Raw genomic sequence first — 56,415 nt, forward strand, 5'->3', positions numbered from 1 at the left:
GCGGGGAACGAGCCGGCCGCGGAGCGGGGCCGGGCGGACGGGGAACAGGTCAGCCGCGGAGCGGGACCGGGGCGGAGTCGAGTCGGTCGCGGAGCCGCGGGTTCGGTCATGGACACCGGTCCCAGGGCCCCGCGAGCCGACGGTGTCTCACTTGGTCTGTGGAACAGCCGCCTGACTGAGCGGCAGTTCGGTGTCGCCACGCGCATAGGACTGGCGGGGCACGAGCGGGCCGGCCAGGGCCGTGGTCACCAGCGCCATCAGCACCATCATCGTGAACATGCGGTTGTCCAGGACACCCATGCTCACCCCGGCGTTCAGGATGATGAGCTCGGTGAGCCCCCGGGTGTTCATCAGCACTCCGACGACCGAGGACTCGCGCCAGGTCATGCCCGTCATCCGGGCCGCGGCTATCGCCCCCGACATCTTCCCGAAGCAGGCGACCAGCACGATGGCGACCAGTTCCAGGAGCCCGGCCCCGCCCAGCTGCGTGACGTCGACCGAAAGCCCGGTGGTGATGAAGAAGATGGGCATGAGCAGCGTCGTGATGTGCTCGAACGGCACGCACACCGAGGACCTGAGCCGCTTGAGCGAGTCGCGCGGCATGATCAGACCGAAGGTGAAGGCACCGAAGATCGCGTCCAGTCCGATCCGGTGCGTGACGTAGGCGGAGAGGAAGACGCCGGCCGCGAGGATCGGAAGCAGCCGCGGTGAGGCGACGTCGTTCTTCGTCATCCCGTCGATCAGCCTGCGCAGCAGTGGGCGTACGACGACGAAGAGCACCAGGGCGTACAGCGCCGTGCCGCCGACGACCGTGATCACCTGGCCGGAGCCGGTGGAGACCGCCACCACCGACACCGCCGCGAGCATGCACCAGGCGAGTGCGTCGCCCACGGCGGCGCTCGCCAGGGCGACGATGCCCACGCGAGTGTGCTGGAGGCGGTGCTCCAGGATGATCCGGGCGAGCACCGGGAACGCCGTGATGGCCATCGCCGTGCCGACGAACAGGACGAAGGGCAGCTTCCCCACGTGGTGCCCGCCGACGGTGTCGTGCCCGGCGTGGATCCAGGCGGCCAGCGCCGCACCGGTGACGAACGGCACCGCGATCGCCGCCAGGGAGATGCTGAGCACCGCCTTCTTGCGGGCGCTCACCTGCCTCAGATCGATTTCCCACCCGATCAGGAACATGAAGAGCAGGATGCCCACCTGCGCTATCGCGGCCAGCCCGGAACGCGTCTGAGCCGGGAACAGCACGTCGGGCAGGTCGCCCGGAAGGAGGCCGAGCAGGCTGGGACCCAGCAGAATCCCCGCAAGGATCTCGGCGATCACCGGTGGCTGCCTCAAGCGCCGCAGCAGGGGAACGAGCACCGACCCCGCCGTCAGGATGACGGCGACGCCCGCCACGGTCCCGGCGAGGATGTCGGCCGAGTTCCCAGCCATGGCCTAGCCCCGTTCCGCGGGCGCGCCGCCCGCAGGTCCACCCGGCCGGCCGCCGCCCGCAGCGAGCGGACCGCGCTTGGGACGGAACCCGACGATGTGGTGCTTGGTGGCGAGCGCCTGCATCTTCTCCCAGTCCGGCGGGCCCTGACCGTCGATCAGCCGGCCCAGTTCCTCGAACCAGTTCTCGACGCCACCCGGGGTGGCGATGCACAGCATCTTGCTCGGCCTGTGCCAGGTGTTGACGAAGGCGTGCCCCACCCCGCGGGGCCCGTACACCAGACTGCCGGCCGGCGCCTTGTGCTTTTCTCCGTCGAGCTCGATCTCGTATTCCCCGTCGATGACGTAGAAGGACTCGTCGACGTCCTCGTGAATGTGCAACGGCGGTCCGCCGCCGGGCGGGGTCGTCACCTCGAAGAAGGAATACAGACCACCGGTATCCTCGCCACGGAGCAGCCAACGCCCCGTCTCACCAGCCCATTTGATGGGCTTGACGCCGTCCAGGTGGACTACGCGTCCGCGCGTCGCAGTCATTGTCCGTCCTTTCCTTCCGGTCATTCGGCTGCCATGAGTATCGGCGGCCCCGATAAAGCGCCGAATAAGCGGCGCCGAAGTCCCTCGACTTTGCGGCGGACTAATAGGAACTTTTTTCCGCCGCAGCAGACTCCGACGGGTGCCGGTCGATCGGGCCGGCCACGTGAAGCGCGTCTGCTGGAGGGAGCGTGAGTGGCGTGTCGGACGATCAACGGCATGGCACTGCTGTGACGGAGGTGCGGGAGAAGGAACGCGATGCCCCGGCCGGACTGCCCGCCGAGGGGCTCATCGACCGGACCACCGAACTCGCCGTCATCAAGCAGCGCGTGGTGGAGGGCCTGAACGAGGAGTCGGCCCAGCGGCAGCACCGGCTGGGCAAGTTGACGGCGCGGGAGCGGATCGAGCGGCTGCTCGACCCGGGTTCCTTCACCGAGCTGGAGATGCTGCGCCGGCATCGGGCCACCGACTTCGGGATGGACGCCAAACGCCCCTACACGGACGGTGTGCTGACCGGCTGGGGCACGGTCGAGGGCCGCAAGGTCTTCGTGTACGCACACGACTTCGGGATCTTCGGTGGCTCACTCGGCGAGGCCCACGCCGCGAAGATCCACAAGGTGATGGATCTGGCGCAGAGTGCGGGCGCTCCGTTGATCGGGCTCAACGACGGTGCCGGCGCCCGCATCCAGGAGGGCGTGATGGCCCTCGCGGGGTACGGCGGCATCTTCCGCCGCAATGTCGCGGCGTCGGGGGTGATCCCGCAGATCAGCGTGATGCTCGGACCGTGCGCCGGCGGCGCGGCCTACTCACCGGCACTCACCGACTTTGTGCTGATGGTGCGCAGAACGGCGAGCATGTACGTCACCGGGCCCGATGTGATCAAGGCGGTCACCGGGGAGGAGATCGGTCTGGAAGGGCTCGGCGGCGCGGACGTGCACGCCGAGTCCGGGCAGGCGACGTTCGTCCACGACGACGAGGACGACGCGTTCGAGACGCTGCGCTGGCTGCTGTCGTACCTGCCCTCGAACAACCGGGAGTTCCCGCCCGCACAAGCCCCGGCCGACCCGGTCGACCGCTCCTGTGACCGTCTGCTCGACATCGTCCCCAACTCCCCCAACCAGCCCTACGACGTACGTCAGGTGATCGAGGAGATCGTCGACGACGGCGACTTCCTGGAGTTGCAGCAGGCCTGGGCCGGGAACGTCGTCATCGGTCTCGCCCGGATCGGCGGCGAGGTCGTCGGCATGGTGGCCAACCAGCCCATGGTCCTCGCCGGTGTCCTGGACATCGAGGCCTCGCAGAAGGCCGCCCGGTTCATCAGGTTCTGCGACTCCTTCAACATCCCGCTGGTGACGCTGGTGGACGTCCCGGGCTTCCTGCCGGGTGTCGACCAGGAACGCAACGGCATCATCCGCAACGGGGCCAAGCTCCTGTACGCGTACTGCGAGGCGACGGTGCCCCGCATCCAGGTGCTGATGCGCAAGGCGTACGGAGGGGCCTACATCGTCATGGACTCCCGGTCCATCGGCACCGACCTCTCCCTCGCCTGGCCTTCCAACGAGGTGGCCGTGATGGGCGCCGAGGCGGCGACCAACGTGATCCACCGACGGGCCATCCAGAACGCCGACGACGAGCAGGACACCCGGCGTCGGCTGATCGAGGAGTACCAGCGCACCCTGATGCACCCGTACTACGGAGCGGAGCGCGGCCTCGTCGACGACGTCATCGACCCGCGCGAGACCAGGTCGGCCATCCACACCGGACTGCAGATGCTCCGCTCCAAGCGGGTCACCCTTCCTGAGCGCAAGCACGGCAACTCGCCGCTGTGACCGCACCCGACACCCTGAGGAGTCACGTCTCATGAGCAACGAGAGCACGGACAGCGCGCGGAAGAGCTTTCGCAAGGTCGCCTTCGGCGAGGTACCCGTGAACCGGCACCGGGGCGGCACGCTGCGCACCCTGCTCGGACCCGCGAACGTGGGCGCCACCAGCGGGTTCATGGGCCACGCCCGGCTCGAGCCCGGCGAGTACATCAGCGAGCACTACCACCCCTACTCGGAGGAGTTCGTCCTGCTGCTGTCCGGACGGATCGTCATGCGGCTCAACGGCGAGGACATCGAGCTGGCCCCCCAGGAGGGCATCCTCGTCCCGATCGGGGTCCGGCACCGGCTGGAGAACAAGGGCACCGAGGCCGCGGAGCTCGTCTACCACCTGGGCCCGCTGGCCCCGCGTCCCGACCTCGGGCACGTGGACACCGAGGACCTGCCCTTCCCCGAGCTGGCCCCCGCGGGAGAGCCGCGATGAGCGACTGGGGAGCCGTCGTCACCGGGGTGGGCGTGGTGGCGCCGGGCGCCGTCGGCCGGGCGGCCTACTGGGATCTGCTGACCGCCGGCCGGACCGCGACGCGCGGGATCACACTGTTCGACGCCGCCGGCTTCCAGTCCCGGATCGCGGCGGAGGTCGACTTCGACCCCGCCGCGGCGGGGCTGACGCCGCACGAGGTGGAACGCATGGACCGCAGCGCACAGTTCGCCGTGGTCGCCGCCCGCGAGGCCCTCGCGGACGCCGGTCTGGAGCCCGGGCAGACCGACCCGGAGCGGGTGGGCGTCAGCATCGGCAGTGCGGTCGGCTGCACCACCCGGCTCGAGGACGAGTACGTGATGGTCAGCGACTCGGGCAAGAACTGGGAGGTCACGCCCGAGTTCGCCACCGACCACCTCTACCGGGCGCTCATCCCGAGCACCCTCGCGGTGGAGGTGGCGTGGACGGCCGGCGCGGAGGGGCCGACGACGGTGGTCTCCACCGGCTGCACCTCCGGGCTCGATGCGGTCGGCCACGGGGTGCAGCTCATCTCGGAGGGCGCCGCCGACGTCGTGATCGCCGGGGCGACCGACGCCCCGATCTCCCCGATCACGGTGGCCTGTTTCGACGCCATCGGCGCCACCTCGCGCAACAACGAGGACGCCGCGCACTCCTCCCGCCCCTTCGACCGGGACCGGGACGGCTTCGTGCTCGGTGAGGGGTCCGCGGTGCTGGTCCTGGAGAGCCGGGAGCACGCGGCCCGCCGGGGCGCGCACGGCTACGCGGAGATCATCGGGTTCGCGCAGCGCAGCAACGCCTACCACATGACCGGGCTCAAGCCGGACGGGCTCGACATGGCCGAGGCGATCGAGATCGCCATGCGCCGGGCCGGCATCACGCCCGACATGATCAGTTACGTCAACGCCCACGGCTCCGGCACGGCGCAGAACGACCGTCATGAGACGGCAGCGGTGAAGAAGGCCCTGGGCGAGGCGGCCCACCGGGTTCCCGTCAGTTCCATCAAGTCGATGATCGGTCACTCGCTCGGCGCCATCGGCGCCCTGGAGGTCGCTGCCTGCGCGCTGGCGATCGAGACCGACACGGTCCCGCCCACGGCCAACCTGCAGCACCAGGATCCGGCTCTGGACCTCGACTACGTGCCGCTGGCCGCGCGCAAGAACGTCAACGACATCGTGCTGAGCGTGGGCAGCGGTTTCGGCGGCTTCCAGTCGGCGATGCTGCTGGCCCGGCCCGGCCTGGCAAGCAGGAAGTGACGGAATGACCAAGAACCGTCGCACCGTGTTCAGTGGTGTGTCAGCGATCGCCCCGAACGGCTCCACCACCAAGGAGTTCTGGGACGCGACCCTCAACGGTGTCAGCGGCATCGGGCCGATCAGTACCTTCGACGCCTCCGGATATCCGGTCCGTCTGGCCGGCCAGGTCGCCGACTTCGCGCCGCGTGACAGCATCGACGGCCGGCTCATGGTGCAGACCGACCGGTGGACGCAGCTCGGCCTGGTCGCCGCGGCACGCGCGCTCGAGGACGCGGAGATCGATCCGGCGGCCCTCGACGAGTACGACATGTCGGTGATCACGGCAACCTCGTCGGGCGGAAACGAGTTCGGTCAGCGCGAGATCCAGAAACTGTGGGACAAGGGCGCGCGCTATGTCGGGCCGTACCAGTCCATCGCCTGGTTCTACGCGGCGACCACCGGCCAGATCTCCATCCGGCACGGTATGAAGGGCGCCTGCGGGGTGCTGGTGGGCGAGCAGGCCGGCGGTCTCGACGCGCTGGGCCAGGCCCGCCGGGCGCTGGTCGACGACGCGACGACGGTGGTCAGCGGCGGCACGGACGCCCCGCTCGGCCCCTACGCGCTGGCCTGTCACGTCTCGTCCCGACTCCTGACGGAACGTCAGGACCCGGTCAGGGCCTACCGTCCCTTCGACGCCGAGGCGGACGGATACGTCGCGGGCGAGGGCGGGGCGATCTTCATCCTCGAGGCCGAGGACACCGTACGCGCCCGTGACGCCGGTCCGGGCTACGGAGTGCTCGCCGGCTACGCCGCGACCTTCGACCCGCGTCCCGGTTCGGGCCGCGAGCCCGGACTGCGGCGGGCGATCGTACGAGCGCTGGCCGATGCCCGGGTCGACCCGTCCGAGGTCGACGTGGTCTTCGCCGACGGGCTCGGGGTGCCCGAGGCCGACCGGGCCGAGGCCGAGGCGATCAGCGCGGTCTTCGGGGCGCGCAGGGTGCCGGTGACGGTGCCCAAGTGCCTCGTGGGACGCCTGCATGCGGGCGGGGCACCGCTGGACGTGGCGATGGCGCTGCTGTCCATCCGGGACTCCGTCATCCCCGGCACCCCGAGCCTGGGCGAGCTCGCCCCGGGCATCGACCTGGACGTCGTACGCGAGACGCGTCAGGCGACCGTGCGCACCGCGCTGGTGCTGGCGCGCGGCTTCGAGGGCTTCAACGCGGCCGTCGTCATCCGGTCCGTGTAGGACCTCCGACTCACGAACTCACAGAAAGGCACACCCCACCGTGACCGTCACCGTGATCTCCCTTGACGAGTACGCCGAACTGATCAACCGTGCCTCGGGTGCGGGCCTCACCGCCGACCAACTCCTCGACGAGACGGTGTCCTTCGACTCCCTCGGCGTCGACTCGCTCGGCGTGCTCGGCGTCGTCTCCGAGCTGGAGCAACGCTACGGCCTGGAGCCGGACAGCGGCGCCGACCACAGCAAGAGCGCCACCGCGCTGCTGTTCGCCCTGAACCGGCGGCTGGTCGACGCCGGCCTGCTGACGGCGGGCCACACCGAGCAGAGCATCGTCATCGACGCCCCCTACGACGAGGTGTGGCGGCAGACGAACGACGTCGCCGCCTGGCCCGAGTTGTTCAGCGAGTACGCGAAGGCCGAGATCCTGCAGACCGCCGAGAACTCCGTGACCTTCCGGCTCAGCATGCACCCCGACGAGAACGGAACCGTGTGGAGCTGGGTGTCGGAGCGGACCCTGGACCCGGAGACGGGCACGGTCCGCGCCCGCCGGGTCGAGACCGGCCCGTTCGAGTTCATGGACATCGTCTGGACGTACCGCAAGGTCGAGGGGGGTGTCGAGATGCGCTGGGTCCAGGACTTCGCCATGAAGCCGCAGGCGCCGGTCGACACCGAGACCATGACGGCCCGCATCAGCACCAACTCGTCTCTGCAACTGGCGCTGATCCGCCGCCGGGTGGAAGAGCGCGCCCGCCTCGCCGCGTGACACTCCCGTACACAGGAGAAGCGGCCCCCCGGCTCCGGGTGGGCCGCTCGCCCTGGCTCAGCCGATGCTCTGCGGGAAGCGGAACTGCCGGTACGGGTCGTACCTGCGCTTGACCTCGACGAGGCGGGCGTAGTTCTCCGCGTAGTACGCGGAGCGCCAGTTCTCCAGCCGCGGGTCGATGAAGTTCTGGTACGTCTCGCCGTTGGCGTGCGGGTCCAGGACGCCGAAACCGGTGTCCGCCCACTGCCGGGCGGCGGCCCGCGCCGATTCCTCCACGGGGCCCACGGCGATCACGCCCAGGCAGCTGACGTTGAACAGGGTGTCGCGGTGGACATAGGCGGTGTCGGTGCGGCCTGGGTCGTTGGCGGCCCCGCCCAGGGCGCCCACTTGGAGGAGATGCCGCTGTCCCGGCACCCGGACCTGGTCGAACAGTCCGACCACGTCCTCCCACATGGTGCGGGCCGGCGGCCCGTCGAAGAGCCGGCTGCGCTCCGTGGCGAAGGCCGCCCGGGGCAGCCGTGCCTCGGGGTTGGAGCCGGTCCGGTGGCACTGTGGCACGGAGTAGTCGCCGCAGCCGTACTGCTCCATCATCGCGGTGACGTAGGGCTTGGTGGTGGTCTGCTGCCGGGCGGGGGCCCGGCCGACCGCGGAGACCAGCCGTGCCGCCTCCGCGGCCAGCACCTCCGGTCCGCCCGTCGAGCCCAACAGGACGGACACCAACGGGGTGTTGCCCGGCGCCGCGTCGGGCAGGGCCACGACCGCAGAGCCGCCGACCGTGCGCGGGGCGTCCACGATCCAGCGCGCCCAGGCGTCGAGCATGTCGACAGCGGCGTCGTAGCTCCACTCCAGGGTGGCGCGCGAGAGCTCGGTGACGGGCACGGGGTCGATTTCGTACGACGTCACGATGCCGAAGTTGCCGCCGCCGCCTCCGCGGATCGCCCAGTACAGGTCGGCGTGGCGGTCGGGCGAGACCCGGACGTGCCGTCCGCCGGCGAGTACCACCCGGGCGGCTCGCACGGTGTCGCTGGCAATGCCGGCGTAACGGGTGAGCAGTCCGGTGCCCCCGCCCTGCAGGAAACCGCCGAGGGCCACGGTGGGGCAGAACCCGCCGGGCACGGCAAGGCCGTGCGGGGCGAGCGCGTTCGTCGCGTCGACGAGCTGGGTGCCGGCGCCCAGCGTCGCGCGGTCCGGACCGACGCTCACCCCTGCGAGTCCGGACACGTCGATGACAAGGCCGGTGGTGGTGGAGTATCCGGCGGCGCTGTGACCGCCGCTGCGGGCGGCGAGCGCGATGTCCTCGTCCTGGGCGAAGGCCAGGCACAGCGCCACGTCGGCGGGGCTCGCGCAGTAGGCGACGGCCTGCGGGTGGATGGTGTCGAACTCGGCGGTGCTGAGCTGCTTGGCCAGCGGATAGGCGCTGTCCCCCGGGAGCACCAGACGGCCCTTCAGATGGGCCCGCAGCCGGTCCCAGTCCGCCGTGCCCCGCGGCCCGGCCGAGGGCGGTGCGGCCCCGAGGGAAAGGGTCATCGCGCCGGCCCCGGCCGCCCCGAGCAGTGCTCTTCGAGTGATCATGCCGTGCCTTCCTGGTCATGGTGAGGCTCGTGACAGGTCGAATCGCATGAGAGGGCTGCCGCTGGCGGGGGATCACAGCGGCAGCCCATGGCCACGATAACCCAAAAACGTTAGCCAGCAACCTAATTGGTTGATCCGTCGGGCCGTTTGTCGCCCCCTCACAACGGCTTTATCCGTGACATCGAGGATGTCGCCAGGCGGTCGGGGACCGATCGGCCACCGGGAAAAGGAGTGCTCATGCAGTACACGCTCATCGTCGCGCGCATGGCCCCCGAGGACAGCGGGGTCGTCTCCGACATCTGGGCCGAGTCGGACGCCACCGAACTCCCCCATCTCGTGGGGGTGAAGCACCGCAGGCTCTTCCAGTTCCACGGCCTCTACTTCCAGTTGATCGGCTCCGAGGGCGACATCGGCGGCCGGATCGAGGAGGTGCGCGGCCACCACCTCTTCCAGGACGTCAACGAGAAGCTGAAGCCGCACATCGCCGCCTACGACCCGGTCACCTGGCGCGGTCCGGCCGACGCGATGGCCAAGGAGTTCTACTCGTGGAACGCGTGACCGCGGCCCCGGACATGCTGCGGATCGTGCGGGGCACACCCGACGCGCACGAGACGGCAGCGGTGGTGGCCCTGCTCGTCGCCCGGCTCGGCGGCCCGTCCACCGAGCCGCCTGCGGTCCGGCCCGAGCGGCCCGTCTGGCGGCCCTTCACCGGGCACCGCACCGGCGGTTGGGGGCGGCCGTGATCCGCACCGCACTGGACATGCACGTCCGCGAAGGATGCACCGATGCCTTCGAGCGGACCTGGCGGGACGCCGCCGAGGTGGCGAGCCGCTACCCCGGCTCCATCGGCCAGACGATGCTGCGCGGCGCCGGGGACCCCCTGCGCTACACCATCACCGCGGACTGGGAGACGGCCGAGCACCTCGCGCGCTACCAGCGCAGCGAGGACCGGCAGGCGCTGTCCGCCGCGCTGGACCAGCTCCGGGACTCGGCGACGAAGACCCTCTTCGAGGTGGTGGCCCACATCGCCTCGCCCGCACCGAGCGAGACCTCACCGACCGAGAAAGGAACGGCTCCGCGATGAGTATCCGCGTCATCATGACCGCGACCATCAGGCCGGAGGACTTCGAGGCCTTCGAGAAGGCGTACATCGAGGTCACCAGCAAGGTCCGGGGAACGCCCGGCCATCTGCGGGACGAACTGGTGCAGGACACCTCCGACCCCACGAAGTACGCGCTGATCGCCGAGTGGGAGTCGGAGGAGCTGTTCCGGACGTGGGCGGACGATCCCGAGCACATGCGGCAGTCGGCCGCCATGTTCCCGTACTGGGCCGACTCCTTCCGGCGCTCGATCCACGAGGTGCGCGCCACGCTCGAGTCGTACCGCACCCCGGGCGACCTGCCCGCGGCCGGCTGAGGGGATCGCCATGTCCGTGCAGAAAGCAGTGGTGATCGGCGCCGGTATCGGCGGCCTCACCACGGCGATCGGTCTGCGGCAGGCCGGCGTCGACGTCAAGGTGTTCGAGCGCAGGACCGAACCGAGCCGGCTGCTCACCGGCGGCGGTTTCATGCTGTGGCACAACGCGTTCGTCGCCCTGCGGAAGCTGTCCCTCGACGACCAGGTCGCCAAGGTCAGTTCGGAGATACTCGTCCACGAGTTCCGCTCCGACAGCGGCCGCACCCTGGCCCGCTGGCAGATCGGGCCCGAGGCGCAGCGCATCGGCGCGCCGGCCGTGGCGCTGCGCCGCTCCGACCTCAACTCCCTCCTCCTGGAGGAGGCGGGTGACTCGGTCGTGATGGGCGCCCAGTGCGTCGGGTTCGAGCAGGACGCCGAGGGGGTGACCGCCCGGTTCGCGGACGGATCCGTGGAGCGTGCCGACGTACTGATCGGCGCCGACGGCATGCGGTCGGCCGTACGCAGCACACTGCGGCACGGCCACGACCTGCCGCCCCGCTACGCCGGCTACACGGCGTGGCAGGCGATCGCCGAGCTCCCCGGCGAGGACCTCGTCCCCAGTGGCACCTTCTTCAACCTGTGGGGGCGTAACGGACTGCGCTTCCTCTACTGCCGGCTCAACGACCGCGAGGTCTACTGGGACGCGATCACCTCCGACGAGACGAGCGCCGCCTTCGACATGTTCCGCAAGACCAAGCGGGACGTGATGTGCGAGACGTACGCGCACTGGCCCGACCCCATTCCGCGGATCCTGGCGGCGACCCGTGAGGACGCGATCCTGCCCATCGACATCGCGGACCGTCCGCCGACGCGTGACGCGGCCTGGGGTCACGGACGGGTCGTGCTGGTCGGTGACGCGGCGCACGCCATGACCCTCAACCTCAGTCAGGGCGCCGGCCAGGCCATCGAGGACGGTGTCGTGCTGTCCGGGCTGCTGGCCCGCGAGCCGGATCTCGGGACCGCCGTCGCACAGTACGAGAAGGTGCGCCGGGAGCGGGTGGAGGCGATGGTGCGCGGCGCGTACCGGATCGGCGAACTCGGCAAGTGGCGCGGCTCGTTGGTGTGCGGGGCGCGCGATCTGTTCATGCGCGCGTTCTTCGGGACCTTCGCGAAGAAGGGGACCTACCGACTGATGATGAACTTCGACTACTGACGACCGAGGAGCCGGTTACCCATGTTCGTCGACGCCCTGGCGGCCCTGCTCATCCTGCTCAGCGGTGCGCTGGCAGGCGTACTGGTCGCCGTCGAGATCGCGGTGGTCCCCATGCTCGCCGATCTGCCGGGTCGGCGGTACGTGCAGGTCCACCGGCTCCTGGACCCCCGTTTCGACCCGCTCATGCCCACCATCGACAAGATCGCGCTGGGTGTCGGTCTGCTGCTGATCGTCCTGGCACCCGGCGGGGACGCGAAGCTCGCCTTCGCCGTGGCGGAGGCGGGCCTCGTCGGTGTCGCGCTGGTGTCGGAACTGTCCAACGTCCGGATGAACCGGATCATCGACACCTGGGAGCCCGAGCGGCTGCCGGAAGCCTGGGCCGAGACCCGCAGCCGGTGGGCTCGCGCCAACCGACACCGCACCTGGATCGCCCTGGTCGGCTTCGCCGCGGCGATCGTCGGAATGAGCCTCGTCTGACGTGGCTCCACGTCACCCGAGAACGGGAGCACATCACATGGAGAAGGTACTGGTGGCCAACCGCGGCGAGATCGCGGTGCGCGTCATCCGGGCCTGCCGGGACGCGGGGCTGCGCTCCGTCGCGGTGTACGCGGACCAGGACCGGGACGCGCCGCACGCCCGGCTCGCCGACGAGGCGTACGGCCTGCACGGCAGCACGGCCGCGGACACCTATCTGGACGTCGGCAAGATCCTGGCCGTCGCCGCCGAGTGCGGCGCGGACGCGATCCACCCCGGCTACGGCTTCCTCTCCGAGGACGCCGGATTCGCCCGGGCGGTGCGCGCGGCGAACCTGACCTGGATCGGCCCGCCGCCGGAGGCGATCGAGCAGCTCGGCGACAAGGTGGCCGCCCGCGAGATCGCCCGGCGGGTCCAGGCCCCGCTCGCACCGGGCACCGACCGCCCCGTCGCCGGACCGGACGAGGTCCTCGACTTCGCCCGCGAGCACGGGCTGCCGCTGGCCATCAAGGCGGTGGGCGGAGGCGGCGGCCGCGGGCTCAAGGTGGCCCGCACCCTGGAGGAGATCCCCCCACTCCTGGAGTCCGCCGCCCGCGAGGCCGCCGCCGCCTTCGGTCGGGGCGACTGCTTCGTGGAGAAGTACCTGGACCGGGCACGGCACGTCGAGACGCAGTGCCTCGCGGACAGCCACGGCAACGTGGTGGTGGTCTCCACCCGTGACTGCTCCGTGCAGCGGCGCCACCAGAAACTGGTCGAGGAGGCGCCCGCCCCCTTCCTCACCCCCGAACAGGAGGAGACGCTGCGCGCCGCGTCGAAGGCGGTGCTCGCCGAGGCCGGTTATGTGGGTGCGGGCACCTGCGAGTTCCTGCTCGGGGAGGACGGCACCATCTCGTTCCTGGAGGTCAACACCCGGCTGCAGGTGGAGCATCCGGTGACCGAGGAAATCACCGGGATCGACCTGGTCCAGGAGCAGTTCCGCATCGCCGCGGGCGAACCGCTCGGGTTCACCGACCCGGTGGACCGGCGAGGCCACTCGGTCGAGTTCCGGATCAACGGCGAGGACGTGGGGCGCGGCTTTCTGCCCACCCCGGGCACCGTCACCGGGTGGCGCACGCCGGCCGGCCCCGGCATCCGCGTGGACACCGGGATCGAGGAGGGCGCGGTCGTCGACGGAGCCTTCGACTCGATGCTCGCCAAGCTCATCGTCACCGGCGCCGACCGGGGGCAGGCGCTGGCACGGGCACGGCGAGCCCTGGAGGAGTTCGAGGTCGACGGGATACCGACGACCCTGCCACTGTTCCGGGCGCTGCTGGACAGTCCGGAGTTCACCGCGAGCGACCCCGCCGTCGGCCTCGCCGTGCACACGCGGTGGCTGGAGTCGGAGGCGGCGCTGCGGATCGACCCGTGGGAGGGCGACCCGGCCGAGACCGCCGAGCGGCCCGAGCAGGTGACGTACACCGTCGAGGTGGGCGGACGCCGACTGGAGGTGGCGCTGCCCGAGTCACTCGCGGCACCGAAGGCGGTGACCACCGTGCGCTCGGGCGGATCCGCGGTGCGACGCAAGGCGCGTGTCTCGTCGGTGGCGACGGCATCCGACGGCACGGTCCTGACCAGTCCGATGGTCGGTACGGTGGTCAAGGTGTCCGCCGCCGAGGGCGCGGAAGTCTCGGAGGGCGACGTGCTGTTCGTCATCGAGGCGATGAAGATGGAGCAGCCCGTCAAGGCCCACCGTCCCGGCGTGGTGCACGCCATCAAGGTGGCCGCGGGGACCGGTGTGTCCCGGGGTGCCCCGCTGTGCGAGGTGCGCACGGCGGGCTGAACGGCGCTCGCTTTCAGGGCCCTTCGCCCACGCCCCGCTTTTTGGAGCACACGAAGAACCCGGCACGGCATGGACGCCGTGCCGGGTTCTTCTGTTCGGACCGTCAGACGGGAACGACCCGGAAGATCGGGATTCCCGGGGCCGCCCGCTCGAAGCTCTCGGGGCTCTTGTCGGCGACCACACCGTTCTTCACGAAGATGCCGACGCCCATCGGAACCTGCGTCGGGAACTCGCGGGCGATCCGCCCCCGCTGCGCCTCCGGAACCTCGATCAGTTGCACGGGCCGGGCCTTGCGGCCGCGGATCATGGTGCCCCGGCCGGCGGCGCGGACGTTCTTCACCCAGTCCGACTTGGGGAAGGCCTGGAGGATGTACATGTCGCCGTCGATCTTCACCGGAGCCACCGGGTTGGTGAACTCCCGGCCGGACACCCGGCCCTTGACGCGCAGCAGGTGCATGGGCCCCACGGGCATGCCCATGGAGTGGAACATCTGCATCATCTTGTTGCCGAACTTCAGGAAGGGTGAAACCGGGGGCCGGGTGGTCGTGGCCATGATCTCGCTCATCTCTCTTCGTGAGTACTGAGGGGATGTCAGAGCCGGCCGGCGGCCGCGCGGGGCATCCGCGTGAACCGTGGGCTGCCCGGGCGTACGAGACCGGTTCGGTAGGCCGTGGTGATCACGTCGATCCGGCTCTTGAGTTCGAGCTTGCCCATGAGGCTGTGCACATGGCTCTTGACGGTGGCTTCGCTCAGGTCCAGTGCTTCGGCGATCTCCACATTGCTCCAGCCGCGCAGCATCAGCTGGACGACCTCGGTCTCCCGTGCGGTGAGCCGGTCGAACCGCCACGGCGGACGCCGCTGGACGGGCACGGTCTGGCCCGACTGGCGGTGTTCCGCGATGAGCAGGTATCCGGAGCGCAGCAGCCTGAGCGCGGGCATCAGGGTCGCGTGACTGGTCCGGTTGACCACGACTCCGGCGATGCGGGCGCGGGTGAGGTCCCCTTCCCCACGCTTGTGGGTGGGCGACACGACGAGGAGGCGCGGCCGGGGTGTACTGGCCGCCACCGCGTGAATGAGGGGAAGCGCGTCGGCGCCGAACACCACCGCGATGTCGGGCCGGCGCTCGGTGATGATTCGTTGCACCTTGCCCGGGTCGGCGGCATACCCCGCTGCGGAGAATCCTTCCTCCTCGCCGAGAGTCGACACGGTCTCGATCCGACCGAAGAGACTGCCGCCCAGCACGACGACGGATGTGGGTCGTGTGTGCTCGGGATCGCGTAAGTGGTGTTGGTCTGGGAGCACTACGACTGTCCTCCAGCAAGCGGCGCGTCAGCCAGACGGAGCGCCGCGCCTAGATGTCGAGGCGGTAACTTAATTACGTAGCGAGCTATCTAAATGGTGGCATGGGAGTACGGCTGTGTCAACGACGTCCTGCCACGTCAACCTGGTCGCCCAACCGACCACCCCGTATCCCCGACCCCTCAGCCGCATGATGGCACTCCTGCGGACCACGGACCCGGCAGTGGCCTGAAATCGCGGAAGAGCTGCTGAAACAGGCCACAGCGGACGCACGTTGCAAACACAGCGAGAGCCCCTGCCGACGGCCCGTTCCCGGTCCGCGTCAGAGGCTCGCTGCCCATATCACCCGGCGCCGGGCTCACGCTCCGGAGGTGGGGCGGGGGGCCGGTACCGAGGCTGCTGCGGTCTGGATGTTCCGGTGGATGTCCAGCGCCGCCGTGGACCGGTTGAGGGTGATGTAATGCAGCCCCGGCGCGCCCTCGGCGAGGAGGCGCTCGGCCATGGCCGTTGCGTACTCGACACCGATGCGGTGGGCCGCGTCCGGATCGTGGCGGGCCTGTTCCAGCCGGTGGGCCAGGTCCTCGGGGAAGGCCGCGCCGGACAGTTCGGCGAAGCGGCGAATCTGGCGCACGTCCGTTGCGGGCATGATCTCGGGGATGATCGGGGTCTCACAGCCCGCGGCCGCGACCCGGTCACGCAACCGCAGATAGTCCTCGACGTCGAAGAACATCTGCGTGATCGCGTAGTCGGCGCCCGCCCGGCACTTGGCGACGAAGTGCCGCAGGTCGCTCTCCCGGTCGGGCGACCGCGGATGCCCTTCGGGAAAGGCGGCCACCCCGATGGTGAAGTCCCCCAGGGAGCGTACGAGTTCGACGAGTTCACGCGCGTAGGTGAATCCGGCCGGGTGAGGTGTCCACGGGCCGTTCGGGTCGCCGGGCGGGTCGCCCCGCAGCACGAGGACGTCCCGGATGCCCGCGTCCGCGTACTGGCCGATGATGTGGCGCAGTTCCGCGACCGAGTGGCCTACCGCGGTGAGGTGGGCGACCGGCCGCAGGGTGGTCTCGGCGGCGATACGCCGGGTGACGGACACGGTCCGGTCCCGGGACGAGCCACCCGCTCCATAGGTGACGGACACGAAGTCGGGACGCAGGGCTTCCACCCGGCGGATCGCGTCCCAGAGGGTGCGTTCGCCCACCTCGGTCTTCGGGGGGAAGAACTCGAAGGAGAAGGTCGTCATCGTCGTTCTCCGGAACTCCTCGGACAGCCGGACCCCGATCCGCTCCGCGGGGCCGCGGCTGTCATCGCCCCGCCGCCAGATGAGCGGCGAGCCCGTCCACCGCGGAGACGCCGTAGGTGTCGCGGATCCGCCCCAGCAGATCCTGACCGGACAGCGTGTACTGCTGCGTACCGGTGGACTCCAGAACCGTGGTGGCCAGGGCACTCCCCAGCCGCGCGGCGCTCTCCAGGCCGAGCCCCCAGGCGACGGCCGCGAGGAAGCCGGCCCGGAAGGCGTCCCCCGCGCCGGTGGGCTCGGTCGCGCCCGACGGCGGCACCGACTTGACGACGACCGGGCGGTGCCCGGCTCGCTGGACGACGGCGCCTTCGGCACCCCGCGTGATCACCCAGCCGCCCACCCGGCCGAGGATCTGCTGCTCGGTCCAGCCGCTTCGCTCCTGGATGAGCACGCTCTCGTACTCGTTGGTGAACAGGAACTCGGGTCCCGTCAGCAGCGCTCGGACGTCGTCGCGCGCCATGCGCGCCAACTGCTGCGAGGGGTCGGCGACGAAGGGGATGCCCAGTTCGGCGCACTCACGGGTGTGCCGCACCATCGCTTCCGGGTCATTGGGCGATACGACAACCAGGTCGAGGGCGCCCGTTCGCTCCTGCACCGTCCGCAGATCGATGAGCCGGGCTTCGCTCATGGCGCCGGCATAGAAGGACCCGATCTGGTTGTGGTCCCGGTCCGTGGTGCAGACGAACCGTGCTGTGTGCCTGGTTTCGCTCACCCGGACCGGTCCGGTGTCGACGCCGTGTCGCTCCAGCCGCGCCCGGTACTGCTCGAAGCCCGGCCCCACGGCGCCCACGAGCAGGGGACGCAGGCCCAGCGAACCCAGGCCGAAGGCGATGTTCGCCGCCACTCCCCCGGCACGGATCTCCAACTCGTCGACCAGGAACGAGAGCGATACCTTGTCCAGGCTCTCGGCGATGAACTGTTCCGTGAACCTGCCCGGGTAGACCATGAGATGATCCTCGGCGATCGACCCCGTGACTGCGATTCTCATCTGCTGTCCCTACCCCTGTCTCCGGACTGTTGGCGGCCGCGTTCGGGGCCCGTACTGCCCGTACGCGGCGGCGGGTCCGTTCATCGTCCGGGACGGGGCTTAAGCACCGGTTAGGCGGCCATCAGCCACCGGGCCGACCGCATGTTCAGTAGCGCTGGGCCTTGGCGATCTCGGCGGTCAGCTTCGGCTCGGGGGGCTTGCGGCTGATGACGAGCGGCTGGACCCGCTCCCCCGGTTCGAGGTCCTCCGCGCCCACGAAATGGGTCTCGACGACTTTCCCGTCGGGGTCGCGGAAGTCGACCTGGACCGCGTAGGAGGCGGTGCTGTCCGTGCTGTTGGTGATGTTCACGACCAGGGCGAGCAGGCCGCCCGTCTCGGATCGCGGCTTGCCGGTGAGCGAGACATCGGACGTCGCGTTGCCCCGGCCCTTGACGTCCTTCAACTCGGCCTCGGCCGCAGCGTTGGCACGCGCGATCTCCGCCGACACGGACGCCTCGAACTCCGAGGCCCGCGCGTAGGCGGACGACGCCGCGGCCGATGCGGAGGCGCGCGCGGACTCGATCGCGGACTGGGCCGCCGACGCCAGGGGCGCGGGCGGACTGCCCGTGAACGCCTCGGTGGCCGGCGGCGACGGGCGCGGAGTGAACGTGGTACCGCCGCCGCCGTCGCCGTCACCGCCACAGGCGGCGAGCGCGACCGCACAGGCACCGGCGGCGGCAAAAGCGGTGAGGGCCCTCGGGGCTCGGTGCCGCGGGCGCTTGTGCGGTCGGTACTGCTGCTGCGCGTCGCTCATGGCATGGAGTCCTCTCCCGGCTGCACACGTGACCGATTCGTGCCGTTATGGCCTGGCCGGATTACATGCTGCCTGCCATGGCGGTACCCGGCCACCGCACTGCGCCGAGGGGGCGCTTCGACGGGCCGCTGTCAGTGGCCGGCGCTACGGTGCGCAGCAGTGACTGTCCGCCCTTCCGGGAGGTTTCGATGGCTTCGCGCTCAACCCGTATCTCAGCTTCGACGGCGACGCCCGCCAGGCCATGGAGTTCTACAAGGAGGTGTTCGGCGGCACCCTGGCCATCAACACCTACGGCGACTTCGGCCGGCCGGACACACCGGACTCCGACAAGATCATGCACGCGATGCTGGAGACGCCGAGCGGCTTCACCCTGATGGGCGCGGATGTCCCGCCCGGGACCGAGCACACGCCGGGGAACAACTTCTCGGTGTCCCTCAGCGGCGACGACACCGCCGAGCTGCGCGGCTACTGGGAGAAGCTGTCGGCGACGGCTCGGTGTCCGTGCCGATGGAGAAGCAGATGTGGGGCGACGAGTTCGGCATGTGCACGGACCGGTTCGGCATCCCCTGGATGGTCGACATCAGCCAGCGACAGAGCTGACCGGGCCGTGGGCCGGGTCGGCTGCACGCGGCTGTGGGCACGGAGTCAGCCGCCGCTCGCGTCGTCCCGCGCGGCGAAACCGGCAAGGTCTGCCAGAAGCATGTCGGCGACGAGTTCCTCGACCACGGCGGTGCCGTGGTCCGCCATCGCGGATGCCAGCTGCGGATCCCAGGGCGCCTCGGTCAGTCGCCCCGGACCGGGACCACCCGGTGCGCGGGCAGCGGCGGTGAGGTAGTCCGCCGCCGTCATGCGCCAGGGCCGGGCGGACGTCTTGTCCATGACGTAGGCGGCGATGCGAATGCCCTCGCCGTCGAAGTCGCCGTGGTAGCGGAGCTCGCCACCGTCGTCCGCGAGCAGGCGCAGGAGGCGGATGGCTGCGCTGTTGGGCCAGCCCGATGTGCAGACCATCGGCGGGCACCGCGGGCCGAACCGCCGCAGGGCGAGGGCCAGAACGCTGGGATTCTCCGTGACGTGGACGACTGGCTCGGGCGCTGCGGCGAGGGCGAACTCACCCGGGGCACGCACCTGCGCGAGGGTGAGGCTGGCGGCCTGTCCGGCTCCGGTGCACACGCGCACCACGCGGGCCAGCGGTCCGTCGCCCATGAGGCACAGCCCGGCGGCCAGGACAGTGGTGGACAACTCGTCGTCGGCGATGCCCGCGCGGGCCCACAGGGCGCGCCGGTGCTGCGCGGACTGCGGCGCGTCGATGCCATGGACCGCCGCCAATGCCCGCAGTACGAGGGAGGACAGGCGGGTGCCGTCGTCGAGCGCGTGGGAGTCGCCGTTCAGAACCCGTGCGGCGAAGGCGGGCAGGGGTTCCCCTTGGGCAGGGAGCGCCTCCAGCACGGCGAGCGCGGCCGTGAGCAGCTCCCGGGTGCGCTCCGGTGAGCCGCCGACCAGGCCTGCCGTCCGGCAGGAGGCGGCCCAGTCGGCGAGGGCGGGCTGGGCTCGTACGATGGCGTGGCCCGCCAGCCACGACCACAACTCGGCCCGTTCGTCGCCCTGTCGGCGCCGCTCGGCCGCGCGGTCCCCCAGCGGGCCCACCAGTTCGACGACGACGTCACGCACCGTGCGGCCGCAGAGCTCGGCCACCGCCTCCTCGAGGCGGGCCAGCGGGACGGCAGAGCGTGCGTCCGGCAGCCGCTCCAGGCCGAGCAGGTCGGCGAGGGCCGCACGCTGAGCTTCGTCGAGCGGTCCGACGCGTACGCGGGCGACAGGTCGCCCGGAGGAGAGCCGGTCGTGGACAGCAAGCCACAACGGACGCAGATCGGGGCGGCGCAGCACACCCTCGCCCTGTGTCATTCCCGTGTACGTCATGCGAGTTCGGTCCCGTTCCACACGAATCGGGCGGTGGTGACCGCATCGTCTCCGTCCGCACCGGTGAGCAACTGATGCACGGCGATGCCGGGCAGCTCGCCGTAGGTACACCACTCATGGTCGGAGGTGAGCATCAGGTCGAGGTCGAGCGCGGCGAGCAGGCCGAAGACCTGTCCGCGGTTGACGGTGTCGACCCCGACGAAGACCTCGTCCAGCAGGATCAGGCGGGGTGCCTCGGGCACGGCCTCGTAGTGGGCGGAGACGGCGGCGAACAGGGGAAGGTGAAGGGCGATGGCCTTCTCACCGCCGGACAGCGCGCCGTGAAGCTTCTTGGTCAGTGGCTGCCAGCCCGCCCCGTTCGCGCGATCGAGCCGGACCGTGAACTGGTGCCAGGCCGTGTAGTCGAGCACCTCGCCCAGCTGCTCCTCCCAACTCGCCGCGGTATCAGTGACCTTGGCCTGGTCGATGCGGGAGCGGAAGAAGTCGTGCAGTGCGCCGCGGTCGGCCTCGGTGATCCGGCCCGGGTCCTTGAGCAGCAGCTGGCGGGCGGTGCGCGTGCCGTCCGGCAGATCCGGACGTACCTGCCACACCAGCTGGACGGCGACGTTGGAGGCGGTTCGGACGCGCTCCAGGTGACCGTTCATGCGGTCGACGAGTTCGTGCGCCTGGCGGATACGGGCCGCGAGGTGGCGGCGGATGTCGCCGGTGAGAATCTGATCGAACAGGCGGCGCTCGGCGGCGCTGATGTCGTCGCGGCTGCCGTCGCGCTCCTGTGTCAGCGTCCTCAGCAAGCCCGTTGCCCCGACGCGCACGCCGTCCAGGGTGGCCGTGAAGAGCTGAACGTCGTCGTCGGTCTCGAGGTCCAGGTCGGCACGGGCGCCGAGGTGCTGACGAGCCTGGTGGACGGATTCGGACAGGCGGTTGGCGGCGTCGCCCAGATTGCGTGCGGCATACGGGATGTCCGGCCACTTCGCCGCGGTCGCGCGGGCGGCCTCGAGGGTGGCCTTGGCGCCGTCCTCGGCACCGAGCTCCAGGCTGATGCCGGCGTCCTCGGCCAGGCCGAGCAGGCACAGGTGCCGGAACCGGCGTGCCGCACCGTCCCGAGCTGCGACGGCCTGCTCCCTCCGCTCGGCGTCCTGTTCACTGGTGGCCCGCAGTTCTCCGATACGCCCTTCGAGGCGCAGCAGGTCCTCGCCCGCGCGTCGGGCCTCGTCACGGCAGCGGACGAGCTCGGCCCGCGTGTCGGCGACGCGCGCGACGACCTGCCGGTAGTCCTCGCCGACGGTGGACTCCACCGCCTCGAGTCGCGCCCGCAGCCCGTCGGCCTCGGCCTGCGCGCCCGCCGCTTCCTCGGCCTGTTCCCGGGCGGCCTGGGCGGAACGCTCCGCCTGGGCAGCCAGCTGCCCGGCGCTCTCGACGGCCGCCGCCGCGCTGAGGCACGCGTCCACCCAGGTGTCGGCGGTGTCCCGGAACGCGTCGACGGCGGTGGACAGTTCACCCAGCAGCCCGCGATCGGTGGGCATGCCGTGCTCGGCAGACCGCCGGCTCAACCGGCGCAGGGCGGCCGTCACGTCCTCCTCACGCTGCTCCAGGCGGGCCACGGCCTCGCGTACGGCATCGTCCCGTGCGGCCACCCGTTCCTCGGCACGATCCCAGTCGCGGAGCCGGGCATCGAGCTCCCGGTGATCCGGGCGGGCCGCACGGTCCGCGTCGAGGCAGGCTCGGCGTGCGGCCAGCGCGCGCAGCTGGTCGTCCAGTGCGGCCAGTGCGGCGTTCACCTCGCCGATACGGTCGGTCAGTTCGGCGATGCGGCGTTCCCGGGCGCGCTGCCGGGCGAGGGCGCCGATGTGCGCGGGTTCCGGTTTGCTCCAGGTGCCCGTGGCGGGGGCGAGCCGCCAGGCGCCGTCGGCTGCGATGGCGGCCGGGTGTCCGTCGGGCAGGTGCGTGCCGTACGCGACGCCGGCGAGGAGGCGGGTGACGGTCGCGGCCGGGACCGGGAGTTCCTCTTCGGGACGCAGCACCTCCAGCAGGCTCGGGCCCGGTACGGGCACGGCCAGCGCCGCCTCGGCGCGGGTGTCGTGGCCGGGCAGCGTGACGCCGTCGTGCGGGCTGACCCAGGCGTCCAGCAGCCCTGATGCCTGCAGCGCGGCTTCCACTCCCGCCTGTACGGCGGCCGGGACGTAGTCGTGGAAGGCGACCAGCCGCCACAGCGGCGCGCCCGCCATGGCGGAGCGGTCCGCGGTCCGGGTCGGCGGAGGGGTGGGGGGCAGGTCCGTCTCCCGACGCAGCCGTTCCACCTCCCCCACGAGCCCGGTCCGTTCGTCCAGCAGACCCTGGTGGGCGGCCCGGGCGTCGGCCTCACCTTCCGCGATCTCCCGCTCCACTCTGCGGACGGCGGCGTCCACCAGTGCCATCACCTCGGTCTCGGAGCCCGCCCGGGCGGCAAGTTCCTCGCGATCGGTGATCCGCAGTTCCGTGCAGGTCTCGGCCCAGGAACGCAACCGCTCCGCTTGTCGGGCGAGGGCGTCCTCCCAGGCGCGGGCCGCGTCGTCCCGGAGGGCGACGGCCTCCGCGAGCCGCGTGCGGGTCTGCTCCAGCGTCTGCTCGGCCGAGGTGCGGTCACGCATCGCACGCTCGTGCGTGTCCATCGCCTCGGCGACGAGCCTGATCTGCTCCCGCCGGGAGCTGACCGCCCCCCGCAACAGCCGGCGGGCGTGCCGGGACCGGTCGTCACCCGCCCTGCTGTCCGTCGATGCGGTCTCATCGGTGTCGGCGCGTGAGCGCACCCCTTCGAGCAGCGCCCTCGCCTCATGGTGAACGGACTCCAGGCCTGCCGCCCGAGCGGACCGGCGGGCGTCCTCGGCGGCTTCGTGGACATGGTCGTTCAGCGTACGAGCGCGGCGTGCGGCCTCGTCGGCCTGTGCCCGGTCCCCCTCCGCCCGGCCTCGCAGGGTCTCCGCGGTGGCACGCGACCGCCGGGCAGTGGCCTCGGCGTCGTCGGTACGGCGGCGGAGCCGGTCGAGTTCCTCGCCCCGCTTGTAGGCGTCGCTCTCCCGCAGCCCCTCGATGGTCTCCTCCAGCGCGTGCCCGCGCCGCTCGTGCTCCTCCCGCCGCGCCTGGGCCGACTCCCGCTCTTCCAGGGCCTGTTCGTGTTCCTGGGCGCTCGCTCGGGCGACGCGGGTGAGGTTGTCCATCTCGGTGGTCGCCGAGATCAGGGCGGCGGAGCCGGCGCGGAGCACCCGCCGCGCGTAGCCGCGCTGTCGGGATGCGACGGTCTCGGCAGCCGCCACCTCCTCGTCGAGCCGCTTCAGGTGCTCGCGCTGTCGGTCCAGCCGCTCGAAACCCTCTGCGAGTTCGGCGATCTCGCCTTCGCCCAGCGGCGGCAGAGCCCGCGACAGGAGGGTGGAGAGCAGGGACGGGTCGAGCCTCTCCGACAGTTTGGGCTGGCGCAGCTGGAGGAGGGCGGCCAGCAGCGACTCGTAGCGCTGCTCTCCCATTCCCGGGAAAAGCACGCGTCGTACGGCACTGCGGTGGTCGGCGGCCGAGGCATGCGCCTCGCCCTGTCCGCGCAGCGCCTCGGCGAGGGCGGCACGGGTCAGCGGCTGTGCCGACTCGTTGACCAGGGACACTCCGCCGGGGCACGCGACCCGGCCGGTGGTGGTGAAGTAGTCGGCCTGCACACCGCTGGTGTGCACGCTCGCCTGCAACCTGGCCCCGCAGGTGAACCACAGCTCCTCGCCGCCCTCGCCGAGGCGGCGGAACTCCATCCACACATAGCCGACACGGGTCTTGCCGGAGGTTCCCTCCCCCATCAGGTTCCAGTGCATCGTGCGCTCCGAACCGCCGAAGGTGGACAGCCGGTTGGGGCGCAGACTGGCGTCGAAGAGGAAGGGCAGCAGCAGCTCGAGGGCCTTGGACTTGCCAGAGCCGTTCTGCCCGCGCAGCAGCAGTCGTCCCTGGTGGAAGGTGAAGGTCTCGTCGTAGTAGCGCCAGACGTTGAGGATGCCCGCGCGGTGCGGCAGCCAGCGGCTGCCGGCCGCGTTCGCCGCGACCCCGGACGGCGCGGCCGCTCCGGAAGGTTCCTCGGGCCGGCGCACCGGGAGTTCCGTCACACTCATCGCAGGCCTCCCTCGACACCCGTGGTCCTGGTCTCCGCGACGCGGTACCGGTAGGCGGCCGGGCGTGCCACGGTGCGTCCCCCGGCCCTGCGAGCCAGTCCGGTGTCGCACAGCACCCGCACTGCGTCCTCGGTCAGGCGCGCCGCCCCGTCCTCGGACTGATACGCCTTCGCCCAGCCGGGGAAACGGCGCAGCAACTCGCCACCGGCCTCGGCGAGCTGCTCCGGAAGCATCCCGCCCGGCGCCGCGCAGATCCGCTCCAACAGGAGCAGGGCCGCGACACGGGCGGTGGAGGTGTCGTCGGGAAAGCGACTGTCGGTGGCAAGTGCGTCCGGGTCGACGAGCAGAAACCCCTCGGCCCGCTCTTCCAGGACGAAGCCGGCCTGCTCGACGGCGCGGCGCAGAATCTGGCGCCCCGTCAGCGATGTGACGTAGGCCAACTCGTCCTCGGTGAGGTCGGCGCGGTAGAGCACGGGGTCGTCGAAGAGGCGGCGCAGGACCGAGTGGCGCAGCCACAGGTTCCGCTGTGCCTCTGAGACGACCGTGGGTTCGCCGTCCGCCTGACCGGCGCCCGGCGGCGGGAGGGTGCCGCCGTACCGCCGCTCCTGTACCAGTCCAGCGAGCAGTTCCTCGAAGCGCAGCGGCACTTCGTCCCACGGCACGGCCTGCCGGGAGGCGCCGACGGGCGCCGCGGGAAGCCGCATGAGCAGTGTGGTGTCCACCCGGTAGAGCACCTTCGCCTCCGTCGACTCCACATACGTCTCCGTCGCCCCGTCCACGGCCCGCAGCACGCCGTACGACTCCAGCAGCTTCAGGACATCGACGAACGCCGAACGCTCCGGTCGGTGGACCGGTTCGAAGGCGGGCAGCGCCTCGTCGGCGGCGGTGGCCTGCACGACGCGGTCGGCGAGCAGGCCGATGGTGGTCATCGGCATCGACAGCAGCTCGGCCGCGGCCACGCAGAGCAGCACGTAACGCCGGCGGTCGAACGGGGTCCGGCCGGAGCGCTGCCGACGCGCCGGCCGAGAGGAGTCGGCGAGGGTGCGGACCTTGGCCAGCCGCGCGTAACCCCGCCGGGGCTCCACTGCCAGGGTCCAACCGCAGGTGTAGTCGAACCACTTGGCCAACGGCTCGCGACGGCGCCGGACCAGGTCGAAGCCGACCGGGTCGGCGGCCTCGGTGAGCAGGGGCCGGGCCAGCAGCAGCCGGATGCCCCGGGCGACTTCCTCCCGCTCGGCAGTCGCCAGTTGGTTCGCGAGCGTGCTCATCCCGCCGCCTCCTCCCCTCGCGCGGGGGTCGGGAAAGCACCCTCAGCGTCCGCAGTAGTGATGGCTACGACATAGTCCGGCCCGGCCAGTACGCCCTGTGCGGTGCGCAGCACCGCGGTGCGGCCGTCGGGCGGCGGGGCCAGCGTGATCTCCACCCGGCCGTCTCCGGTACTCGCGCGGCGCAGCCCGGTGGTGTCCGGGCGGGCGGACAGGGCCCGGCCCAGAAGATCGAGCAGCCGCTCGAAGACCGCTGGATCGAGTGCGCCGAAGGAGGAGAGCCGCACCGGCCCGTCGGTGGCCAGCGCCCTCCAGGCGCGCGCGAGTTCTGCTCGCTCCGCGCGGGCCCGCTCGGTGCGCTCGGCCTTGACTGCCGCGATGTCGCGCACCCTGGCCGTGCGGGTGAACCGCTCGGTTCTGCCACTGGTGCGCAGCAGTGCCGACACCGCCACCGGCGGGGCCTCGGACCAGGACAGCGACGAGGGGATCAACTCCGGGTCGGGGTGGGCAAGATGGGCGTGGCGCGCCGAGCCCAGACCGAAGGCTGCCGACCACAGCCGGTGCAGGTCCTCCTCGCCGGGCGCCGCGGCGAACCAGCGCGCAAGCTCCCGGAAGTCCTGCACGGCGCTGGAGGAACGGCGCCGTGACTCGTTGATCCGCTCCAGGACCTGGAGGAGGGAGACGATGGCGCGCCGGGCGATGTCGTGCAGCTGGTCGATTCTCGGCCGCGTTCCGTCGTCCGGCAGGAACCATGCCCGCAGGCCCGCCCAGCGCGCCCGCCGGCTCTCCAGCCAGGCAGGCGCGGGGTCCGTGCCGGCCACCGGCGGCAGATCGGCCCCGCGCAACGCCCGCTCGCGCAGGACGGCCACACCCTGCTCCTCCACCCGGGCCACCGCTGCGGCCACAGCATGTCCGCGCCGGTCCAGGTTGACCAGGAACTCCTGCAGGTACGCGATGGTGGCGGCCTTCACCTCACGAAACACGTCCAGGTCCGCGCCCTCGGCACGCAGCAGGCGCTGCAACTCGCCGTTGAACGCCTTGGTGTTCTCCACCAGGGCCTCGAGGTGGCCCTCGAGCTCCCGCAACGCGCTGAAGATCCGGCGGTCGGCCGAGGCGGGCTCGCCGGCCAGGAGACACAGCTCGTCGAGGCGGTCGGTGATCGCCTCCAGGACGGCGCTCTGCAGCGCCCCCGTCGCGGCGAGGACATCGAGCGCGTGCCGCACCCCGGCGAGTGCCGCCTCGCCGCGCCGGGTCAGCGAGTACTGCAGGTTGCGCCGCTCGTATTCCTCGGCCGTGCGGTAGTTCTCCGCATGGTTCTGGATCACGTCCAGCAGCCCCCAGCGCACCAGCTGCGTCAACGCCTCGTGCAGCTCCTGGTCCTCGACCGCCGCCAGCCAGCCCACCGTGCGCAGTCGCTCGCGTACGCCATCCAGTCCGAGCGCCGTCTCCAGATGCTCCCCTGCGACGCCGAAGGCGTCGAGTACCGCGTTGTACAGATCGGCGCGCTCACCCGTGGTGAACCGGAACATCTCCGAAGGAACCCTGCGCACGACCTCCTACCCCCTCCGCATCTGCCCCCGGTCGTCCAGGGGTCCACGGTAGGGGCAGGGAACGGACAGCCGGACGCAGGTCCCCGAAATGAGCCCCGTTGCGAGGGGTGGTGAGCTGCTGTCGATTGGCTGCGTACTGGCGCCTACTGGCGTACATGAGTGAGTGTCCGGGGCACGGCGGGTGTGGATGTCGGGAGATGGGAACGGGGGTTCCTGTGTCGAATGCGTGACCTTTGCGGGTGGTGGTCGTTGGGCGGGGCAGTGGGTTCGTCGGCTCGTGTCGTGGGGGTGAAGGGGTGGGTGGCTGCGGAGTTGGCGGCGCCGTTCGTGGTGCCCGGCCCGTCCGGGGTCGCGGTCCGTACTCGGCTCAAGCACTTCACCGCCGCAGACGAGAAGGTTCTTCGTCTGGTCGGTGACCATCTGGGTTCGCTGGCCTCCCGTGACCTGAAGGCGCGCTGCGCGGCCGGGCCGGAGCACGACAGTGAGCGGTGGGAGGACAGCACCGCCCCCGCACGACCAGAGCGATCGTGCGGGGCATCGGACCGTCCAGACCGGACACTCCGGGGCGTGAGGGAGACCGCCCCCGCGTCCCCGGACCACGGACACGATCCGTGCGCGCCGGACGCGGAGCGAACGCGGTCGACCAGGACGCCCAACACCGTTCGGGGCGTCCGGCTGAGCATGGGTCCTGGCAACAGGACCCACTCCCGCTCAGCCTCTAGGAACGGTTCCTCCCACATGGGTACGGTCGAGCCGCAGGGCTTCGAAGACGGGCGAGTCGCTGAACCGGAACAGGTCCAGGGCGCCGGAGTCGGAGTCGGTGGAGCCGGCCTCGGAGCGGACGCTCAGCGGCTGCCAGGAGGGCACGACGAACAGGTCGCCGCGGGTGACCGACCAGGTGGTCTCGCCGACGGTGACGGTGCCGGAGCCGTCGAACACCTGGTAGACGGACGAGCCCGTCTCGCGTACCGGCGCGGTCTCGTCGCCGTCGGCGTACCGGTGCGCGACCGGGACGGCATCGCGCTGGCCGGCCTGTCGGTGTCGATGCCCAGCGTGCGCTACGACCCGCCCACCCTCCAGTCCCTGGTGACGGCCCTGGACACCACGGCACACGCCCTGGAGAAGGACCTGGCCGAGCAGCAGTGAGCCCGCTGGTCAGGGGCGAGTCAGGTGCCGAGTTCGCCCTTATTCAGGGCCGTCACGAACGCGGCCCATCCATCAGACGCGAACGCAATCACAGGGCTGTTGTTCATCTGCTTGCTGTCACGTACGGGGACGACGGCGTCGAAGTCGTCGGAGACCTCAATGCACGCGCCACCATCCGAGTTGCTGTAGGAGCTCTTGCGCCAGGTCACGGCGTTCAGGACGAGGGGTCGCACGGTACTTCCTCCAACATGCGCAGGATGAACTTCCGCGACTCGGCGGGGGACATAGCCATGTCGCGCACCGCATCGTAGGCACGTTGCAGGCGCTCGACCGGGCCGTACCCCTCAATCAGTTCGCCGCGGTGTGCGTTCTCGGTGTAGGCCACCGTACGCCCATCCGGCAGCCTCAGGAACCACACGTCCGTACTGTCCAGGCCGTACGGGCCAGCGCTGAACGGCAGCACATGAATGGTCACGTTCGGCTGCTCGGCCATCTCTGCGAGGTACTCCAACTGCTCTCGCCAAGCGGACCCGTTGCGCAGCGGTGTCCGCAGGACAGCTTCCGACAGGATCGTGCGGAACGGCGGTGCATCTTCCCCGTCCAGCAGCTCCCGCCGCCCCATCCGAGCCTCGACCTGCCGCTCCAGCTCCTCCCCCTTCAGCCCACCCGCAGCCAGAACCTCCCGCGCATACCCCGGCGTCTGCAACAACCCCGGCAACACGCTCACGGCGAAGTGCCACAGGCTGTCCGCCTCGGCCTCCAGGGCCATGTACTGCCGATACTGCTCGCGGAACTGCGTGTGATCCGCCCGCGCCAACTCCCACAACGCCAGCAACATCCCCGGCGTCCCGAAGTACTGGTCCAACGCCTGGACGACCTCCGGCCCGCCCAGCGTCTCCCCCTTCTCCATCTTGCCGAACAGCGACCAGTCCCACCCCAGCCGCTCCCCGAGCTGCCGCAGGCTGTCCCCCCTTGTCGGCCCGCAGTTGCCGTAACTCCTCGGCGAACCGTTGGCGCGGTTCCTGACTGCGGCTTGTGACGACGCGCCGTTGCGGCATCGCGGCTCCTTCCCTACGCAGACGTACTTGTGGAAGTTGTGGAACGTGCGCCAGCAAGCGGGGAACGGGACCCCGCCCACGGCATGTCCCGGCTCACCTGACGGCATTCTCGTAACGCGCCGACTACGCACGGTAATTCACCGCACGTGCTCGACGCAGCCGAACCAGGAATGAGCAACCAGCACCCCTCCCCCTGCCAGAAGGACGCACATGCCGAACCCCACCACGCCCGGCACCCGCGAACTCACCCCGAAGCTCCAGGAAGCCACCGCCGCCCGCGACGCCCTCGCCGCCGCCCTCACCCAGGCCGGCATCCAGCTCCCCGCGATGGACGTCCGCACCCCGTGGAGTGACCCGCTCCCCGACGACACCGAGGGCACCGCAGAAGGCACCCGCACCCCCGCCAGCGCCCGCTACGCCCTCGTCCACCTCGGCGTCTGCTCCGCCCCTGTCGCCCTCGCGCTCGCGACCGTCATCGCCAAGGGCGCCGCCGAATGACACCACCACCCCAGCGCCGAGTCCGCCCCTCCCCCACCCGGCACCGCCGTCTACGACCCCACCCGCGACCGCATCGGCATCGTCATGGGCCACGAGGGGCCGTACCTCCAGCTCCGCCCCCTCTCCTGCGGCCGGGAGTGGGACGCCGACACGCACCGCATCCAGCCGCTCACCCCCGCCGAACTGCTCCGCGCCCGCCTCGCCGAAGCCAACGAGCGCAGCCGGACCAAGCTGGGCGTGAACGGGTCGAACGGCGCGGAGACAGAACGGCAGATCAGGTGAACACCGGGCATGCCCAGGTTCGGTGAAAACCGACATCGCGAAGAAGGAGCCGGCATCGCCATGACCACGCACCTGGCAGCCCCCGAACCGCCTCACCTGCCTCCGATGCGCACCATCGGCGAACTCCGCGCGGCCCTCGTCACGGGCTACTGCTTCCCCGGCGACGCCGACGACTTCGAGGCCGAGCTCGCCCGCGAGACCTCGCACTGTACCGGGAGAAGTTCCGGCGGCGTCTGCCGGAGTCGCTGGACGCGTTGCACGGCCCCACCCACGGGGTCGTGGAGCTGCCGCTGCACATGGCCTGGTCGGGGATGACCTCGTACGACCTAGGCAAGCCGCGCCAGCGCATGGGCCTGTACCGCACCGTCCTGCACGAGGGCCTGCGCGACGACCTGCCCCGCTACCTCAACCGGGACCTGCTCCTCCAGCTGTGGCCGGTGCTGCGCACCCTCGTCGGCCGCACCGTGCGCGCCGTATGGGAAGACGCCTTCCCCCAGCTCGCCTCCCGCACCCAGGCTGCCGCGTGACGGACATGCCGGAGCTGCACACACGGCTCCTGGCGGATGTGATCGCCCTCGGCGCCCCGTATCCCTTGGTACTCACCGGGGGATATGCCGTGCGGGCGCACCGCCTCGTGAACCGCCCCAGCCAGGACCTCGACGTCGCCACCGAGAACCCGGCGCCCATGGCCGACATCGCAGCCACGCTCCGCGCCGGCCTGGAAGCCCGGGGCTGGAAGGTGCACGCGCTGGAGACCGCCCCACTGTCCGCCCGCTTCACCGTGACCGACCCGGCCACCGGGCAGGAATGCGAGGTCGACATCCTCAAGGAGATCTTCTGGCGGCCGGTCACCCAGAGCCCCTACGGACCCGTCCTCGCGGAGGAGGACGTGATCGGGACCAAGGTCCGCGCCCTCGCCGACCGCGGAGCCCCCCGCGACCTGATCGACGTGTTCGCAGCCTCCCGCCGCTGGACCAACGCCGAGCTCGAAGAGTTCGGCCGCCGCCACGCCCGCGGCCGCTTCGAGCGCGAGGACCTGCAGGCGAACCTCACGGGCGCCGAGTGGACCGACGACGAAGCCTTCGCCGCATACGGCCTGGACGAGACCACGATCACTGCTCTTCGTACCTGGGCCGTGGAGTGGGCCGACGACCTCGCGACCCGCCTCCTCGAAGAGTCCGACGATCCGGACATCGACTGATTGCGTCCGGACGAGACCGGATCTGCAAGCTCGGCCACTCGCTGCATCACCGTTGGTGACGAAACACCATCGCCGACCGGGCCGACGAAAACGGCACCCCGCTGTGCTCAGGTCGAACACCCCAACCAACGATAAAACAGCTGGTCAGCGGCCCTTCGCCGTCGGCTCCAGAATCGCCACGCACTCCACATGATGCGTCATCGGAAAGGTGTCGGCCTGGGCGAGTCACGGAAAAGACCAGGTCAGAGCCGGTTTATCGGCTCGCTGTCCCGCGGGCGGGCGCCCTGAGCGTCAAACGAGCGTCATGACCCACAGTCCATCCCTCCTCTTCGGGCGGAACAGGCTGCCACGACCAGCTCACCTGCACCAGCCCGCTCCCGCTCGCTCCGGACGCAGGCTCGCACATCATGACCCGCACCGCTTCTCAGGCCGCCATAATGGAGTCATGCCCTCCAGCCCACAGCATGCCGCACCCACGCCGAGCGGCCTCTCGGGCCCGGTCGCCGAGGACCTCGCACTGTACCGGGAGAAGTTCCGGCGGCGTCTGCCGGAGTCGCTGGACGCGTTGCACGGCCCCACCCACGGGGTCGTGGAGCTGCCGCTGCACATGGCCTGGTCGGGGATGACCTCGTACGACCTAGGCAAGCCGCGCCAGCGCATGGGCCTGTACCGCACCGTCCTGCACGAGGGCCTGCGCGACGACCTGCCCCGCTACCTCAACCGGGACCTGCTCCTCCAGCTGTGGCCGGTGCTGCGCACCCTCGTCGGCCGCACCGTGCGCGCCGTATGGGAAGACGCCTTCCGCTCGCCTCCCGCACCAGGCTGCGCGTGACGGACATGCCGGAGCTGCACACACGGCTCCTGGCGGATGTGATCGCCCTCGGCGCCCCGTATCCCTTGGTACTCACCGGGGGATATGCCGTGCGGGCGCACCGCCTCGTGAACCGCCCCAGCCAGGACCTCGACGTCGCCACCGAGAACCCGGCGCCCATGGCCGACATCGCAGCCACGCTCCGCGCCGGCCTGGAAGCCCGGGGCTGGAAGGTGCACGCGCTGGAGACCGCCCCACTGTCCGCCCGCTTCACCGTGACCGACCCGGCCACCGGGCAGGAATGCGAGGTCGACATCCTCAAGGATCTTCTGGCGGCGGTCACCCAGAGCCCCTACGGACCCGTCCTCGCGGAGGAGGACGTGATCGGGACCAAGGTCCGCGCCCTCGCCGACCGCGGAGCCCCCCGCGACCTGATCGACGTGTTCGCAGCCTCCCGCCGCTGGACCAACGCCGAGCTCGAAGAGTTCGGCCGCCGCCACGCCCGCGGCCGCTTCGAGCGCGAGGACCTGCAGGCGAACCTCACGGGCGCCGAGTGGACCGACGACGAAGCCTTCGCCGCATACGGCCTGGACGAGACCACGATCACTGCTCTTCGTACCTGGGCCGTGGAGTGGGCCGACGACCTCGCGACCCGCCTCCTCGAAGAGTCCGACGATCCGGACATCGACTGATCAAGCCCGAACCCTCACACGGCTCTAGCCACCCGGGCGGGCTGCGAAACCCGGCAGCACCCTGCCTCTGCCGCCTATCGTGACGCTCCTCCCTGCACTGAGCCAAGCGGAGTTCTGGGCCGTGAAGTACTCATTGTCGGAGAAGCAAGCCGCGATGCTGCGAGAGGTCGCGGCTGCTTCTGAGGCCTTGGTTCTCCCGCCAACGGCCATCCACACGGCTGCGGCGCTTGAAAAGCGCGGATTGATCAAGAGAACGTGGCGCAGCAGCGGGCCACCCGTAGCGGTCGTCACGGCGGACGGCCGCTACTACCTCAAGCACGGCAAGCACCCTCGGGAGGTGCAGGCGGAAAGGCGCGGCTGGAGGAAGACGCCGACCAAGTTGCGCGTGCCCCATCTCCCGGCTGCACGGCGTCGCTCGGTGCCCGAGCGTCGGCCGCCGGATGGAATTGAGGGAAGCGCCTCCATCGTGGCCTTGCCTGGCCTATCGTGAGGATGCTCGTCTTTCACGATCATTTTGGCTCACAGGGGACTCAGCTGACTGATATGACGACCGGTGCGGTGACGATCGAACTGGAAGACGGCACCACCGTGGAGGCCGAGGTAATCGGCGACCTGCAATTCCAGGACATAAACGAATCCACCTCCTTCGGCGACGCCGGCTTGCGCGACCGGGCCGCCAGGGCTGGCGAGGCTGTCGCCCTCACCCTGGATCAGGTGCGCGACACCGTGCGCGGACTGGGCCGCTGGGCAGCCGAGACGGTCACCGGACCGGAGGCCGGAAATCCGGACGCGTTCGAGGTCGAGTTCGGTCTGAAACTGGCGGTGAAGTCCGGCCGGCTCATGGGGATCGTCGCGGAGGCCGGCAGCGAGGCGGGACTCACCGTCCGGTTGTCCTGGGATCTGGCATCGCGCCGCCCTCCAGCCGCCCCCGACACACACGAGGGACGGGAGTTGTAAGTGCGCGGGCCCGCCGAGCCGCACGCCTGTGCGGTCTGGATCGCCGTCGGCGACACGTTCAAGGGCTCCGGCTTCTTCGTTGCCGAGGGTGTGGTGGCCACTGCCGCCCATGTGGTGAGTGGTGCTCACGCCGCGAACATCACGGTCGGCGACGCCTCGGGATCCCACAAGGTCGCGCCCGAGGCCATTCGGGCCTGGCCAACGCACGGCGGTGATTCCCGGTTCTACCCCTTTCCCGATCTGGCCCTCTTACAGGTCCCCGAGCGTCTCGGCCATCCGATCACCCACCTCGTCGGCGCCGACCCCGAGCCGGGCATCGCCGTGACGGCACTCGGATTCTCGGCGGAGACTCCGACGCCGGGCGTCCAGCCCGACAGCCTGCGGTTGCATGTCACGGGGCGCTCCGGAGAGTTCGGAAGGATCCTGGGGGACGGAATACGCCCGGGCTTCAGCGGCTGCATGCTGCTCGATGCGGAGGGACTGACCGTGGGCGTGCTCAAGGCCAGCCGGGACTACCACAACGACAGGGGTGGCTGGTTCGTTCCGGTGTCGGCCTTACACGCGGTACTCCGCGAGGCCGGGTACGAGCCGAACCTCGCGTCGCGGCGGCCGCAGCCACCGAGCGACGCCGAACTGGTCGAAGCCCTGATGGTGTTCCCCTCACTCGGGCGATCGGAGGGCCGACAGGACCTGCTGGAGACCATGGGCCGCCGGTTGGGGCTGCCGTACTCCTTCGAGGTCGAGGAGCGGTCCGGCCGCCGCGAGCACCTCGGGCGACTCGTGCACCGCTGCCGGCACTACCGGGACGAGAGTGCGGCGCTGCGGGCGTTGTACGGCGCCATGGCTGAACTGGTCCCGCACAACGGCGCTCTGGATCAGCTGCGGCTGGTCGTCGAGGGAGCTGTCGGAGGGTGGAACCTCGACGAATAGAACGGGCCAGAACGAGATGAAGGGAATCGATCCGAGCCCGGTGCGGCTCGTCCGGGAGACGCTGCTGAACACGCTCCTGTGCGCCTTCCCCGACATGCAGCGCCGTGAGTTCCGCAGGGACATCTTGACCGCCACAGGACTGCACATGGAGGTGGCGGAACGGGACATCCCCCGGGAACACGTACGAGCCATCGTGCAGACCGTCCTGGGGTCCCCCCGGCCCTCCGAGAGCCTGAGGCTCCTGGAGGACGCCCTGCGCCTGCACGCTGCCTGTGACCAGGCCCTGCCCTGGCTGGAGTTGGCCGTAGCGTCCATGACCGGTTCCGCACCCCTGCCCGAGATGATCACGCTGCGGCTGATCGAAGTGCTGCGCGAGACACCGTACGAGAAAATCGCACGCCACACTCTGGCCCGCTACGCCGCGGATTGCGGCGGCAGCACCCTGGCCGCGGACCAGCGCACCGTACCCGAGGTTCTGCTGTGGCTGGCGACCCGGCGCGGTCCCGTCGACCCAGGGCCCCTTCTCCGCTTCGTGACTCAGCTCAGCAACGATCCTCATATCGCCGGCACGCGGGAGGGCGAGGACCTGCGGGCCCTGCTGGCGGACCTGAACGTTCCCGCCACGAACCAGGCCGACGACCGCCTGATCATCCAGATCCGGTTGGAGGCCGCAGGCCCGGATCATCCGGCCGACGAGCGGTACTTGCTGCGCGGCGCCTACTACCGGCAGCGGCCTCCCGACGGCCCGCTGAAACGGGTCAACCTCCTGCTGCACGACGAGAGCTTCAGCAAGGACGAGCTGATCGGCAAGGCCCCGTCGCAGCTGGCCCGGTGGGCCGAGCTCGCCCAAGAGGTGCACCGGGCCGGCGGCAGGGTCCGGGTCGAGTTCCTCCTCCCCGCTTCCCTGCTCGGCCATGAGGCCGAACTCTGGACGGTCGGACGCTCCAGACGTGCTCTCGGCCACAATTTCCCGGTCGTCGTCCGCTCGTTGGAACGCTACAGCGATCCCTGGATCAATCCGGAGCCCTGGCGCCGCCGGTGGGACAAACTAGTCTCGTCCCGCTCGGACGACGCTCTCCAACAGATCGAGTGGCCTTCGCTGGAGATGAAGCAGCCGGGAGAGCTGGCGAACTGGCTCAGCGACCGCAGTGACGTAGCCTGCCTCGGCCTGTGCATGCCCTACGACGAGCTGCAACCAGCCGCCCGGCAAGCAGTGGACGACGCGCTGCTGACGGAAGGCGTACCGGTCATGCTGTGGCGGCGTGATTCCGGCGATCCGAACGAGTTGATGACGGCATTACGGCCGCACGGGCCTGAGCGTCTGTCGGAGCTCCCTGACACACTGCTCCGATGCCGGAGGGCCGGCCGTTTCGACAAGGACCACGTGAGCCAGCACATCACCCTGCTGTGGGACGACCCCTACTGTGTGGATCCCGCGCAGGACTGGCCCTTCGAGGGGATGGCATGAGTGAAGAGGCATGGTGGGTCTACCGCGGCACCGGGGTGCCGCACGGGGGCATCCGAGAGCTGCCCCCGGCTCCCCCCTGGCGGCGCTTCGCGGGAACGTCCGAGAGCCAGGCCGCATATCTTCTTCCGCCCCCGGAACCGGACGACGGCTCCACGGCGCGTCGGCTGGGTCGAACTCGCCAGGCGGCGGCTTATCAAGCGAACGAAAAGGAGATCGAGCTCGTCAATCTGGCCCTGCATCTGCGACGACCGCTCCTCATCACCGGCAAGCCGGGCGTGGGCAAGTCCACCCTTGCCTACGCGGTCGCTCACGAACTGAGGCTCGGTCCGGTGTTGCGGTGGTCCATCACCAGCCGCTCGTCGCTCGGCGACGGACTCTACGCGTATGACGCCATCGGTAGGCTGCAGGACGCCGGGATCCACAACGGCGGTGTACGAGTCGGCTCACTCGGGCCCGGCCGACGGCGGGCGGCTCCGGGGATCGGCCAGTACCTGCGGCTCGGCCCCCTCGGTACCGCACTGCTGCCCTGGCGACACCCTCGCGTCCTGCTGATCGACGAGATCGACAAGAGCAACTTCGACCTCCCGAGCGACCTGCTGAACGTCTTCGAGGAGGGCGAGTTCGAGGTTCCCGAGCTGGCCCGGATGGGACCAGGCGGACAGCGGGTGATGACCGCCGATCCCCACGGCACGGCCACCGTGACCGGTGGAGTGGTCCGCTGCGCCGCATTCCCGTTCGTCGTGCTCACCAGCAACGCCGAGCGAGAGTTTCCCACGCCATTCCTGCGACGCTGCGTCAGCCTCAAGATGGAGCCGCCGAACGAGGAGCGGCTCGCCGCCATGGTCGCGGCGCACTTGGACGGCACAGGCCAGGAGGGACAGGTCCTGACTGGCCACGCTCAGGAAATCATCGCCGAGTTCCTGCGACGACAACGCGATGACGGTGCCGAGCTCGCCAACGACCAGCTGCTCAACGCTCTGCTGATGGCAGGACGGGGCCTGTGGGACGGTGAGAGAGGCCGGCACCTGGTACGCGAATCCCTGCTCCGCCCACTCAATCAGCAGTGAGCGAGACCGTGTCCGGAACACCCGGGACAGGATCGGAACACGCGATGCTCTCACCACAACTCCGGTCAGCCATCGCCCGGTTACTCGACCCACGAGGGGCCGGGCCCCAGCCGGAGGACATCGCCGACGCACTGTGGATCGCCCGCATCGCGGCGCCCCCAGGGATCGTGCACAGCGACGAGCCGGCGGACACGGCGGCGCATGAGCCCTTGGGGCAACAAGTCGCCCAGCCCAGGGACAAGGAGCCGGAGACATCGGCGCCAACGGCGGACACAGCGACCGGCGCGGGCCCGGATGACAGGCCAAACACGGCCCGGACGGCCACCACGGCGCCGACACCTGCCCCGAAGCCCCCGCGCCCGCACACCACAACGGATGCCCTTCCCACCGAGCCTGTCCCCGCCGGCCACCAGGCTGACGCTCCACCACCGGCGCCCGCGCACCCGCGTAGCGTGCCCGCACCGTCCACCGCCCCCGGGCTGACGCACCTCACCCCCCGCCCACCGGGTCGGCCGGCCACCGGCGTCACCCTGCACCCGATCGGCGGTTCCGGTCACCCGGTGAAGGGCAGCCGACACTCCGCCCACGAAGTCACCGTGCCCCGCCCGCCGGCCCTCACCGAAACGCTGGCCCTAGCCAGAGCGCTGCGTCCACTGGGCCAGTCCACCCCCTCCGCGAGACCGGCACTCGACGAGGAGGGCACGGCCCATGCCAGCAGCGAGGCCGGACTCCTGCATCCGGTATGGAGACCAGCCGGCGAACGAAGATTCTCCGTGGACCTCCTTGTCGACACGGGGGCCACCATGGCCGTCTGGCATCACCTCGCAGGCGAGTTACGGACCGTTCTGGAGCGGCACGCCGCCTTCGCCGACGTCCGGTGCTTCGCCTTGGACACCGACGGCGCGATGCCCCGACTCACCCCATTTCACCGGCGGTTGCGCCGACGGACGGACGCACGACAATCCGGCGGACCCTGGGACCGGCCCCTCGACGCACCCACCGAACGGCGCCTCCTGCTGGTCCTGACCGACGGCGTCGGCCGGGCCTGGCACGAAGAGGAGCTGCCGGGAGCACTCGCCCGGCAGTGCCGCGTGCGCCCGACAGCGGCGTTGCAGGTCCTGCCGCGCAGACTGTGGCACCGTACAGCCTTGCGCGCCATCCCCGTACAGGCCCGTGTGCCGGACCCGGCCAGGCCGGTGCCGGCCTTCCGCGCCCGTGCCACATGGTCCGGCCCACCCCAGAGCACGAGGGGCTGGCTACCGGTCATGGAGCTGAACGGTGTCTGGCTCGCACCCTGGGCCGAGCTCGTCGCGGGACGAACCGCCGACGCTGTCGGCATGCTGGCCGCGCCGCTCCAGGGAGTCTCCCGACCACTCCGTTCCACGCTGCTCTCCCACCGCCGTGCCGCGATGCCCGCCGGTGAAAGGGTGGCCCGTTTCCGCGCCGGTTGTTCCCCCGATGCATACCGGCTCGCCTGCTATCTGGCAGCCGCCCCCCTCAGCCTGCCGGTCATGCAGCTGGTTCAGGCCGCCACTGTGCCGAACTCCGGGCATACCGAACTGGCCGAGGTCTTCCTCTCCGGCCTCATCGAACGACGGCTTGCCGATACGGAGGATCCGGACGATGTGGTCTACGACTTCCGACGCGGTGTGCGGGGTGAGCTACTGGGCGAACTCACTCGCCGAGAAGCGGTACGGGTTCTCGAGGACGTGCTGGCCAAGGTGTCCGGACGCATCGCCGCCCCGTTCGGCGGCACCCTGGACTTCCGGGCTCTCGCCGCCCACGTCGGCGGCACCGGCTCCGCGGGAGGTACTCGAGAGCTGCCAGAGCGCAGCCTGCCGTTCGCCGAGGTGGCGGCCACAGTCCTCAGCGACGCCGCTGGCCGCCACGAAGCCATCGCCCGGCAACTCTGCACCGCCGTCAGCGATGGCGTCCCCCCGGCTTCCATCCCTCGTCCCGAGCTCCTCGCCGAGCCCGGACGGATCGACCCGGCCGACCCCTCGCACCTCATCGGCCGAGCCGCGGAGCTCCAGGCCCTCGAGGCGGGGCTTCTGCAGACGGCCCCCGTCGGCCCGGCACTGGTCGTCATCGAGGGATCACCGGGCATGGGCCGTACCCGGCTCATCCAGGAGTACCTGCGCCGCAACAACGACCGGCACTCCTTCACCCACTGGATCAAGGCACACAGTCCGGAGACCCTCGCCGAAGGACTCGTCGGCCTGTGGTCCGCGCTCGGTATGCCCGCGCCGACCGACGACGACTTCTCCGAGTACCGACTGTGGACCGAACTGGCCCGGTACCGCGACTGGCTCATCGTCCTGGAAGGCATCCCACCGACTGCCTGGTCGCACCCGCACCAGGGCCGTGGCCTCCTCCCTCGCGGGGTACCCCCTTCCGGACGAGGCTGTGTGGTAGCCACCACCGACGCCCTCGACGGCTGGCGGCACCGGGACGCTACGATCGTCCGACTGCGCCCGCTCAGCCGGGACGAGATCCTCGACCACCTGCAGCGGTCGCTCGGTGACCGACTCCGCCGCTCGGATCCCTACCAGCGGGCCCGGCTGGAAAAGCTGGCCGACAGTCTGCCCACCACGCCCCGGGCCCTTCTCGCGGTCGATCTGCCGCAGCTGCTCCTCGCTGCGGCAGGGCCGCCGAAACCCAGGAAGCACGCCCTGCGCGCCGACGGCACGCGATCGATCTGGACGGTGGTCTCCTTCACGCCCCCCACCGGACAGGTCCTCCTCGCCACCGGCAACCAGGACGGAACCGTGCGCATCTGGGACCCGGAGACCGGCGACGAGGTGCGCAGTCACTCAAGCGGCCTCGGTGGCCCGGTGATGACGCTGACCGCCTTCGTTCTCGCCGGCCAACCGATTCTGGCCGCCACGGGCACGGACAGGACCGTACGACTGCTGGATCCGGCCACCGGCACCATCGTCGGCCGGCTCACCGACAGCAGCCGGCCGACGACACCCGGCCCAGTACGGGCCGTGGCGGCGTTCGAGGTCCATGGGCGCGTTCTGCTCGCCTCGGCCGGTGAGGACCGGCTCGTCCACGTCTGGGATCCGGCCACCGGAGTCATGCACCGCGAGCTGACCGGACACACGGCCTCCGTACAAGCTCTGACATCCTTCGCGTCCCCCGACGGCCGTCCCCTGCTGGCGACGGCCGGCCACGACCGCACCGTACGCATCTGGGACCCGGAAACCGGCGACCAACTCGGAGAACCCCTCACCGGCCACACGACGTCTGTCTGGGCGGTGACCGCCTTTCGCGCGTCTGACGGGCGCGCTCTGCTCGCCACTGCCGGCCTGGGCCGGACCGTACACGTATGGGACACGGTCACCCGGCAGTCGGTCCGCGTCCTCGACGGGCACACCGACAGCGTCTGGGCGGTGACGGCCTTCACGGCGCCCGACGGTCGCCCCCTGCTGGCGACAGCCGGCCACGACCGCACCGTACGCATCTGGGACCCGGAAACCGGCGACCAACTCGGAGAACCCCTCACCGGCCACACGACGTCTGTCTGGGCGGTGACCGCCTTTCGCGCGTCTGACGGGCGCGCTCTGCTCGCCACTGCCGGCCTGGGCCGGACCGTACACGTATGGGACACGGTCACCCGGCAGTCGGTCCGCGTCCTCGACGGGCACACCGACAGCGTCTGGGCGGTGACGGCCTTCACGGCGCCCGACGGTCGCCCCCTGCTGGCGACAGCCGGCCACGACCGCACCGTACGCATCTGGGACCCGGAAACCGGCGACCAACTCGGAGAACCCCTCACCGGCCACACCCAACCGGTGCTCTCGGTGACCGCCTTCACCGCACCCGACGGTCGCCCCCTGCTGGCGACGGCCGGCCACGACCGCACGGTGCGCATCTGGGACCCACAGACCGCGTAATACGGCGGGATCCATGCTCCGTCGCTGATGTTTCTGGGGAACGGCTCCGAGTCGGCCGCAGCCTCGAACGAGCACAAGCAACGACGACGTCGCCACCCGCATGTGGCTCGCGGCCGCCAAGAATTGCTGTCGGTTACCTCGCGCTACAGTTCCCACTCCTTGCGCGGTTCCTCGTACCAGCCGCGTTCCAGCATGTCGGCGGCCGCCTGCATGATCTGATCCCGCCGCTAACCACGGCGATGAGATCGAGGAGCAAATCCACTCGCACGGCCGGGGCGTGCAAGCACGTCATGCACCGCCCCGGCGATACGGCCGTCCCACTTCCCCAGGCTATGCCGCCTGATAGCGCCGCACCTTGGCTACTACGGCCTCTTCATTGCGGGATGCTGTTCGCCCGTGTCAATCCCCTCGAATCATGGAGACCTTCCTATGCAGCCAGGCCCTCGCTGAGGCGGGCCCAGTAGTTGTGTTCGCCCGCCTCTCCGCCCCGGCCGACGCCGACCAGGCCCAGCAGGCAGTGGCCGACCTCGTCCACACCCTGTCCGAGGGGAGTCAGCGCGACCTCGTCCTCACCCAGGAGCTCTACGCCCTCGCCGCCCGCCAGCCCGCCTACCGGGAACTCACCCACGAATGGATGCGCCGCAGCCGTGTCCACCTGGAGAAGCACTTCGACCCGGACACCGCCCGCCAGCTCGACGCGCTCATCGAAGGCTTGACCCTCCACCGCGCCCTGGCCCGCGAACCCCACGACCGCACCCTGGCCCTGGAAGCGATCGCCGGCATCACCGACACCGGCGGGCGGGCCCCCTGACCGCCCGTGCGGCACAGACCTGACCACTGTGCCGCACGGGCCGCGGACCGAACGGTGTTCGGGCAGGGCGGGAATTCACTCCCACCCTCCTGACGCACCATCAGAGAGAGCGTCAAGACGATACGGCGCACGTCGCCCGGGTAAGCCCTCGTCCTCGCCGGCATCAGCCGTCAGACCCCGAGAAATGCCACGTCAGCAGCCACACTGGAACGGCTGCGAGGGCGTCCTCGGCTCGCACATGGTGGTGATGTGTAAACACGTCGGAGCAAGTTGCCCCGATGAGAAATCCGCAGATCACCGGCCCTTTTCGGCAGGCTCCAGGATCGCCACGCACTCCACGTGGTGGGTCATCGGGAACATGTGCGATTCCACTCCACCGAAGAAACCGCAGGTCAGCTGGGGCTTCTGACCTCTTTGCGGTGGAATTCTGGGTCTGGAGCGTCAAATGAGCGTCACGCGAGTCTGCCGCACCGCATCGAACCCGAGGACCCACACCACGGTGACGTCGCACAACGCGGCGCTCTGGGCGGCGAGCGTGAGCAGTTCTCCACGCTCGCCGCCCCAGGCCGCGGTGCCGACCTCGGGCTCCGGCAGGAGGCGGCCCGGACCTGGCCGGTCGCGTCGTCCGGCACCAAGAGGAGCACGCTGCGCCGATGCAAGCCGCCGCCTCGACGGAACGCTCGTGCAGGTACTCGCCCAGGCCGGGATGGGCCACGGCACTCTCCCGCGCGGCCTGGAGCGAGTGCGCCGTACCGGGGCGGCCGCTGCGAAGGCCGCGCCCGGCGCCAGGTGACGGCCTGTTGACTTGCCTCGTCGGGGCGCTCCAACTCACGCGCGTAGTAGGTCTGACGATCCGGCCCGAAGCGGGCCCATACGTGCCCCGGTAGCGCCACACACGCATCCACGCCGTCCGCCAGTCCCTGTGCTCCCGAGCAGTTCGTACTCCATGCACAGTGCTTGGGGTGGTGCGAGGCCAGGCCGGCGTCGTTCATCTCGACGACGGCGAAACCGAGGCCGCCGTACGTCGCGGCAGTGCGCTCGACAGCCGTTTTGAACAGAGCGTTCGTCGGCGATGTCCACGGTGACGGCCACCGCTTCCCCGCCGTCCGTACCTGCCCTCCGGTGGCGACAGCTGCCCAAGAGGGCTGACGCCTTGGCGTAGCGGTCTGGAAGGATCGGGCGGGGTGGCTGACGCAGCATCCGGAATGGTTCTGCAGTGGGTCAGAGGTCGAGGACCAGGCGGTCGCCTCTGGCTCGGGAGACACAGATCATCATCGTGTCGCCTGCGGCGCGTTCCTGGTCGTCCAGGACCGAGTCGCGGTGGTCGATCGCCCCGGACAGCACCTTCGTCTCGCAGGTTCCGCAGATTCCCTCTTCGCACGACGTCATCACCGACACTCCGGCATCTGCGACGGCCTCAAGAATGGACATGTCCTCGGAGACCAGCAGCGTCTTGCCGGACTGGGCCAGCTCGACCTCGAAGCTGCTGTGCGGCCCGGCGGTGAGGTCCTCCTTCGGGGCGAAGCGCTCCACGTGCAGTGCCCCGCTCGGCCACTTCTGGCAGCCGGCTTCGACCGCCGCGAGCAGCGGTTCCGGGCCGCAGGCGTAGACGGCTGTCCGCCGTTGCGGTTTGCCGAGCAGCGAAGGCAGGTCCAGCAGCCCGTATTCGTCCTGCGGCCGCAGGCTCACCCGCTCTCCGTAGGCCCGCTGCAGTTCCTCGCGGAACGCCATCGACTCTCGGGTGCGGCCCCCGTAGACGAGGCTCCAGTCGGCGCCGCGCGCGTGGACGGCCGCAATCATGGGCAGCATCGGGGTGATCCCGATCCCGCCTGCGATGAAGAGGTAGCGCTTGGCCTTCTCCAAGGGAAAGTTGTTGCGGGGCCCGCGAATGCGGGCAGACTCACCTTCGGCGAGCACGTCGTGTACGTAGCTCGACCCGCCCCGGCTTTCCGGTTCACGCAGCACCGCTACCTGAAGCCGGGAGCGATCCCCCGGGTCCCCGCACAGTGAATACTGCCTGACCAATTCTGTGTTCAGCATCAGATCGATGTGTGCTCCCGGCTCCCATTCCGGCAGCGGCCGGCCTTCCGGGTCGCGCAACGTCAGCAGCACAACACTTTCGGCTACCGTTTCCTTGCGTTCCAGCACAAGGTCGCGCTCGACCTCGGTGCGGAGAGTACTCATGATCGATCTTCCCTTTCGTGATGATTTCGACGTTCCGTTGCTTCCCGGCCGATCAAGACGGGAAGAGTCGGCCGAAGGTGAGCAGCAGTCGCGGCGAGCCCTGCATCTTGATGCGGCCGCGCAGAAGCGCCCACGGCAACACTGACCGTTTGGTGAGGAACCGCATCCAGGTCTGCGCGTCGGCGGTGATCCTGAGATCCGGCTCACCGTGAAGTCCGTCGGCGATATCGAGTTCGCGGTCGCGGATGGTCACGGTGATCTGACGGGACTCGGCGCCGGTAAAGGTGAAATGGTAGGTCGCGGACATGTCTGCGGCCTGCTCGCGCTGAAAGACCAGTGGCATGCCTTCCACCAGGCCCTCGATGTTGATCGGTCGCAGGCTCTGCCCTACTCGCTTCGTGTGTTTGTTGGGGAATTTGCTGGCCACGTGCTTCTCGGCGTCGGAATCCGGGATGACATAGATGGTCTCTTCCTTGTTCACCAGCGGGCGGACGACCGTGTCCACGTGTGCCTTGCGATTGTTCAACCAGGGGCCGAGGACGTCCTCGCCAGCGGGGCAAACCGACATGCAGTAGGCGGCCTTGTAGTTGGCGCCGAAGGAGAGGCTTTGCCACCAGGACGCGCTCTCCTGGTCGGTCACCCGTGAGCGGTAGTCGGCGGCGTTGCGGCTTTCAGCGACCTGTTCGGCCCAGTCGCCGAAGCCGCCCATGAACTCGCGGTAGTTGTGCGTGTAGCAGGCGGAGAAGTTGAAGTGACCGTCGGAGGCGATCGCCCCGGTCGGGCAGGCGGTCACGCACAGCTTGCATTCCACACAAGGGTTGTAATCGAGAGGCTGGGAGAGGTCGCTCACCTCGGCGTCGATCAGAATGGTGGTCAGCAGGATGAAGTTGCCGAATTTTGGGTGGATGACGTTGCGATGGAGGCCCATCTTGCCCATTCCTGCCGCCACGGCGACCGGCTTGTGCGAGACGACCCACGTTTTCCCGGGGAACTTGTCCATCTCCATCGGAAAACCCATCGCGGGGTTGAGGGCGCGCACTCCCATCGCCTCCAGCTTGCCCACCACTTGGCGGGCCGCCTCGTTATTGTGGTCGCCGGAGTGATGGAATTCCAGGTTGGCCACCGAGCGCGATGGAGTGCGGATGTTCTCCCGGTTCATTCGGGTCACGATGCTGATCAACGCTCGGACACCCGGCAGTGCGGCTTCCAGGTCCGCTCGCTGGTCGGCGATTTCCGGTCGGTCGATCTCGACGAAACCAACGTCGTCCGCGCCCGCGTCGAGACATAGCTCACGCAGCCAGGGCGCATCCAGCGGCTCGGCGGGCCGGGGGGCGCCGCGGTCCGGCCGTTGGCGGACCTGGATGACGGTGGGGTGGTCGTCGAGCTTATTCTTGCTGGCCATCGGGCATCCTTTCGGTTTTCTAACCTGGTGTCAGGTGTGCAGTGACTGCTCGTGCGACCGTGTCGCGCACCTCGGTATGGGTGGGGGTGGGCAGCCCGCGTTCGGCGGTGAGTTCGGCCAGGGAGGTCATCCGGACGCCGGGCAGGGCACAGGCGGTGAAGGTGGTGTAGACGCTCAGGTCGGGGTCGATGTTGAGGGCGAAGCCGTGACTGGAGACACTCCCGCTGATGCGCATGCCGATCGAGGCGAGTTTGCGGTGATCGGGGGTCCACACGCCCACCAGGCTCTCCTCCCCCGGCGGCGTCTCCCGGCGGACCGCTGGGAAACCGAGGGCGTCCAGTGCGTCGACCAGCGCCAGCTCGACCCGGCGGATCAGGCCACGGGGACCGAGTTCGCGCACGTTGAGCACGAGGTAGCCGATGAGCTGGCCGGGACCGTGGTAGGTGGCATGTCCGCCACGGTCTGTCTGCACCAGGTCGATGGGCGAGGCGGCGTCGGGCAGTTGGTCGTTCGGCGTCCGGGCGGTGTAAGTGATCACCGCAGGGTGCGTAAGCAGGAAGAGTCGGTTGGCGGCCAGGCCCTGTTTGCGCTCCTCAACCCAGCGGGCCATGTCCGTCTGCGCCGCCGCGTAGGGCACTTCTCCCAGGTCGACGCGCTCCAACCGCCAGTGTGAAGGTTGTTCCTCCGCAGATCCCGGCAACGTCACCGCTCGGCTCCTCGCTCATGACCGCAGTTCGACCGCTCGGCGGCTCAGGCTGCCACCAGCTTCTGGATGCGCGGATGGTTCTCCAGCGCCCACCGCACGGTCTTCGGCGCGCGCCCGAGCAGGGTTTCCAGCTGGTCGGTGACGCCGCGGTACCCGCCGCCGCCGATCAGCCGGGTGAGGGTCTTCATGTGCTCCGCGGTGTGCGGAAACGCGGCCAGGGCAGGGTCCACGTAGGTCTCGTTCCAGGTTTCGATCTCTTCGGGCACGTAGGTGACCTGGCGTCCCAGCACGGCCGCGAAGTCCTCCGCGAACCCGTGCATGTCCTTCAGTTCCGGACCGTTGAGCTCGTAGGACTTCAAGATGTGCGGCGCCGGGTCGGCCAGGATCTTCGCGCACGTCTCTGCCACGTCGTAACCCGCGATGGGCGCGAGGCGGTGGTGGCCGAAGGGCAGGCGCAGTTCACCGTTGCTCAGCGGGCCCAGTGCCAGCCAGGTCATCAAGGGGTTCTCGACGAACATGGCCGCCCGGATATTGACGGTCGGGAGGCCGGACCACTCCAGCACCCGCTCGGCGATCCAGTGGGCGCGCTGCTGCGGCGACCAGTCGGCGACGAGTCCGCCGAGCCACGCACGCCGTTCCTTCTCCGGCGCGGACATCTTCTCGAACGTCATGAACGACTGCTCGAACTCGGACATGTTGACGAAGACCTCGATGTCGCCCTGGGCCCGCGCCGCCGCCGTCATCAGGCTGACGGCGTCGGTGTAATACGGCGACAGGCTCATGCTGAAGTAGATGCGCCGGACGCCCTTCAGCGCGGCTGTCACGTCGGCGATGGTGAGCAGGTCTCCGACGAAGACCTCGGCCCCGGCCTGGCGCAGCGACTGCGCGCGTTCGTCGTCCTGCCGTACGAACGCCCGCACCGGGTGCCCTTGTTCAAGCAGCATGTCGACGATCGTTCGGCTCACACCGCCGATATGGCCGGCGGCTCCGGTGATCAGGATGGGATGGCGCTCTGACATCGATGATTCCTCTGTCTGGTTGGGGGGTCGGCTGCATGGAATGGCCACGGGACATGGCCGGCGATCGTTTTGGGTCGCTTCGGTCGCCTGGGGCGTCTATGCCGTCGCTCGGCGAGGTGTCGGGCCAGGGTCTCGGTTGGACTCGTGGAGGTGACCGGGCCCGTCGGAAGCGGTCGATGACGGTGAAGCCGCCTGGCTCGACGGCCGCCTCCACCCGGGCCCTGGGCCCTCATCCCGCCGTACCGTGCCGGGCAGGCGGATCCTTCGCAGTGTCATCGGGGCGCGGGGCCGTCGATGTGGGCGAGGAAGTCCAGGAGCGCGGCGTTGGTCTCCGCGGGACGCTCCTGCTGCGTCCAGTGCCCACAGCCCTCAAGCACCACCACGTCGTGCAGTTGAGGCGCGACGGCGCTCAGCGGGTTACCCGAGCCGCCTTCGCCCCGCAGCATCTCCCGCAGCGAGCTGCCCCCGTCCGGGGCGCGCAACGAGGTGACCATGTCGCGGTCTCCCACCACGTACAGCGCGGGGACGTCGATCCCGCGCCCCTTGAAGGCGGCGAGCAGTTCGTTGTTGCGCTCGATGTTCCGGTACCAGTTGAAGGCTCCGGTGAACGCCTGCTCGCCATGCAGGGCGAAGTCCTCGGCGTACGCCTGGATGTCCTCTTCGGTCAGCCAGGCCGGCAGGTCGGGCGAGGCCGGCATGGTGTCCAGGAGGCCCAGGCCGTCGGGTATGACCAGCGGGCGGGGCTCTTTGCCGAGCGGGTTGTCGCCGGAGGCGCCGACCAGGAGGCGGCGGAAGGATTCCGGGATGTTTTTGGCGAACTCGGCGTCGGCGACTCCCGGCTGCTGGAAGTAGACCTGGTAGAAGCCCTCGCCGTACTGGGTGCGGGTGATGGAAGGCGGGACCATCCCGCCGGGCAGGATCGGCGGAATGCTGAGCCCGGCCACCGCACGGACCTTGTCGGGGCGCAGCATCGCCGCGGTCCAGGCTACGGGTGCGCCCCAGTCGTGACCCACGACGACCGCCCGCTCCTCGCCGAGTTCCTCGATCAGGGCGATCACGTCGCCGACGAGGTGGAGCAGGGTGTACGAGGTGACGTCCGGCGGCTGCTCGCTGCGGGCGTAGCCGCGCTGGTCCGGGGCGACGACCCGGTACCCAGCCGCCGCCAGCGCCCCGAACTGGTGACGCCAGGAGTACCAGCTCTCCGGCCAGCCGTGCAGCAGCAGGACCAGCGGCCCCTGCCCCTGCTCGGCGATGTGCAGCCTGACCCCGTTCACGTCGACGAAGCGGTGGGTGAGCGAACTTTCCATGAGAATGACCTCGAAATCGGCGAGTTCCTGCTACTTGTTCAACTGCGGGTACAGGGCTTCCAGATCGGCGGACAGCTGCGACTTGACCCAGCGGGTGGTGTCGTCGGCCAGCACCTCATGCGCCCCCGCTTCGATGCCGTCGAGGGCAGCCACGGCGACGTCGCGGGGGGCGGCCTTGGGTGCGTCGAGGCCCGACGTCATGTCGGTGTCCACGTAGGCCACGTGGAGCCCGGTCACCGCGATCCCGCGCGGCTGCAACTCCAGACGCAGGGAGTTGGTCTGCGACCACAGGGCGGCCTTGGAGGCGCCGTAGGGCGTGCCGTCGGCCAGCCAGGACAGGGCGGAGTGGACGTTGAGGATGTGACCCCCGCCGTTGCGCTCGATGATCGGCACGAAGGCCCGGGTGACCAGCAGCGGCCCGTAGAAGTTGGTCTCCAGGTCCCGGCGCACGTCCTCCATCGGGGAGTCGAGGTACGAGGCGCGGACCGAGGCGCCGGCGTTGTTGATCAGGATGGTGACGTCCTGGGCCTGCTCGGCGGCGGCCGCCACGGATGCGGGGTCGGTGACCTCAAGAGCCAGCGGAACGGCATCGGGGTGCGTCACCGTGCGCGGGTCACGGGCCGTGGCGTAGACCTTGCCGGCTCCGCGCGCGTAGAGCTCCTCGACCAGCATCTTGCCGATGCCCCGGCCGCCTCCGGTGACGAGGACGGTGGCGCCTTCGATTGCTGTCACGACTACCTCCACAAACTAGGAAACCGATCGGTTTCAGCTACTGTAAACCGATCGGTTTCCCGGCGCAAGTCAGGTCATAGTTGTTTGAAACGCATCAGCAGTCGTACGGCGGGATCGGCGTCGCCGGGATGCCCGGCCGGCGGCCTTACGGGCCCAGCCGGGATCGGCGTTCAGGGCGGACCGCCTTCGGGCGGCGCAGGGGGACAGTCGTGTGTCCCAGGCTGTCGTCAGGTCCGCAGGGGCCAACGGGCAGGACACGCGCGGACAGGCCGCACCCTCCGTCCAATCGAAGGAGGCCGCGGCCTGGGGAAGGCCCGTCCGGGCGACATGGCGTCGGCTATGTCGCCATGGGGCCTTCGGCGCTTGCTACTGGGCCGCAACCACCGGCAGGACGATGCGGGACGACCGGGCGGGGTCGTGGAAGATCTGCTGCCGGGCGTCTCGGGCCGTGGTCGCGCTCCGCTCGGACTCGCCCGTGTTGAGGTTGCGGTCCCAGCGGGGGAAGTTGCTGGAGGTGACCTGGACCCGTATGCGGTGCCCTGCCCGGAAGACGATGCTGGTCGACCACAGGTCCACGATGTGCTCGGCCGGCTCGTCCGGTGTCACGCGGACCCGCACGATGCCGTCGGCCACATTGCAGGAAACGCCGTGTTCGTCCACGTCGCACAGGCGCGCCACCCAGTCGGTCGAGGGGCCGTCCGTGGTGGCGAAGAGCACCGCCCGGATGCGGCCGGTCACCTCGACGTCGTCAGCCGGCCAACCGGTTGAGCTTGCGGATCTGCTTGTCGAAGACCCCGGCAGGGGCGATGCGGCGCAGTGCGCTGGCGCGTCCGGCCAGGGAACCGGCGGTGTAGCGCAGCTTCGGCTTCGGGTCGGTCGCCGCCGCGACGATCACCTTGGCGACGAGGGCGGGGTCGTCGCCGTCCTTGATCGCCGTTTCCATCATGCGGCCGAAGGCGCGTCGCTGGTCCGCGTAGACCTGCAGGGGTGTGTCGGGCCGCGGGCTGTTGGCCTCGAATCCCGTGTTGGTGTAGGCGGGTTCGACCAGAAGCGCCCGGACGCCGTGCCCGCGGATCTCATGGTCCAGGGACTCGGTGTACCCCTCGATCGCATGCTTGGACGCGGCGTAGACGGCCATGTAGGGCGAGGGGAGGAAGCCGACCACGGAGGACAGGTTGATGATGCGTCCGCGTCCCCGGGCGCGCATGTGCGGCAGGACCGCCTTCACCATACGCATCACGCCGAAGACGTTGACGTCGAAGACGACCTGGGCCTGCGCGACGGAGTTCTCCTCGGCCGCCCCGATCAAGCCCATGCCGGCGTTGTTGACCAGGACATCGATTCGCCCGAACCGGTCGACCGTCTGCTGGACCACGGCGGTGGCCGACGCGTCGTCGGACACGTCGAGGTCGAGGAAGGTCACGCCGTCGAGCGGGGTGACGCGGGAGGTGTCGCGGCTTGTGCCGACCACCTCGAATCCCGCTGCGGCCAGCGCGAGCGCGGCTGCCTTTCCGATGCCGGATGACGCACCCGTTACGAGTGCTACTGGCCGATGGGTGCTCATCATGGACTCCCGGACTCGCTAGAAACCGATCGGTTTCACCTATCGTAAACCGATCGGTTTACAGCGCGCAAGCCCAGCAGGTACCGTCGGCCGGCATCGGGCAGGAGGGGAAAGTCAGCCGGGTGTCCTCCATGCTCCGCGTCAAGGCGGCGGCGAAGATCGCCTGCTTGCCCGGAGAGAGCCGGAAGAGGTACGGCTGCGTGAAGCCGACGCAGTGGGCGATCACCTCGGTCGAGGTGCCGTAGTAGCCCCTGAGTGCGAATTCGGTGATGGCCGCCGCGGATGACGCTCTGACGTCCCTCCTGTCCGCTTGCCCTGCCCATGCCGCAGACTCTCCACGCCACGGCAAGCGCTCATGCCCGACCGATCTCGGCGCGCCCGGAAACGCTGCTGATGCAGGGTTACGCGCTCGTGGCAGCCGCCGAGGCGCAGGGCGACGGCCGGATCGGCGAGGTCGTCCGGGCCGACCGGATGAGGCTCCGGGAAACCGTGCGCCTTCCGCTGGGCGCGGATGCCGGCAAGGCCACGGCCTTTCTCGTGCACGGCATGCTGGTCAACGCCCTTACGGCCTGGCTTCCCGCCGACGGCCGGGAAGCCAGGCCGTAAGGCCGTCGGACCTGCCCCGGGTGCCGGAGGCGGGCGTCAGCCCCGAGGGCGCAACAGTCGCCGAGCCTGCTCGAAAAGGTGATGCGTCAGCGCACGCCTGCCGTGTCGAGCAGGGTGGCCACCGTAGGGGCGATGAGCCCGGTGAGGTTGTCGGCTCCGATCCCCGCGCGGGCGCTGGCGCCGTCGAAGACCAGGCTGAGCTGTCGGGCCAGCAGCTCCGGATCGCTCGCACCGCCGTGTTCGGCCTCGGCCCGGAAGAAGGCCGTCAGGTTTCCCTTGACCCGGTGGGCCACCCGGCTCGCGGGGTGACTCTGGTCCTTGAGCTCGATCTGCACCGCCAGATACCGGCAACCCCGGAACTCGGGGGCACCCGCCTGCAGTTCCACCTGCTCAAAGACGTGCAGGATCCGCTCGCGGGGTGAACGGCCGTCATCCGCGGCGGGCAGGAGTGTCGCTACGAAGGCGGAAGCCCGTTCCTCCAAGCTCGCCGCCAGTAGTTCGTCCTTGCTCTCGAACAGCTGGTACATGGAGCGCTTCGACACCCCCGCCGCCTTGCACAGCGCCTCGATGCCGATGCCGACGCCGTCGCGGTAGGTGAGCGTGGCCGCCGCCTCCAGGAGCCGCTCTCGGGGACTTGCCTTCACTTCGGTGCTCATACCGTGAGGTTAACTCGATTCGGGAGAAAAATAAACCGATCGGTTTCCCGGTCGGCCGGGACGGCTGGCCAGAGGCTCGGCGACGGCACCCGGGGGAAAGGTACCGTCGCCGAGCCCTGAGGTGCGCGCCTGCCGCACCCGCACGGCGGCGCACACGGGGGCCACTCCGCACCATGGCCCCCTCCGAGGTGGATCACGGGTCCGCTACGCCAGAGCGGCGGTCTTCTCGGGCTTCGTCTCGGCGGGGATACGGTGCAGCCCTCTGCGGTCGTACCAGCCCGTCACGCCGAAGCCGAACAGCGCGGCCGCTGCGAGGCCGGCGGCCATCATCACCCAGCCCCGGGTCAGACCGGCGTCGGCCTGGGCGTCGTAGTAGAGGATCGAGCGGAGGCCGCCGGTGATCTGCCGCAGCGGCTCGAACTCCGCGAGGAAGCGGTAGAAGCCGGGCAGCGCCTCGATAGGGGTGGTGGCGCCGGCCGTCGGCACCGCCGCACGACCCGTGTCCGGGTGCGCAGGCTCTCCTGACTCGTACAGTGAGAAGTGGGGGTCCCAGGGGCCGGGATGGCGGGCAGTAGCCATGCAGATACCGAGAATCGCATCGCGGATCGACTACGCGGCACTGTTCGCCGCCACACCGACTCCCTATTGCGTCCTCGGCCCCGATCTGGTGATCGCCGATGCCAATGACGCGTATCTGCAGGCGACCCGGCGCACCCGGGAGGACCTGGTCGGGACGTACTACTTCGACGCGTTCCCTGAAAACCCGGCTGACCCCGACGCGGACGGGGTGAGCACCCTCAACGCCTCCCTCCACCGGGTCCTGGCCACCCGGGAACGCGATTCGATGGTGCTGCAGAAGTACGACATCCCCATCATGGACCGGCCGGGTGGTTTCCATCAGCGCTGGTGGTCTCCGATCAACACCCCGGTCATCGCTCGCGACGGGACCGTCGCCTGGATCATCCACCGGGTCGAGGACGTGACGGAGTTCGTCCGCTCCCACCGCTCCCGCCGGGAAGAGGCGCACGACGACGTGCCGGCCCCCGAGAGCAAGGTCGAACTGGAGGCCCTTGAGATGGAGCTGTACTCCCGCGCCCAGGAGTTGCAGCGCCTCCATGAGGAACTGCGCCAAGCCCACGCCCGTGAGCGCCAGGTCGCCGTCACCCTGCAGGAAGCGATGCTCACCTCCCCGGATCTGGTCCGTCACCCCGACATCGCGGTGCGTTATCCGCCCGCCGTGGGTTCGCTCAACGTGTGCGGCGACTGGTACGACGTGATCGACCTGCCCGGCGGCTCCTTCGCGGTGTCGGTCGGCGACGTCGTCGGCCACGGCCTGGAGGCCGCTGCCGTCATGGGCATGCTCCGCAGCGCGCTGAGCGCCGCCATCCGTACCGTCGAGGAACCCGCCCTGGCCCTGGAGGTGTTGAGCCGGTACGCCCTCAGTGTGGACGGGGCGCTCGCCACCACCGCAGTCAACGCGGTGATCCGCACAGGCCAGCACCTGATCGCCTACAGCAGCGCCGGCCACCCGCCCCGGTCCTGCTGCACGCCGACGGCACCTGTGACCTCCTCGACCAGGCCACCGACCCACCGCTCGGCGCGCAGGTCGAACAGGGTCCCCGGGTCAAGGCGCAGCTGCCCTACACCGCCCGCGACACCCTGATCCTCTACAGCGACGGGCTCATCGAGCGCCGGGGCGAGGACATCGACGCGGGCCTGCACCGCCTGCTCGAAGCCGTCTCCCACTCCGCCCACCTCAGCCCCGAGCACCTCACGGACGCGCTACTGGCCCGTTTCGGAGTCAGTGGCGGCGCTCGCGACGACATCGCGCTGATCGCTGTCCGCCTCTGAGCAGGTCTGGCGAAGTCGGCTGCGGTTCGGCAACGCTCAAGGGGGCGCGGGGCCGACACAACCCGCGGAGCGTTCAGTTTTGAATCGCGTAGTCCACCAAAGGGTGCTGCACTACGCGATCAGTCGGCCGTCGGGCCTGACCACGCGCCGTATCTCGGCCGGCGTCGGCCCCCAGTCCTCCAGGTAGTGCAGGACCAGCGACGCGATCACGTCATAGAACGCACTGCGAACGGCAGGCGTTCACTCAGGTCGACCACGTGCAGGGCCATGTCGTCACCCAGCCGCCGCCTGACCAGCGCCGGCATCCCGGCGCTGGCATCGATGCCGTGACGACGGCACCGCGGTCGCGCAGGGCGGCGGACAGGGGTCCCGAGCCGCAGCCTGTCGGCGCTTGGTTGTCGGCGTTGCGGAAGCCGAGGGCGGCCCCGTGCGACGAGTTTGACCGAGATCCGGTTCGTATTGCCGCTCACCCGTTTACAACTTGCCCTTCCGCATATCCGCACTGCTCTTGAGCACCGCAGACTCGATGCTCCAGTTCTCCGGCTGGACCCTCTCCCAGAGACTTCCCTTCCCGAGGTCTCGTCCCACCTGGTCTTCTCGGCGGAACCACTCCTCAGCACTTCGGATCCTGCTGGGGTGAATTTCGTCGAGCAGAGCGTAATCCCTGGTAACAATTCCGTGCTTCCACACGTTCCAAAAGCCCGTGAAATTTTCCCTGAAGCTCATGGTGGCCTTGTCGTTGGGATCGGCGTTGTATCCGGCAGGGAGATCGGCAACCGCCTTCAGCGGACCGCTCCAATATGTGTCCAGATCAGTGTCGATGTACTGTGCCGGATGCCCGGTGACCTTCTCGAATGCCGCAGCCATATCGGCATAGGCCACGTGCTCGATAGCGACTTCGAGGTCCATGCCATTCGCCCGCTCTGGATGGTCGAAGAGCCAGCGAACGTAGAATCCGCAATCTTCGAGATCCACATGGGGAACGGCTCCCTGGCCGAGAGGGACTCGCCACGTGACGACACCGTCCTCGACGGAGGGTGTCATGGGCGTGAGCGGTGAGATCACCATGTCCATGTAGGGACCTGAAGTGAAGACCGCAGCTCCCATCCGGTCCCTGTTCTTTTCGTTCTGGAACAGCACCCATTCGGCCATGCGACCTTTGCCGTCATAGTGGCCGGTGCGGAACCTGGAGTCATAGCCGGACTTCTTGAGGACGTAGTCGAGATTCCCATAGACGAAGAACTTGATTCCTTCTTCAATCGCTATCTCGTAACTGCGGATGGCCCAGTAGGTCTCGGTCTTCTCGCCGGTGTTGAACCCGTCGATGTTGATGAATACCCCGTCACAGCTGCGAAATCCTTCCCGCAGCACGTCCTCGTCGGCGAACGACCCTTCGAGGATGGAGACGTTGCCAAGCGCGAGGAGAGCCTGGGCCCGGGGGGAGCTGGAATCGCGAGTGAGGACTCGGACGGAGTACTTCTTGTCGGCGACAAGAGCGCGGACGATGGGCATCCCTTGAGCCCCTGTGCCGCCGATGACAAAGATGGTGGAGGTGGTGTGAGAGGACATGGCTTTTGACTCCAGAGGTTGAGCACGCAGCCATCGGTATCAGTATGCGATGCGCGCGGTGTATTCGAAATTGATCTCTACATCAGCTTGGCGGTCAACGGCACCGGCTGACGCTGCGCCGACGCCCATGGGCGATCACGTAGACCTTGGCGGCTCCACGCTCACAGAGAGCCCCGCCAGCGCCTTCCCCATGCCGCGACTGCCTCCTGTCACGACGGCGACTGCGTCTTTGGTGCTGGTCATCATGGAGACTCCCGAGGAAACCGATCGGTTTCCACTAACGTACACCGATCGGTTTCCAGCAGCAAGCGCCCGGAGGGGGAGGTCTACGGAGAGAGGGACTGGTCCCGACGCCCGGGCTGGGAAGCCGACAAGAAACTGCTGCCGGCCGTCGATTTCACACAGGTGCCGGGAGCGGGCCACTGCATTGCTCTGGAAAAGCCCGACGTCCTGGCAGACCTGCTGCGCGTGATGGCGTGACCGCCCTGACACTGGTGCAGGCGTGTTCAACTCCGGCCGTGAGGTGCGTACAGCCGGATGATCTGGTGTGCGGGCGCTGGCGAAGCAGCCCAGCGGTACCGCCGGGGACATCACGTGCGCATTCGCGCGGATCTTCCAGGCCCGCGTCCCGGGTGCGCGGGGACGCGATCGTGTGACGGTTCCTGACGCTCGTCACTTCCTGCAGGAGCAACAGCAGGATCCGCTGGTCGATGCCATCCTCAGCCTCGGCTGACAGCCGTTCCCCGCACGCCCGGAGCAGCCGTCATCTGTCCGGTG

Annotated in this window: 48 protein-coding genes and 11 pseudogenes; 31 read left to right on the forward strand and 28 right to left on the reverse strand. The window is 69.8% G+C overall.

The features are described from left to right. Positions 1–147: 147 nt before the first annotated feature. Positions 148–1,437, reverse strand: coding sequence for a cation:proton antiporter (locus tag StrepF001_RS27800; protein WP_129800972.1), 1,290 nt, complete (start codon positions 1,435–1,437; stop codon positions 148–150). Between the two features lie 3 nt (positions 1,438–1,440). Next, positions 1,441–1,968: a cupin domain-containing protein gene (locus StrepF001_RS27805; RefSeq protein ID WP_129800973.1), complete on the reverse strand. Its 528-nt coding sequence runs from the start codon at positions 1,966–1,968 to the stop codon at positions 1,441–1,443. 287 nt (positions 1,969–2,255) lie between these two features. Here StrepF001_RS27805 and StrepF001_RS27810 point away from each other — a divergent pair, with 287 nt between their 5' ends. The 6 genes and pseudogenes from StrepF001_RS27810 (at position 2,256) to StrepF001_RS48370 (ending at position 7,525) form a co-directional block, all read left to right on the forward strand. Then, positions 2,256–3,794: an acyl-CoA carboxylase subunit beta gene (locus StrepF001_RS27810; RefSeq protein WP_240797721.1), complete on the forward strand. Its 1,539-nt coding sequence runs from the start codon at positions 2,256–2,258 to the stop codon at positions 3,792–3,794. A 31-nt stretch (positions 3,795–3,825) separates the two neighbouring features. Beyond that, entirely contained in the window at positions 3,826–4,269 is a 444-nt protein-coding gene (locus StrepF001_RS27815) for a cupin domain-containing protein (RefSeq protein WP_129800974.1), read from the forward strand. Further along, positions 4,266–5,540 (forward strand): beta-ketoacyl-[acyl-carrier-protein] synthase family protein, encoded by a 1,275-nt coding sequence (locus StrepF001_RS27820; RefSeq protein ID WP_129800975.1) that lies wholly within the window; start codon positions 4,266–4,268, stop codon positions 5,538–5,540. The genes StrepF001_RS27815 and StrepF001_RS27820 overlap by 4 nt, the downstream gene beginning before the upstream one ends. Positions 5,541–5,544: 4 nt before the next feature. After that, positions 5,545–6,765, forward strand: a complete 1,221-nt coding sequence (locus StrepF001_RS27825; RefSeq protein ID WP_129800976.1) for a ketosynthase chain-length factor — start codon at positions 5,545–5,547, stop codon at positions 6,763–6,765. A 52-nt stretch (positions 6,766–6,817) separates the two neighbouring features. After that, positions 6,818–6,976, forward strand: a pseudogene (locus StrepF001_RS49620) (phosphopantetheine-binding protein); the annotation flags it as partial. A gap of 87 nt (positions 6,977–7,063) precedes the next feature. Next, a complete protein-coding gene (locus tag StrepF001_RS48370) occupies positions 7,064–7,525 on the forward strand; it encodes an SRPBCC family protein (RefSeq protein ID WP_224736450.1) in 462 nt (153 codons plus the stop codon). A 57-nt stretch (positions 7,526–7,582) separates the two neighbouring features. Here the strand turns inward: StrepF001_RS48370 and StrepF001_RS27835 are convergent, their stop codons facing one another. Further along, positions 7,583–9,097, reverse strand: coding sequence for an FAD-binding protein (locus StrepF001_RS27835; protein WP_129800978.1), 1,515 nt, complete (start codon positions 9,095–9,097; stop codon positions 7,583–7,585). A 237-nt stretch (positions 9,098–9,334) separates the two neighbouring features. Here StrepF001_RS27835 and StrepF001_RS27840 point away from each other — a divergent pair, with 237 nt between their 5' ends. From StrepF001_RS27840 to StrepF001_RS27870, 7 genes are read left to right on the forward strand one after another with little or no spacing between them, the layout of a single operon-like run. Then, entirely contained in the window at positions 9,335–9,655 is a 321-nt protein-coding gene (locus StrepF001_RS27840; RefSeq protein ID WP_129800979.1) for a TcmI family type II polyketide cyclase, read from the forward strand. Then, positions 9,643–9,840 carry an acyl-CoA carboxylase epsilon subunit gene (locus tag StrepF001_RS27845; protein ID WP_129800980.1) on the forward strand — a complete coding sequence of 66 codons (198 nt, stop codon included), beginning with the start codon at positions 9,643–9,645 and terminating at the stop codon, positions 9,838–9,840. The genes StrepF001_RS27840 and StrepF001_RS27845 overlap by 13 nt, the downstream gene beginning before the upstream one ends. Continuing rightward, positions 9,837–10,181 carry an antibiotic biosynthesis monooxygenase family protein gene (locus StrepF001_RS27850; RefSeq protein ID WP_129800981.1) on the forward strand — a complete coding sequence of 115 codons (345 nt, stop codon included), beginning with the start codon at positions 9,837–9,839 and terminating at the stop codon, positions 10,179–10,181. Before StrepF001_RS27845 ends, StrepF001_RS27850 begins: the two co-directional genes overlap by 4 nt. Then, a complete protein-coding gene (locus tag StrepF001_RS27855; RefSeq protein WP_129800982.1) occupies positions 10,178–10,513 on the forward strand; it encodes an antibiotic biosynthesis monooxygenase family protein in 336 nt (111 codons plus the stop codon). Before StrepF001_RS27850 ends, StrepF001_RS27855 begins: the two co-directional genes overlap by 4 nt. A 10-nt stretch (positions 10,514–10,523) precedes the next feature. Continuing rightward, complete coding sequence (locus tag StrepF001_RS27860) at positions 10,524–11,705, forward strand: FAD-dependent monooxygenase (RefSeq protein WP_129800983.1); 1,182 nt, start codon at positions 10,524–10,526, stop codon at positions 11,703–11,705. A 21-nt stretch (positions 11,706–11,726) separates the two neighbouring features. Beyond that, positions 11,727–12,182 carry an anthrone oxygenase family protein gene (locus tag StrepF001_RS27865; protein WP_129800984.1) on the forward strand — a complete coding sequence of 152 codons (456 nt, stop codon included), beginning with the start codon at positions 11,727–11,729 and terminating at the stop codon, positions 12,180–12,182. Between the two features lie 37 nt (positions 12,183–12,219). Continuing rightward, positions 12,220–13,998: a biotin carboxylase N-terminal domain-containing protein gene (locus StrepF001_RS27870; RefSeq protein ID WP_129800985.1), complete on the forward strand. Its 1,779-nt coding sequence runs from the start codon at positions 12,220–12,222 to the stop codon at positions 13,996–13,998. A gap of 103 nt (positions 13,999–14,101) precedes the next feature. Here the strand turns inward: StrepF001_RS27870 and StrepF001_RS27875 are convergent, their stop codons facing one another. From StrepF001_RS27875 to StrepF001_RS27895, 5 genes are all read right to left on the reverse strand, one after another. Continuing rightward, on the reverse strand, positions 14,102–14,551 hold the full coding sequence (locus tag StrepF001_RS27875; protein ID WP_129800986.1) for a nitroreductase/quinone reductase family protein: 450 nt from the start codon (positions 14,549–14,551) through the stop codon (positions 14,102–14,104). 38 nt (positions 14,552–14,589) lie between these two features. Beyond that, entirely contained in the window at positions 14,590–15,240 is a 651-nt protein-coding gene (locus StrepF001_RS27880) for a response regulator transcription factor (RefSeq protein WP_129800987.1), read from the reverse strand. Positions 15,241–15,655: 415 nt separating this feature from the next. Then, positions 15,656–16,534 carry a methylenetetrahydrofolate reductase [NAD(P)H] gene (gene metF, locus StrepF001_RS27885; RefSeq protein ID WP_129800988.1) on the reverse strand — a complete coding sequence of 293 codons (879 nt, stop codon included), beginning with the start codon at positions 16,532–16,534 and terminating at the stop codon, positions 15,656–15,658. 61 nt (positions 16,535–16,595) lie between these two features. Beyond that, the gene (locus StrepF001_RS27890) at positions 16,596–17,579 is read right to left on the reverse strand and encodes a carbohydrate kinase family protein (RefSeq protein ID WP_129800989.1); all 984 of its coding nucleotides are present in this window, start codon (positions 17,577–17,579) and stop codon (positions 16,596–16,598) included. A 145-nt stretch (positions 17,580–17,724) separates the two neighbouring features. Then, positions 17,725–18,372 (reverse strand): hypothetical protein, encoded by a 648-nt coding sequence (locus StrepF001_RS27895; RefSeq protein ID WP_129800990.1) that lies wholly within the window; start codon positions 18,370–18,372, stop codon positions 17,725–17,727. 241 nt (positions 18,373–18,613) lie between these two features. On the opposite strand from StrepF001_RS27895, the pseudogene StrepF001_RS27900 reads away from it, so the two are divergent. Further along, positions 18,614–18,972: pseudogene (locus tag StrepF001_RS27900) on the forward strand (VOC family protein). Between the two features lie 45 nt (positions 18,973–19,017). On the opposite strand, the gene StrepF001_RS27905 reads toward StrepF001_RS27900, so the two are convergent. Genes StrepF001_RS27905 through StrepF001_RS27920 form a run of 4 tightly spaced genes read right to left on the reverse strand, consistent with a single transcriptional unit; the run spans position 19,018 to position 27,201 of the window. Continuing rightward, positions 19,018–20,289, reverse strand: a complete 1,272-nt coding sequence (locus tag StrepF001_RS27905; RefSeq protein ID WP_129800991.1) for a TIGR02679 family protein — start codon at positions 20,287–20,289, stop codon at positions 19,018–19,020. Then, entirely contained in the window at positions 20,286–24,407 is a 4,122-nt protein-coding gene (locus StrepF001_RS27910) for a TIGR02680 family protein (protein WP_129800992.1), read from the reverse strand. The genes StrepF001_RS27905 and StrepF001_RS27910 overlap by 4 nt, the downstream gene beginning before the upstream one ends. Then, complete coding sequence (locus tag StrepF001_RS27915; protein WP_129800993.1) at positions 24,404–25,675, reverse strand: TIGR02678 family protein; 1,272 nt, start codon at positions 25,673–25,675, stop codon at positions 24,404–24,406. The genes StrepF001_RS27910 and StrepF001_RS27915 overlap by 4 nt, the downstream gene beginning before the upstream one ends. Next, positions 25,672–27,201 (reverse strand): TIGR02677 family protein, encoded by a 1,530-nt coding sequence (locus StrepF001_RS27920; RefSeq protein ID WP_206306970.1) that lies wholly within the window; start codon positions 27,199–27,201, stop codon positions 25,672–25,674. The genes StrepF001_RS27915 and StrepF001_RS27920 overlap by 4 nt, the downstream gene beginning before the upstream one ends. Before the next feature lie 317 nt (positions 27,202–27,518). Here StrepF001_RS27920 and StrepF001_RS48375 point away from each other — a divergent pair. Next, positions 27,519–27,714: pseudogene (locus StrepF001_RS48375) on the forward strand (IS200/IS605 family accessory protein TnpB-related protein); the annotation flags it as partial. Between the two features lies 1 nt (position 27,715). Further along, a pseudogene (locus StrepF001_RS48380) lies at positions 27,716–27,944 on the forward strand (hypothetical protein); the annotation flags it as partial. On the opposite strand, the pseudogene StrepF001_RS48385 reads toward StrepF001_RS48380, so the two are convergent. Continuing rightward, positions 27,934–28,224 (reverse strand): annotated as a pseudogene (locus tag StrepF001_RS48385) (cupin); the annotation flags it as partial. The pseudogenes StrepF001_RS48380 and StrepF001_RS48385 sit on opposite strands and share 11 nt — an antisense overlap. Between StrepF001_RS48385 and StrepF001_RS27940 the strand changes: the two are divergent. Beyond that, on the forward strand, positions 28,222–28,368 hold the full coding sequence (locus StrepF001_RS27940; RefSeq protein ID WP_240797708.1) for a hypothetical protein: 147 nt from the start codon (positions 28,222–28,224) through the stop codon (positions 28,366–28,368). The pseudogene StrepF001_RS48385 and the gene StrepF001_RS27940 overlap by 3 nt on opposite strands. Positions 28,369–28,388: 20 nt before the next feature. Here StrepF001_RS27940 and StrepF001_RS27945 read toward each other — a convergent pair whose 3' ends face one another. Beyond that, on the reverse strand, positions 28,389–28,601 hold the full coding sequence (locus StrepF001_RS27945) for a DUF397 domain-containing protein (RefSeq protein WP_129800995.1): 213 nt from the start codon (positions 28,599–28,601) through the stop codon (positions 28,389–28,391). Beyond that, positions 28,583–29,426: pseudogene (locus StrepF001_RS27950) on the reverse strand (helix-turn-helix transcriptional regulator). The gene StrepF001_RS27945 and the pseudogene StrepF001_RS27950 overlap by 19 nt, the downstream one beginning before the upstream one ends. Positions 29,427–29,636: 210 nt before the next feature. On the opposite strand from StrepF001_RS27950, the gene StrepF001_RS27955 reads away from it, so the two are divergent. From StrepF001_RS27955 to StrepF001_RS28015, 12 genes and pseudogenes are all read left to right on the forward strand, one after another. Then, positions 29,637–29,924: a hypothetical protein gene (locus StrepF001_RS27955; protein ID WP_129800996.1), complete on the forward strand. Its 288-nt coding sequence runs from the start codon at positions 29,637–29,639 to the stop codon at positions 29,922–29,924. Between the two features lie 84 nt (positions 29,925–30,008). Beyond that, positions 30,009–30,206: a hypothetical protein gene (locus StrepF001_RS27960; RefSeq protein ID WP_165396396.1), complete on the forward strand. Its 198-nt coding sequence runs from the start codon at positions 30,009–30,011 to the stop codon at positions 30,204–30,206. A gap of 149 nt (positions 30,207–30,355) precedes the next feature. Then, positions 30,356–30,733: a hypothetical protein gene (locus StrepF001_RS27970; protein WP_240797722.1), complete on the forward strand. Its 378-nt coding sequence runs from the start codon at positions 30,356–30,358 to the stop codon at positions 30,731–30,733. A gap of 5 nt (positions 30,734–30,738) precedes the next feature. Continuing rightward, positions 30,739–31,407 carry a nucleotidyl transferase AbiEii/AbiGii toxin family protein gene (locus StrepF001_RS27975; protein WP_206306961.1) on the forward strand — a complete coding sequence of 223 codons (669 nt, stop codon included), beginning with the start codon at positions 30,739–30,741 and terminating at the stop codon, positions 31,405–31,407. 445 nt (positions 31,408–31,852) lie between these two features. Continuing rightward, positions 31,853–32,239 carry a hypothetical protein gene (locus tag StrepF001_RS27980; protein ID WP_129801001.1) on the forward strand — a complete coding sequence of 129 codons (387 nt, stop codon included), beginning with the start codon at positions 31,853–31,855 and terminating at the stop codon, positions 32,237–32,239. A 5-nt stretch (positions 32,240–32,244) separates the two neighbouring features. Next, entirely contained in the window at positions 32,245–32,910 is a 666-nt protein-coding gene (locus StrepF001_RS27985; RefSeq protein WP_206306971.1) for a nucleotidyl transferase AbiEii/AbiGii toxin family protein, read from the forward strand. A gap of 558 nt (positions 32,911–33,468) precedes the next feature. Next, positions 33,469–33,867, forward strand: a complete 399-nt coding sequence (locus StrepF001_RS27990; RefSeq protein ID WP_129801002.1) for a CU044_2847 family protein — start codon at positions 33,469–33,471, stop codon at positions 33,865–33,867. Beyond that, on the forward strand, positions 33,868–34,797 hold the full coding sequence (locus StrepF001_RS27995) for a trypsin-like peptidase domain-containing protein (RefSeq protein WP_129801003.1): 930 nt from the start codon (positions 33,868–33,870) through the stop codon (positions 34,795–34,797). 16 nt (positions 34,798–34,813) lie between these two features. Then, positions 34,814–36,265 carry a hypothetical protein gene (locus tag StrepF001_RS28000; protein ID WP_129801004.1) on the forward strand — a complete coding sequence of 484 codons (1,452 nt, stop codon included), beginning with the start codon at positions 34,814–34,816 and terminating at the stop codon, positions 36,263–36,265. Then, on the forward strand, positions 36,262–37,332 hold the full coding sequence (locus StrepF001_RS28005) for a MoxR family ATPase (protein WP_129801005.1): 1,071 nt from the start codon (positions 36,262–36,264) through the stop codon (positions 37,330–37,332). The genes StrepF001_RS28000 and StrepF001_RS28005 overlap by 4 nt, the downstream gene beginning before the upstream one ends. Positions 37,333–37,376: 44 nt before the next feature. Beyond that, positions 37,377–41,231 (forward strand): SAV_2336 N-terminal domain-related protein, encoded by a 3,855-nt coding sequence (locus StrepF001_RS28010; RefSeq protein WP_129801006.1) that lies wholly within the window; start codon positions 37,377–37,379, stop codon positions 41,229–41,231. 490 nt (positions 41,232–41,721) lie between these two features. After that, positions 41,722–42,042, forward strand: a pseudogene (locus tag StrepF001_RS28015) (TetR family transcriptional regulator); the annotation flags it as partial. Between the two features lie 1,221 nt (positions 42,043–43,263). Here the strand turns inward: StrepF001_RS28015 and StrepF001_RS28020 are convergent. The 9 genes and pseudogenes from StrepF001_RS28020 to StrepF001_RS28060 all read right to left on the reverse strand — a co-directional run. Then, a complete protein-coding gene (locus StrepF001_RS28020) occupies positions 43,264–44,226 on the reverse strand; it encodes a PDR/VanB family oxidoreductase (protein ID WP_129801007.1) in 963 nt (320 codons plus the stop codon). A 52-nt stretch (positions 44,227–44,278) separates the two neighbouring features. Continuing rightward, the gene (locus tag StrepF001_RS28025; RefSeq protein ID WP_129801008.1) at positions 44,279–45,628 is read right to left on the reverse strand and encodes an SCP2 sterol-binding domain-containing protein; all 1,350 of its coding nucleotides are present in this window, start codon (positions 45,626–45,628) and stop codon (positions 44,279–44,281) included. A gap of 19 nt (positions 45,629–45,647) precedes the next feature. After that, complete coding sequence (gene lipB / locus StrepF001_RS28030) at positions 45,648–46,334, reverse strand: lipoyl(octanoyl) transferase LipB (RefSeq protein WP_240797709.1); 687 nt, start codon at positions 46,332–46,334, stop codon at positions 45,648–45,650. 44 nt (positions 46,335–46,378) lie between these two features. Next, positions 46,379–47,353 (reverse strand): NmrA family NAD(P)-binding protein, encoded by a 975-nt coding sequence (locus StrepF001_RS28035; RefSeq protein WP_206306962.1) that lies wholly within the window; start codon positions 47,351–47,353, stop codon positions 46,379–46,381. 272 nt (positions 47,354–47,625) lie between these two features. After that, positions 47,626–48,660: an alpha/beta hydrolase gene (locus StrepF001_RS28040; RefSeq protein ID WP_129801009.1), complete on the reverse strand. Its 1,035-nt coding sequence runs from the start codon at positions 48,658–48,660 to the stop codon at positions 47,626–47,628. Positions 48,661–48,690: 30 nt separating this feature from the next. Continuing rightward, positions 48,691–49,392, reverse strand: coding sequence for an SDR family oxidoreductase (locus tag StrepF001_RS28045; protein ID WP_129801010.1), 702 nt, complete (start codon positions 49,390–49,392; stop codon positions 48,691–48,693). 366 nt (positions 49,393–49,758) lie between these two features. Continuing rightward, the gene (locus tag StrepF001_RS28050; RefSeq protein WP_240797710.1) at positions 49,759–50,130 is read right to left on the reverse strand and encodes a CocE/NonD family hydrolase; all 372 of its coding nucleotides are present in this window, start codon (positions 50,128–50,130) and stop codon (positions 49,759–49,761) included. A gap of 10 nt (positions 50,131–50,140) precedes the next feature. Then, positions 50,141–50,956, reverse strand: coding sequence for an oxidoreductase (locus StrepF001_RS28055; protein WP_206306972.1), 816 nt, complete (start codon positions 50,954–50,956; stop codon positions 50,141–50,143). Between the two features lie 118 nt (positions 50,957–51,074). Further along, positions 51,075–51,279: pseudogene (locus StrepF001_RS28060) on the reverse strand (TetR family transcriptional regulator); the annotation flags it as partial. On the opposite strand from StrepF001_RS28060, the gene StrepF001_RS28065 reads away from it, so the two are divergent. Next, positions 51,278–51,562, forward strand: a complete 285-nt coding sequence (locus tag StrepF001_RS28065; protein WP_129801012.1) for a hypothetical protein — start codon at positions 51,278–51,280, stop codon at positions 51,560–51,562. The pseudogene StrepF001_RS28060 and the gene StrepF001_RS28065 overlap by 2 nt on opposite strands. Positions 51,563–51,648: 86 nt before the next feature. Here StrepF001_RS28065 and StrepF001_RS28070 read toward each other — a convergent pair whose 3' ends face one another. Both StrepF001_RS28070 and StrepF001_RS28075 read right to left on the reverse strand, forming a co-directional pair. After that, a complete protein-coding gene (locus StrepF001_RS28070) occupies positions 51,649–52,218 on the reverse strand; it encodes a TetR/AcrR family transcriptional regulator (RefSeq protein WP_129801013.1) in 570 nt (189 codons plus the stop codon). A 204-nt stretch (positions 52,219–52,422) separates the two neighbouring features. Next, a pseudogene (locus tag StrepF001_RS28075) lies at positions 52,423–52,707 on the reverse strand (DUF3533 domain-containing protein); the annotation flags it as partial. An 88-nt stretch (positions 52,708–52,795) separates the two neighbouring features. Here StrepF001_RS28075 and StrepF001_RS28080 point away from each other — a divergent pair. Beyond that, a pseudogene (locus StrepF001_RS28080) lies at positions 52,796–54,069 on the forward strand (SpoIIE family protein phosphatase). A gap of 79 nt (positions 54,070–54,148) precedes the next feature. Here the strand turns inward: StrepF001_RS28080 and StrepF001_RS28085 are convergent. Next, a pseudogene (locus StrepF001_RS28085) lies at positions 54,149–54,451 on the reverse strand (class I SAM-dependent methyltransferase); the annotation flags it as partial. Between the two features lie 92 nt (positions 54,452–54,543). After that, complete coding sequence (locus StrepF001_RS28090) at positions 54,544–55,638, reverse strand: NmrA family NAD(P)-binding protein (RefSeq protein ID WP_129801014.1); 1,095 nt, start codon at positions 55,636–55,638, stop codon at positions 54,544–54,546. Positions 55,639–56,415: the final 777 nt, after the last annotated feature.

Origin of the sequence: Streptomyces sp. F001, from assembly GCF_004187715.1 — a bacterium.
Lineage (GTDB): Bacteria > Actinomycetota > Actinomycetes > Streptomycetales > Streptomycetaceae > Streptomyces > Streptomyces flavusporus.

What these genes read in the sequence shown, in the direction of transcription:
- StrepF001_RS27800 (WP_129800972.1), bottom strand. Translation starts at nt 1,437, where the DNA reads ATGGCTGGGAACTCGGCCGACATCCTCGCCGGGACCGTGGCGGGCGTC.
- StrepF001_RS27805 (WP_129800973.1), bottom strand. Translation starts at nt 1,968, where the DNA reads ATGACTGCGACGCGCGGACGCGTAGTCCACCTGGACGGCGTCAAGCCC.
- StrepF001_RS27815 (WP_129800974.1), top strand. Translation starts at nt 3,826, where the DNA reads ATGAGCAACGAGAGCACGGACAGCGCGCGGAAGAGCTTTCGCAAGGTC.
- StrepF001_RS27820 (WP_129800975.1), top strand. Translation starts at nt 4,266, where the DNA reads ATGAGCGACTGGGGAGCCGTCGTCACCGGGGTGGGCGTGGTGGCGCCG.
- StrepF001_RS27825 (WP_129800976.1), top strand. Translation starts at nt 5,545, where the DNA reads ATGACCAAGAACCGTCGCACCGTGTTCAGTGGTGTGTCAGCGATCGCC.
- StrepF001_RS27835 (WP_129800978.1), bottom strand. Translation starts at nt 9,097, where the DNA reads ATGATCACTCGAAGAGCACTGCTCGGGGCGGCCGGGGCCGGCGCGATG.
- StrepF001_RS27840 (WP_129800979.1), top strand. Translation starts at nt 9,335, where the DNA reads ATGCAGTACACGCTCATCGTCGCGCGCATGGCCCCCGAGGACAGCGGG.
- StrepF001_RS27855 (WP_129800982.1), top strand. Translation starts at nt 10,178, where the DNA reads ATGAGTATCCGCGTCATCATGACCGCGACCATCAGGCCGGAGGACTTC.
- StrepF001_RS27860 (WP_129800983.1), top strand. Translation starts at nt 10,524, where the DNA reads ATGTCCGTGCAGAAAGCAGTGGTGATCGGCGCCGGTATCGGCGGCCTC.
- StrepF001_RS27865 (WP_129800984.1), top strand. Translation starts at nt 11,727, where the DNA reads ATGTTCGTCGACGCCCTGGCGGCCCTGCTCATCCTGCTCAGCGGTGCG.
- StrepF001_RS27870 (WP_129800985.1), top strand. Translation starts at nt 12,220, where the DNA reads ATGGAGAAGGTACTGGTGGCCAACCGCGGCGAGATCGCGGTGCGCGTC.
- StrepF001_RS27875 (WP_129800986.1), bottom strand. Translation starts at nt 14,551, where the DNA reads ATGGCCACGACCACCCGGCCCCCGGTTTCACCCTTCCTGAAGTTCGGC.
- metF (WP_129800988.1), bottom strand. Translation starts at nt 16,534, where the DNA reads ATGACGACCTTCTCCTTCGAGTTCTTCCCCCCGAAGACCGAGGTGGGC.
- StrepF001_RS27890 (WP_129800989.1), bottom strand. Translation starts at nt 17,579, where the DNA reads ATGAGAATCGCAGTCACGGGGTCGATCGCCGAGGATCATCTCATGGTC.
- StrepF001_RS27895 (WP_129800990.1), bottom strand. Translation starts at nt 18,372, where the DNA reads ATGAGCGACGCGCAGCAGCAGTACCGACCGCACAAGCGCCCGCGGCAC.
- StrepF001_RS27905 (WP_129800991.1), bottom strand. Translation starts at nt 20,289, where the DNA reads ATGACGTACACGGGAATGACACAGGGCGAGGGTGTGCTGCGCCGCCCC.
- StrepF001_RS27910 (WP_129800992.1), bottom strand. Translation starts at nt 24,407, where the DNA reads ATGAGTGTGACGGAACTCCCGGTGCGCCGGCCCGAGGAACCTTCCGGA.
- StrepF001_RS27915 (WP_129800993.1), bottom strand. Translation starts at nt 25,675, where the DNA reads ATGAGCACGCTCGCGAACCAACTGGCGACTGCCGAGCGGGAGGAAGTC.
- StrepF001_RS27920 (WP_206306970.1), bottom strand. Translation starts at nt 27,201, where the DNA reads ATGTTCCGGTTCACCACGGGTGAGCGCGCCGATCTGTACAACGCGGTA.
- StrepF001_RS27955 (WP_129800996.1), top strand. Translation starts at nt 29,637, where the DNA reads ATGCCGAACCCCACCACGCCCGGCACCCGCGAACTCACCCCGAAGCTC.
- StrepF001_RS27960 (WP_165396396.1), top strand. Translation starts at nt 30,009, where the DNA reads ATGGGCCACGAGGGGCCGTACCTCCAGCTCCGCCCCCTCTCCTGCGGC.
- StrepF001_RS27975 (WP_206306961.1), top strand. Translation starts at nt 30,739, where the DNA reads ATGCCGGAGCTGCACACACGGCTCCTGGCGGATGTGATCGCCCTCGGC.
- StrepF001_RS27980 (WP_129801001.1), top strand. Translation starts at nt 31,853, where the DNA reads ATGCCCTCCAGCCCACAGCATGCCGCACCCACGCCGAGCGGCCTCTCG.
- StrepF001_RS27985 (WP_206306971.1), top strand. Translation starts at nt 32,245, where the DNA reads ATGCCGGAGCTGCACACACGGCTCCTGGCGGATGTGATCGCCCTCGGC.
- StrepF001_RS28000 (WP_129801004.1), top strand. Translation starts at nt 34,814, where the DNA reads ATGAAGGGAATCGATCCGAGCCCGGTGCGGCTCGTCCGGGAGACGCTG.
- StrepF001_RS28005 (WP_129801005.1), top strand. Translation starts at nt 36,262, where the DNA reads ATGAGTGAAGAGGCATGGTGGGTCTACCGCGGCACCGGGGTGCCGCAC.
- StrepF001_RS28010 (WP_129801006.1), top strand. Translation starts at nt 37,377, where the DNA reads ATGCTCTCACCACAACTCCGGTCAGCCATCGCCCGGTTACTCGACCCA.
- StrepF001_RS28020 (WP_129801007.1), bottom strand. Translation starts at nt 44,226, where the DNA reads ATGAGTACTCTCCGCACCGAGGTCGAGCGCGACCTTGTGCTGGAACGC.
- StrepF001_RS28025 (WP_129801008.1), bottom strand. Translation starts at nt 45,628, where the DNA reads ATGGCCAGCAAGAATAAGCTCGACGACCACCCCACCGTCATCCAGGTC.
- StrepF001_RS28035 (WP_206306962.1), bottom strand. Translation starts at nt 47,353, where the DNA reads ATGTCAGAGCGCCATCCCATCCTGATCACCGGAGCCGCCGGCCATATC.
- StrepF001_RS28040 (WP_129801009.1), bottom strand. Translation starts at nt 48,660, where the DNA reads ATGGAAAGTTCGCTCACCCACCGCTTCGTCGACGTGAACGGGGTCAGG.
- StrepF001_RS28055 (WP_206306972.1), bottom strand. Translation starts at nt 50,956, where the DNA reads ATGAGCACCCATCGGCCAGTAGCACTCGTAACGGGTGCGTCATCCGGC.
- StrepF001_RS28065 (WP_129801012.1), top strand. Translation starts at nt 51,278, where the DNA reads ATGCCGCAGACTCTCCACGCCACGGCAAGCGCTCATGCCCGACCGATC.
- StrepF001_RS28070 (WP_129801013.1), bottom strand. Translation starts at nt 52,218, where the DNA reads ATGAGCACCGAAGTGAAGGCAAGTCCCCGAGAGCGGCTCCTGGAGGCG.
- StrepF001_RS28090 (WP_129801014.1), bottom strand. Translation starts at nt 55,638, where the DNA reads ATGTCCTCTCACACCACCTCCACCATCTTTGTCATCGGCGGCACAGGG.